Below are 57,671 nucleotides of genomic sequence, written 5' to 3' on the forward strand. Positions count from 1 at the left end.
CCGCTCGTCGGCGATTGCGGCCCCTGTGGGACCCCTCGATAGGTGCGGCAATGCAAGCAGTAGCCGTTCGCATCAACGCCCATGCCGCCGCAGGTTGGACACGGCTGCACGTCTGCCTCCAAGATTTCGGGGGGATCGGCCATTGGATGCGGCCGACGAGGAAGATCAAATAGCGACCGTAGCTGACCGGATCGACGTGCAGAATCGACCGTATAGCCACATGCATGACGCGCACTGGTCAGAGTTCCGACGGCCCCCTTGCGTTTAATCTGCGGCTCGCCAGCGGCATGTACAGCAGCGGAATACAGCAACCGACCGGACCGAGCCCAACCTGGTCCGACCCGTAGTCGTTGCAACGCAACGGGGCCGACCGCACTGGACCCAATCGCCGGGAATCGAAGGTTGAAGGCTTCTCGATCCGATCGGGCTGCAGTGCGCCGAACGGCGTCTGGTTCCGCCCGAGCGACCTAGCTGCCGCCTGGAAGCAGGTTTATCACCTCCGATGGTTGCGCAACCCAAATAGCGCCGGTTCGGCTGATGTCTTGTTGGTTGAGTGGCCCTACTGTTGCTGCGCGTGGCGGATCTTCATCTGGGCATCGATTACGGCACGTCCAACACGGTCGCGGTGCTGCGGTGGCCGGACGGGCGGAGCCGGCCGTTGCTGTTCGACAGTTCACCGTTGCTGCCTTCGGCGGTGTTCGCCACAGTGGACGGCCGGCTGTTGGTTGGCCGTGATGCGGAGCGGGCCGCCCGCGCCGATCCGGCCCGGTTCGAGCCGAACCCGAAACGTCGTATCGATGAGCTTGACGTGTTGCTCGGCGACCGCGTCTTCACGGTGACCGATCTGGTCGCGGCAGTGCTGGAACGGGTGGGCACCGAAGCCCGGAGGATCGCCGACAGCCCGGTCGACCGGGTCACCCTCACGCACCCCGTGGCGTGGGGGCCGACACGGCGCAAGGTGCTCATGGACGCGGCACAGCGGGCGGGGCTGCCAGCGCCGGTGCTGCTGGCCGAGCCGGTCGCAGCAGCCGCCTACTTCACCACCGTGCTGGGCAACAGGGTCGCCGTGGGACAGGACGTCGTGGTCTACGACCTTGGTGCGGGTACCTTCGATGTGAGCGTCGTGCAGCGAACCGGCGAGGGATTCGAGACGTTGGCCTACCGCGGGTTCGACGACGTCGGCGGTCTCGACCTGGACGCACTGGTCGTGTCGCATGTCGGAGCGGTGCTGGCCGACTCGGCGCCGCAGGCGTGGCGGGCCCTCGACGACCCGACGGACGCGGACGGGCGCCGCCACCGCTTGCAGTTATGGCAGGACGCGCGTGAGGCCCGGGAGACACTGACCCGCGAGTCGACCGCGACGATCTACGTGGCTGCGGCCCAGCGCGACGTCATCCTCACCCGGGAAGAGTTCGAACACGCCGCGACCGACGTGCTGAACAGGACGATCGCGACCACGCTGGCAACGGTTCGGGAGGCCCGCGTCCGGCCGGACGGCGTGGCTGGCTGGTTCCTCGTCGGCGGCGCTACCCGCACACCGCTGGTGGCCACGATGCTGCATCGGGCGTCAGGCCGACCCGCCACGGCCATCGAGGAACCACAACTCGTCGTTGCCGACGGCGCGGTCCACTCGAGCCCCACGGACCCCGACAACGGCACAATCCCCGCCTCCGCCCCCCGCCAAACCCAGCCACCGTGGGACGCTGCCGACCACCCACACCAACCTTCGATCACCGCCCCTGCGGCGGCACCTGCCCCGGAGGCGGCCGTTGTGTCAACGGCGCCGGCTGCGGACAGCCTCGACGATCGGACGACGCGGCCTGGTGCCGCGGCGGAGATCACCGTCAACCCATCGCAAGATGCAAACCTCGATAGCGGCGTGGCCACGACAGAGACACCGCTGCCCGACGACACCGCGACTGGCGATACGTCCGCGGTCGCACAGGCGCCCCGCATCGACAGTCTCGACGTTACGACGCCACCACTGGTCCTCGCTGACATCTCCGGACGGTTCCCCCGACGCGGGCCGCTACGCTCGCGTCGCTGGCTTGCCGTCGGCCTGATCGCCATCGTCGTTGTCCTCGCCCTGGCCAGCCTTCCATTCCTGACCCGCCCCGGCGACGGCACCGAAGCAGTCGACGGTCCACCGAGCAATTCCGCCCAACCGTCAGCTTCTTTCAGCCCTTCGAGCCCGTCCCATCCCACCGGCTCGCCCGGCTCGAGCGCGTCCATCCGGACACTCACCGCCACCCTCACCGGCACCGGCACCGGGCTGCTGTCAGAGGTGGCGTTTAGCCCCGACGGGCGCACCCTGGCCACCGCCGGCCAGGACAACACGGCCAGGCTCTGGAACATTACTGATCCGGCCCACCCCACACCCGCCGCGACCCTCACCGGCCACACCGACATCGTGTCCTCGGTGGCATTCAGCCCCGACGGGCGCACCCTGGCCACCGCCAGCAAGGACGAAACGGCCAGGCTCTGGAACATCACCGATCCGGCCCACCCCACACCCGCCGCCACCCTCACCGGCCACACCAACAGCGTGTTCTCGGTGGCGTTCAGCCCCGACGGGCGCACCCTGGCCACCGCCAGCCAGGACAACACGGCCAGGCTCTGGAACATCACCGATCCGGCCCACCCCACACCGGCCGCGACCCTCACCGGCCACACCAACAGCGTGCCCTCGGTGGCATTCAGCCCCGACGGGCGCACCCTGGCCACCGCCAGCGAGGACAACACGGCCAGGCTATGGAACATCACCGATCCGGCCCACCCCACACCCGCCGCCACCCTCACCGGCCACACCGACATCGTGGTCTCGGTGGCGTTTAGCCCCGACGGGCGCACCCTGGCCACCGCCAGCAAGGACGAAACGGCGAGGCTATGGAACATCACCGATCCGGCCCACCCCACACCCGCCGCCACCCTCACCGGCCACACCAACAGCGTGCTCTGGGTGGCGTTCAGCCCCGACGGGCGCACCCTGGCCACCGCCAGCGGGGACGGCACGAGGCTATGGAACATCACCGATCCGGCCCGTCCCACACCCGCCGCCGCCCTTCCCACCGGCGCCGCATTCGGCGGGGCGTTCAGCCCCGACGGGCGCACCCTGGCCATCGGCAGCGGGGACGGCACGGCCAAACTGTGGAGGTGAGACGACAGCACAATCCTCGGCGACATCGTGCCGAGCCATTCCGTCCGACCGATTGAGCTGCGTTCCGGTAGCCGCCGGGAGCCTCCCGTCGCACCACTGCACGGCCCCACAGCGGCGCGCCGGCCCGACCGGACAGTGGTGACCGGGGCTGAGCCATGCTCGCGGTAGCCCTGCGCACTGCACGCCGAGTCGGGTCGACAACCAGGGGCGCAGGTAGGCGCGCACATAGAATCGCCGATATTGCGAATGACCACGGATCCGAATACCGGTCACGTCCGAGCGCCCCGACGGTAAATACGCGGCCAACTGCCACAAGGCACGAGGTCTCCAGACCGAGTTTGCCCAGGTGAACGCCTGAATACCCACGGGAACAGGCACCGCTCTCCTAAAGCGGTGTTCCTGCACCGGGGCCGGCTGTAGGGTTCCCGCCAGCCGTGTCGGAAGGGGCGAGCATGGGCGTCAAGGCTGATGAACGTGTGGTGTCGATCCCTCTGGAACAGGCGATCAAGTTGGCCCGAGTCCTTGAGAGTGTCGTGATCTCGCTGGACTGCATCGGCTCGCGGCAGCCGGGTGGTGACGCCGACGCACGCATGCTCGACCAGTACGTGAAGGACTGGTTGGTCGCCCCTCAGCTTTCCCGGGCGCGAATGATCGTCTGGGACGCCATCGGGCAGGTCATCGGCGAGGAAGCGACGGAGGAGATCGCCGAAGCGGTGCCCCGCTTCCCGCAGCCCGTGCCGGACGAGGTTCGACAGCTTGCGGAGGAGCCGCGGCGGTGGAACGAGGAGGTGCAGGGGCTTGACGACTAGGGCGACAGCAACGACGACAGCAACCGCTCCGAACAGCAACCATCGACCCCCACCGTGGCAAGACACACGGGCCTGCGCGGCGCCCGCTCAACCGCCACCGTGATCGTGCCTCTTAATCTGCGGGTTGTAGGTTCAAGTCCTACGCGGCGTACCAGTCAGTCTCATTAGCTCGCTTCGCTCGCGGCGGGGGAGCTCCGCTCCACCCACACCCCCTCAAAACCTGCACCGTTGCGATCCCACGGCCATCAGGGTTCGACGGCGGGTTGGGCGCTTGGCTGGTATCAGTTGACGTCCACACGGCAGGGGCGAGCGCTCGAAGACCGAATCGGTGCCGAGCCAAAGCGCGACACTGGGCAGGAACGCCACGCCGGCTCGATCTCCCCCGGTGCGTCATCCATCCGGCCGGCCGCCTCGTGCTGCACGACTGGCAGCGCATGACCGCACGTGTTCACCGTGACGGCGATCTGGGAGTGACCAAGGATCTCCATCACCACCCGAGGCGACACACCACCGCGCAGCAGCAGGGTCGCGCACATGTGCCGCAGGTCATGGAACCGGATCGGGCGCACTCCGGCCCGCTTGATCAGCCGGGCATAGGTGGTGCTGAGGTTGCGCGCCTCAAGTACCCCCCGGTGGCCGTGGTGAACACCAGGCCAGTTTCGCTCCCAGTCGTCACCCGCCGCTTCCCGCTCGGCCCGCTGCACCGCCGGGTGCCGAGTGAGCGCCCCAACAACGAGCTTGGGCAAGGTGACGGACCGCCGAGAACTCCGCGACCTCGGTGGGCCGTAGACGACACCTTCGCCCCGCACGCGCTGCAGCGTTTGCACGATCCGATGCTGCCGTCGAGTTAGGTCGACGTTGAGCGGGCGGCTTCCGGTGCGCGAGGATCGGCTCTCGTGCGACGGGTTGAGGTAGAGACGCTCTTGGACGACGCCGGTACAGCTGGCGAGGCTTGCAAGGCTGCGTTGCGTCTCAACGCCGAGGTGACAGTGTGGGACAAGCAGGCGCCAGCGTTCGGCATGCGGTCGACCTACCGGTTCAGACACGCTCTGATGCAGGAGGACTGGGTCAGCACCGTTGGATATGAGGCGGGCTCAAGCAGTTGGCGGACTACGGCGATCTACCCATACGGCTCGGGCGAGTGCGGCTCAACGCGCCGGGATGCTGGTTCCTGCTATTCCTCGCGGCGGACGAGGCGCGGCTTGTCGCCTGCCTAGGGCACGGTGATCTAGAAAGTCTGTGGGGGCCGGGCAACAGCCCAGCCGTTCTCGATGGTGGGGCATATGAGAGGCACGAGCAGGCATGACAGGGACGTCTTACCTGCAAGAGCAACGCCACGCGACCGCAAGTGTTGGACCCCACCGCGCGCCTAGTCACATATGTCGGGTCTCAGGACCTGCGCGACAGATCGTTATCAGGACACGGATGACACTTCCGGCAAGACGACCATCGGTCACCGACAGGCAGTGAGGGCTCTGGGGCCCACTACACCCTGCAGGACTGCGGGTAGGGTTGTCTTCCCTCATGGAGGTCGCGCCCGTGGTCTGGAACGTCTATCGGTCGACAGTAACCCGCTACACCAGGCAGGAGGCCGGTCTTGCCTACTTGGCGGTCGCCTTGTTCGCCGATTCCACCGAGGGCAGACGGTACATCGAGTTTCAGCTTGCCGATGAGGAAGATCGCGACTGGGGCTACTGCATCGTTGACGGCCCACCGACCAAGTTCCAGCCTGGCGACGGTGTCGAGGAGCTGGTGACGATGATGACCAGTCACGCAACCCTGTATGGCGGTCTGCTCTCCGTCAGCCTCGATGGCATGGGTCTTGTGCTTACGTTCGATGACGAGGCCCAACGTCTATTTGAGTGGCCCCGAGAACTGACGCTGCGTCTCGGCATCACAGCGGACGAACTCAACGCGTTGCGCGAGGGCCTTCCCGAGGTGCTCGCCGTCGGTCCAGGCGGCAAAGTCCCCACGATCACGCTCTAGCGCCGGGTTGTGTCACGCACCTCCTGATAACGAGTACAGCAACCGACCGGACCGAGTCCAACCCAGTCCGGCCCGCAACCGTTGCGGCGCAACGAGATCGACCGCACTGAACCCCATCGCCGGGAATCCCTTGGTCCAGGGTCGAACGACAGCAACGCGCCATTGCTCCTACAACAGGTGACGCCTAACCCGCACGCGGTTGGCCCGCTCCGATCCGTATTGGCGGCAATCCGTTTGGCGGCCGAGCTAGACCCAGCTTGTGACGGGTCATACCCCGGCAGAGAGCCGTTCTCGCAGGTCGTCAGCACACCCGGAGCGCGTACGCCATCCGGCCGATATTCGCGCAGGACAATCGGTGTCACGATGTCCGCCTGCTCTTTTGTGGGAGGACCGCATCGTGGGGTTGCCGGAGCTGTGGGCGCGGATGTCGAAGCCGCAGCGAATCGTGTCGGCGGTCGGGCTGGGGCTGACCTCGACGCTGGTGCTCTGCTGTGGTGGCGCGGTCGCGCTCGGCGCGATCGTGGGGCCGACGCCGTCGAAGTCACCGGCACCACCCAGGTCGAACATCGTTGTGGTGACGACGCCGGATCAGCAGCCGGAGACGCCGACCGAGTCGCTATCGCCATCCCCGTCGGAGTCGCCGTCGCCGACGGCCGTGCCGACCACCCAGGCACCGCCGGTGCCGACCACCCAGGCACCGCCGCCGGTGCAGACCACGACGAAGGCAGCCCCTCCTCCGCCACCGCCGGTGCGGACGACCACGAAGGCCGCGCCGCCCCCGGCAGGGCAGCCGACCCACTCGGGCTACATCACGCCTGGTGCGTTCTGCAAGGTCGCGGAGGAGGGCTGGATCGGGTACAGCGCGAGCGGCAAGGCATACGTATGCCGGGACGTCGACCACAACGGGCATCCACACTGGGTGCTGCCTTGACCTTCACGGTGGGAGTGCCCGCGGCCCGGTTCCCGAGGAGGTGGACCAGGTCGCTCGCCGGCCACGTCCACCCAGGCGCCGTACTCGCTCTCAGTGGCATCGTTCATCAGGTTGCCGATGCTGCCCTTCATTCGACGCGCTGAGCTGTCGCGCCGACAGCAGCGATGACAGCAACCGCCACGCACGATCACGACCGTGGCCAACACCGGCTCACCGCGCAGCCGCTGCACTGAGCCCTCCGACCGTTGCTGCGGTCGTGCCTCTTAATCTGCCGGTTGTAGGTTCAAGTCCTACGCGGCGTACGCGATCAAATCGGCGGCCCCTGCTTCGCGGCGGGGGTCGCTTGCCGTTGTTGATCGCGTGTATTTCGCGCTCGCTGCGCTCGCTCCCCATTGGGGGAGCTTCGCTCCACCCAACCCCCTCAAGACCTGCAGCGTCATCCTCCCACGGGCATCAGGGTTCAACTGCGTTTGAGCGCTTGACGGGCGTCATCCGACGCCCACGCGGCAGGGCAAGCGCGCGGGAACGCAATCGCTCAGAGACCGAACAGTTCGTCCGAGAACGGCGCGTCAGGCGGCAGCGTCCCGGCGGCCATCCAGTGCGCCACGACGGACAGCGCAATCTCCTCCACCACGAAGCACGCGGCCGGAATCTCAAGGAAATCATCGAAGCACACCTTCAGATTGCCGCCAGCGCGATCGACGCGCGTCACCGTTTGCCAAAACTCGTCGTCGGTGTGCACGACCGCCCAGCCGCACCGTTGGGGCCCATCTCCGCTCCATCTACCGCAAGATCGAAGTGAGGACCCGCACCGCGGCCACCCGCTACGCACTCGACAACAACCTCACCTGACGAGGGCGGCCACGTCGCCAACCTCGCGCCCGATCTCCTCCCGCGTGCCCGGATCCCAGTGCCTGGCATAGGTCGCACTCACCACGACGTATCGGCCCGATGCTCGAGGAACGTCGGATGCTGTAGGTTTCGGCTTCCGGTCGTGGTCGAAGGAGCGTCATGCCTCAATCAGAGTCCTCCCCAGCGGCCGCCGCGAGGTGCCGGGGTCGGCTTCTAGCGTCCTATTCGATGGATGCGGCACAGAGCTCCGACTGGCTCAGGCAGTTCCTGCACACCCTGGCGAAGAACGCGGCCTCGGCGGCAGAGGCAGCCGGGGCGGAGGTCAGCTTCGTTGACGCTGCCCGTCCGGCCGGCGATCCGGCGGAGCTGGTGCGCGACGCGGACGGCGTCCTCATCCTCGGCGGCGCCGACCTGGATCCCGCCACCTATGGACAGCAGCGCCGGGTGGAGAACCTCTACGGCCTCGACGCCGCCGCCGACGCCTTCGAGCTCGGACTGGCCCGAGCCGCGCTCGACTCCGGTCTGCCGATTCTGGGAATCTGCCGTGGCATGCAGATACTCAACGTTGCCGCAGGCGGGTCGCTGATCCAAGATTTGGGCCGCGGGACGATGCACAACGTTGAATCGGACAACTCAACGATGACAACGCATAGCGTCGAGATCATCCCGGGCACACTGTTGGGCGGCATCTACGGACCTGTGGAGCTGCAAGTCCGCTCCGGTCACCACCAGGCCGTCGATGCCATCGGTGCCGGCCTGCTGGTCAGCGCGACCGCCTCGGACGGGATCGTCGAGGCCTTTGAGGGCACCGCAGGCTGGGCGCTCGGCGTGCAATGGCACCCCGAGGACCCCGATGGCGATCCTGAGCAACTCGCCACGTTGATGAGGGCATTCACCACGGCGATGGCCGCAACGCGACGGGCTTAGCGCTCGATCCGCCACAGGCGGACGGTGCCCTCGCCGTCGCCCGTGGCCAGCCACTTGCTGTCGGGGCTGAACGCGACCGCGCGCACACCCCTCTGGTGCTTGTTCAGCCGGGTGATGATCGTGGCGCTGCCGGCGTCCCACAGTATGACGTCGGTGTTCGCGAGACCGGTCGCGATGAGGGTGCCGTCGGCGTTGTATGCCATCGACTGGACGACGTCGGGCGTGACCGCCAGCGCCTCGCCGCGCGGCGCGAGCGTCTTGACGTCCGCGAACTTCACGCGGGCGCCTTCCGTCGATGAGATCGCCACCGCCAACGTCCGGCCGTCCGGACTGAACGTCAGCGCCGTCGGCTTGTCGTTGACGATCGGAGCGCCGACCGCCGCACCGCTCGCGGTCGTGAAGATACGCACCTCCGCCCCGTCGGCCGCGGCAACAAGGTCACCGCCGGGGGCGAACGCGGCGTGTGCCGCGTTGGCGCCGTCCTGCGCCTTGATCGACAGCCCCAGCCAGGTGTCCCGCGTCCGGTCGGACTCGAAGCACAGGTAGCCGTCCCTGACGTACCCGACGGCGACGAAGGAGCCGTCACGCCGGAACACGATGTCGTGGACGCCGCCGGGAATCCCGACGTTCTTGAAGGTGGTCATGCTGAAGCTGACCGGCACGCGATCGCGGCTCGCGTCGGCGAGGTTCACCTCGGTGATCGTGTTGAGGTCGCCGGCGATCAGCGCGTGGCCGTCCGGGCTGAACCGCACGCTGGTGACGTCGTCGTTGTCGTGCTCGCCCGTGAGCCGGGTTTGCGCCGCACCGGGCTTGGCCACGTTCCACAGCCGTACGGTGCCGATGCCGCCGGCCGCGAGCCGTTTGCTGTCCGGGCTGAACGCGAGGCTCGAGACGTCACCGCGGTCGCTGTCCATCTCGGCGACCAGCTCGAGACCCCGCACCGGGCCGTCGTGCGACGCTCGCCAGAGCACGGCGCCGGCGCCGCCCGCGACGGCGAGCACGGCCACGGCGGCGACAGTGGCCACCAAGGGGCGCCGCCGCCGTGACCGCACCGGCGGCGCGGACCTCGGCATCGATGGCGCCGCCGGAGGGACCACGGGGGCCGTGCGCGGCGGCGCCGGCGGGGACGTCGGAGGCGACGAGGAGAACGGCACCACCGGCGTCCCGGGCGCGGCCCGCCACGGGTCGTAGGGTGTGGCGGGCGGTACGGGCGGCCGGTCCGGTTCCAGGGCAAGGGCGGCACGCGCCGTATCCGCCGCGCCAGAGGACGCGGCCGGCCGCACCAGCGGCTCGGGCAGCGGATGAGCCGCTGCTTGTGCGGGCGCGGCGGCGATGTACAGGCTGCCCGAGGCGACCACCAGTTCGGGCGCGTCCACCACGGTCGGAGCAATCCGCATCGCACGGTGGAGCAGGGTTGCGGCCAGCGGATCCCGGGCGCCACCGCCGACGACGAGCACGCCGCCCACCGTCTCCGGGCTGATCCGGGCCTGGGCCAGCGTCGACAGCGTCACGTCGACGGTGCGCTCCAGGAACGGGCCGGCGAGCGCCTCGAACTCGGTCCGGCTCAGGTGGATGGTCGCGTCGAGGAGTGGCAACCGCAGGTCGCCGGTGTCGTGCCGGGACAGGTGCTCCTTGACCGCCATTGCGGCCCGCCACAGCTGTTGCCGGGCCTCCTGGTCGGCCGGCGACTGGGGCCAGTCCAGCCGGCGCCACACGGCCGGGTCGGTACCGGAACTGTTGCGGGCCATGCCCACCACGGCCGCGTCGAGGTCAAGGCCGCCCGCGTCGCCGAGGCTCGCCGCTGCGATCACCTTGTCGGCGGTACCGTCGAAACGCACCGCGCTGACGTCGAACGTGCCGGCGCCGAGGTCGTAGACCACCAGGCACTTGCCGGGCGGCAGGCGGTTGCCGAGCACCCGATTGCAATACGCCGCGGCGGCCAGGGGCTCGGCGACGAGCCGCACGCTGCCCAGGCCGGCGCGGGCGGCGCTCTCGGCGAGGACCGCCAACCGCGCCGGCGACCACGTCGCCGGGTGGGTGAGCACCACTGTGGCCGGCAGCCCGCCGGCAACGTCGATCGCCTCGCTCGCGACGCGGCGCAGCACCGTCGTGATCAGGTCGACGACCGGGACCTCCCGCGCGCCGAGCAGCACGGCCCGCTCACCGATGCGCAGCTTCGGAGTGGGTTCGAAGCCGGCCGGGTAGGCGATCGCGGCACGCTCGGCGGCGGCGCCCGTGAGCAGCCCGCCATCCGGCGTCGCGAATACGCCGGAGGGCAGCAGCGGGGAGGCGTCGAACAGCAGCGGCCGGGGAGGCCCGTCACTGCCGGCCAGCATCGCAACGGTCGTCGAGGTGCCGAGGTCGATGCCGAGCACCGCGTCGGTGATCGTCACGCGCCGACCGTACGGATCAACATCGCCGGACGGTAGCAGCGGAACGGACGATGACCGATCATCCGGCCGCGCCCGGCTGGCAGCTCAGACGGACAACAGCCGATCGAGCAGGCGGTGGTACTGCAGCACGGAGTTGCGCATGTCCGCGATGCTGTCGGGCGCCGGCGCGCTGCCGCGCTCGAGCTGCTCTTCGCGGCTGTGGACGCTTTCGGCGAGGGCCTTCACCGCCTCGTCCACCAACTGCCGAGCCTCGGTGACGCTGCCCGGCGGGTCCTGGACGAACCGGCTCTCCACCTTGTGCCAGCGCCGCCGGAAATCCTCGGACTGCGTGGTGTCCCAGATCCCCGGCTGCTGCATGGCGGGGTACTGCGAGCGCATGTCAGACGCCGCCCCTGGCTGGTGGGTCGGCTGTTGCGCGTCCGGGTCGTCCGTCCCGTAGACGCCGCCGCCGGCGGGTGCCGCATAGACCGGGCCGCCTGCAGCATCGACATCTGTGGGTGGTGGTGGCTCTTGGGAGGGCGGTGGTGCCGCGCTGGCCGCCGCCGGATCGATCGAGCTGCCGTCTTGCATCGCGACTCCGCCCGTCCTGCTGACGCCGCGGAGCCGCCGCCCACGCCGACGCGACGAACGGTGGAATCGGCCGTACGCCGCAGCCGCGACACCGGCGAGGATCAGCAGTAGCAGGACGATGGCGAGCAGGGCTTCAGTCGATGACATGGCGAAATCCCTTCCAACGCAAGCAGCTCAGACGCTAGCTCGGGCCGGCTCGGGCCGGCCTCACCTACTCGATCCAGGCCTCTTGCCTACCCTCAAGGGTGGGTTGTTCCGGCGCTCCGCGATGTGGGATGTGGACGGGCCACGGGCCCCCGACGGGTCATGACCACCTCGACGGGTGTCACCTTCAACGTGGCCAACGCCCGTCGGAAGAACCGACCAGTCGCGGCGGGCATGGCTTCGACGACGGCGGCCGTCGCGAGGGTCGGCCGCCGTCGCGGTTATCTACCTCCGCATGCTGCGGTTCTTGCTTCCGTCGTTGCCGCCGTTCATTCGGGCAGGCGGAAGAGCCGGTAACGGCCCACGGTCTCGAAGCCGATGCGCCGGTACACCGGCTCGCCCTCGCTGCTCGCCTGGAGTGTGGCGATGCGCCGGCCCGACTCCCGGGTGATTCGCAGGGCCTCCATCGTGAGGGCGGTCGCGATGGCCCGTCGCCGGTAGTTCCGGTCGGTCGCGATGCAGTACAGAGCGCCCCTGTCAGTGGCGAGCGCCAGCGTGCAGGTGCCGACGGTCCTGCCGTCGACGACGCCGGCGAGCCGGACCACGCTGGAGTCGGCGTGGCGCATCTCGCGGTCCACAACCGTGTCGAGGTCGCCGTCGGTGAATCCGAGCGGCTCGGCGTATGCCCGCACGTAGTCGTACATCTCGGCCCGGTCGGTGACCACGCGGATCTTCAGGCCGGACGGCGTCGGCACCGTGCTGGTGACGGTGGCCACGTCGACCGCCATGACCGGCATGTCGACGGTCAGCTCCGCCCCGCGTGCGAGCAGGCCCTCGGCGGTGCCCTCGTCGCTGTCTGCCCCGACCCACCAGCTCCATCGCGTGCCGGCCAACTGCTGCCTGGCCTCCGCGATCGCCTCGTCCAGCCCCCTGTTGCGGATCCGCAGCACCCCGTTGAGGAGGGGCTGCTGGATTTCGGTGCGATACATGGGCAGGTCGGTATCGGGTGAGCTGCCGGCCCAGCCGCTCCAGTACGACCGGTTGGCGGTCAGTTGCGGCTGCAGGTCGTGGATCGAGTTCGTTTGCATACCCCCAGGACTGCGGTCGTGGCCCGAAAGTTCGGTTGCCGAGGCGACATTCTCGGTCGCGACCCGGGTAGGCGACCTTGGCGCGGTTTCGGTCCCCGCCAACCGAACTCTTCGCCCGCGGGCCGCATCCAGTTGATGGACCGCGTCCTCGCTTCCCGCCGGAGGGAAGCGCGCGGATGGCGCGGAGTCGCATGGCGATCGACAGGTTGGAGAGACTGTGAGCAATTGGGGTAGCGACGGATGGGTCGTCCGCTCTGGTGCGGGGCAACGCGTGGCCCTCGGCGGTCCGCATGTTCCGGAGGTGCTGCTGAGGGGCCGGGATGTTGCCGACGCTCTCGGCGTCTTCACCTTCGACCACGCGGTCATCACCGAGAACCCGCCGCACGCGCACAATGGCTTTGCCAAAATCGCTTATGTACTCGCCGGCGACTACGAGTTCCGGGTCGGCAACGCAACGTTCTCCGGCGGGCCGGGCGACATGGTGGTCATTCCGAAGGGTAGCCAGCACACCTTCACCACCGCGACGGGCGGCAAACTGCTGTTCGTGTGCTCACCCTCCGGCAACGAGGAGATGTTCCTCGAGATGGGCGAACTCGGCCCCACCGCGACGGGTGACCAGCTGAAGGCGGTCAGCGAGCGGTTCGAAACCGTCGGCTTGGCCGGAGACGACGCGTCCTGGCGGCAGGTCCAGCCCGGGCGTGAGGGCGGCTCGTAGGTCGCCGATCGTTCCAAGGTCAGCGTCCACATAGGACGAACGAGCTGATCGCGCGGGCAGGACACCAAGGCGTCACCGGGCGCGCGGCTGTCCCGGGCGGGCGGCGTGGATGAGGCGTACCTCCCCCACCAGGCCGGCCTTCTCGCGCAGCAGCCAGGTGGCGGCCGGTGGGCAGTGGTCGGGGTCCTCCGGGGGGTTGATGAACTCGTTCTCCCAGATCGTGATGCCCGGCCCGGCCACGACGTTGACCAGCCGGTACCGCACGCCGCTGTTGTAGTCGCTGCCCATGGCGGCGAAGATCGAGCCCAACCCGGTCGAGACGGTGCCGCTGGGCCATCGCATGGCCATGTCGGCGGCCCAGCGTCGGTCCAGCTTGTGCTGTGGCACGCCGTTGGCGACCGCGGACAGGATCGCGGCCGCTTCCTCACGCCGCTCGGCGGTCAGCGTCGAGGCGTCGTGGTGGCGGTCGTCACGCACGCGAGGAAGCGTGATGGTCAGTTGCCGCCGCACCTCGCTCAGCCGGCTGCGTACGGTCCCGACCGGCACTCCGCAGAGCGCGGCGATGTGTTCGTAGGAGTTGTTCTCGGTGAAGTAGCGCAGCATCGCCACCGGCTGCAGGGTCGGCGACAGTTGCCGCAGGCCGTGCCAGATCCAGTCGCGCTGGGCGCTGCGCTCGATGTACGCGACCGGGTCGTCGAGTTCGGAGGCGTGCAGGTCCTCACCGGCTGTGCCGACCGGGACGGGCTTGCGGGCGCGCAGGATCGTCCGGCAGTTGTTGCGGACGATCGCGTGGAGCCAGGCACGGACGGCGCCGGCGTCGCGCAGCTCGCCGATGCGGGCGAGCGCGGTGATGGCGGCGTCCTGGCACGCGTCCTCGGCGTCGGGGCCGTGGCCCAGGAGGTGGATGGCCACGGCGAGCATGCCCGCGTAATGGTGCTCGAGCAGCAGCGCGAGGCTCTGTTGGTCGCCCTGTTGGGCCGCGTGGACCATCTGCTCCGTCTGAGCGTCGGCGCCGGACAACGGGTAGCGCAACAGCATTCCTGAAACGTTAGCGGCACACCCAGGACCGGCCGGGGGGCTGATGTCCGCGGTCAGGCCGATGCTGCCGTCATGTCCGGTTACCCGGCCCGGCTCGCGAAGTGACCCGCGCCACCTCAGACCGCCACGACGGTGACGTCGTCGAAGGTCACCCCGGCCCCGTTGCTGGCGAAGCCCAGGCCGCCGGTCCGGCTCAGGGCGCCTCGCGCGTCGTCGTAGTTCACGAGGTCGTAGCCGTCCACGGTGACCGAATAGTGGCGGCCCTTCGCCTCGACCGTGACGTCGTACCAGGTCGCGTTCGAGATCTCGTGGGGTTCGGTTGTCACGGGGTCGCCGCCGTCCGCGCCGCCGCGGCCGTTGAGGTGCCCGTCGCCCACGGCGACGCTGTTGTTGGCCTCGTCGAGGAACACGCGGACGTACCGCCCGTCGGCGCCCCGCAGCAGCAGGTCCGATTCGCCGTCTTTGCCCATCTTGGTCCGGTAGTGCACCACAACGTCGGGCGGCAGCGTCAGGTCGAGCATGACGGTCGGCCAGCCGGCCACGTCGCCGAAGCCGGTCATGGCGCTGTCACCGATGCTCCAGACGCCGGTGACCGGGTGCCAGGCTTTGGCCAGGTCGCGGCTGTCGAAATCGTCGTGGAGACGCTGGGTGCCCGACGCGGACCAGGACCACTCGGGGGTGAACGACGGCCCGGATTCGGCGCCGGATCCGCCCGAGTCGCCGAACAGCTGGGCCGCGGAAACGACGATGGCCACCAGGACGAGGATCACGAGGAAACCTGCCGCGATGCCGGTGGTCGAGCCGCGCCGCCCGCCGCCGGTGTCGGGCACTGCCGGTTGACGTACGGGCGTCCGCACCGGCGGCGGTGTCTGAGCCGGTGGCGGCGCCTGGACCGGGTACGCCGTCGCGACCGGGACCGCGGGCTCGCCGGTCGGCGGCGTGACGCTGGTCGGGATCGGCGCGCTGACCGTGAAATCCGGCCCTGGGGGCATCGGCGGGCTGACCGGGATCGCCGGGCTCACCGGCATGGCGAGGCTGACCGGGTCGGGGGTGCCGCCGTAGAGCGCGCCCTCGGCCACGACCAGCTCCGGGTGGTCGAGCACCGTCGGCGCGATGCGTAGCGTCCGGTGCAACACGGTCGCCGCGAGCGGCAGCCGGGACGAGCCGCCGACGAGGTAGACGCCGCCGACCATTTCCGGCGGTACCGCGGCCTCCTGCAACACCGCCAGGGTCCGCGCTGCGGTCCGGTCGAGGTGGGGGCGGGCCAGCGCGTCGAACTCCTCGCGGGTCAGGCGCACCTCCGCGTCGACGAGCGGCACGTGCAGGTCCACCGCCGGGTGCCGCGACAGCTGTTCCTTCGCCGCCTTCGCGCCGGCCCACAGCTGCTGACGGGCGCGCTGGTCGGCCGGGTTCTGCGGCCAGTCCAGCCGGCGCCACTCGGCAGCGGCGGCCCCGGTGTGTGCGCGGGCGTGCGCGACCACGACCGCGTCGATGTCGAGCCCGCCGACGTCGTCCAGGCCCGCCGTTGCGAGGGTCGCGAAGCCGTCCGCCTCGGCGCGCAGCACGGTCGCGTCGAACGTGCCGGCACCCAGGTCGTACACCACGAGGCAGCGGCCGGTCGGCAGCCGGCGCTCGGAAGTGGCGGCGAAGTACGACGCGGCGGCGACCGGCTCCGGGACGAAACGCACCGGAGCGAGGCCCGCACGGGAGGCCGCGTCGGCGAGCGTGGCCAGGCGGACCGGGCCCCACGTCGCCGGGTGGGTCAGCGCAACCTCGTCCGGCGCCCGCCCGGCCACCCGCCGCGCCTCGCCGGCGATGCGGACCAGCAGGGCGGCGATGAGGTCGACGACGGCGACCGCCCGGTCGGCCAGCCACACCGAGCCCTCGTCGATGCGCCGCTTGGGGTTGCGCTCGAGTCCGGCCGGGTGGCCCGCCGCTGCGCGCTCCGCGTCGAGGCCGACGAGCAGGGTGCCGTCGGGCCCGGCGTACACGGCCGAGGACAGCAGCGGCGAGGAGTCGAACAGCAGCGGTACGACCCGCCCGGACGGCTCGCTCACGAGAGCGACCGTGTTGGATGTACCTACGTCGATGCCGAGCCGGTATCGTCCCGCGTCCACGCCTCACCCTACGAAGCGCCCACGCTGCCGTCCAATCCGCGGGAGTTGGCAGATGGCGTGTCGCGCATTCACGGGAGTCCATCCCAGGACAAGCCCGGTTCCGCGGTCGGCGACCGTGGAACCGGGCTTGTGCTGTTGTGTCAGCCCTGGACGATCTGGAACTTCGCGGGGGCGACGTTGTTGTTGCGGAACGGGTAGCCGCGGCCCTGGTCGTCCTGCGCCGACGAGTAGACGCTGCCTTCGCTCTGCTGCGGCGCGGCGGGCGCGGTCACCTTCAGGGTGAAGACCTTCGAGCCGCCCGCCGGGATGCTGCCGCTGAGGCAGGGCACCGGCAGCTCGTCCGGCTGGATCGTGCAGCCCGAGACCGCCTGAACCGTCCACGTGTCAGGCACCCCGAACGCGATACGCAGCTTGCCGGGCGTGGCGAACTGCGCGTTGTTGTGCACGGTCACCGTGAGAGTGCCGGCCCACGTACCCGAGCCCGTCGCGGTCATCGTCAACTTGCCCGCGGCAACGGTCACGTCGGTGATGTTCGGGTTCGGCCCGAACGCGGTCGGCCCACCGGTCTGCGCGAACGCCGTGCCGTTCCAGCCGTAGGTACGCCACTGGTGCTGCGACGCCTGCGCCATGTCACAGCACGGCCGGTACTCACCCACATCAACCCTGACCTGCCCGCCGTCGCCGGCCTGCACCTGCCAGATCGTCTCAATGTCGGTACCCTGCCGGCCCTCACTACCGGCACTACCGACAACCTGCCCCAGCGTGACGATCGCGCCGGCGGTGTCACGGTCGAAGACGAGCACCTTGTAGTCCGACCCCTGCGGGCTGCACGACAACAGCATCACCGTCTCCTGCGCCCCGTCATGGTCGACGTCGACATACACCGGGTCGCCCTCCAACCTGAAACTGCCGGTGCTGCCCGCCTTACCGCCGCTGAGCTTCACCGGACCCGTCGGGCAGCCCGCATCGAAACCCTTCGGCCACGACGGGATCGACAGCGTCGCATTACCCAGATCGGCCTTGCTGATCCGCCCGTCCGGCGCCGCGGCGGTGCTGCTCGCCGCCGTCGACGGCGCCGTCGGCGACGGGGTCTCGACCGCGCTGGTCGAGGCTTCCGGCGTGGCCGGCGGCCCGTTCGAGTCGCTGCCGGCAGCCGCATACGCCGCCACCGGCGTCGCAATCGCCAACGCCGCGATCGCGCTCGCCGCGATAGTCCGCACCTTGCGCCGATGCTGCACCGTAGCGCGTGCCGCAGCGGTACCGGCGGGCTTGACATAGGAGGACGCCTCGCCGCGGAACTCGGCGAAAGCACTGGACAGCAGGTCGTCGTTGTCGAAATCAGGCACGGCGGGACTCCTTGTCGGTGAGCTGGACAGCGAGCGCGGTACGCCCGCGATGAAGCCAGGACTTGACGGTGCCTTCGGCGACACCCTCCTGGCGGGCAATATCACTGATCGGCAGATCCGCGAGATAGTGCAGAATCACCGCCCGGCGCTGCTGCTCCGGCAACCGCGACAACGCCTGCGCAAGCGCCACCCGGTCCGGGCTCGGCGCCGCCACATGCTCCTCACGATGCCGGCGCGCGAACGCCATCGCCGTACGAGCCCGCCGCCACCGGCTGGTCGCCAAATTCCACGCAACCCGACGCACCCAACCCGCCGGATCACCCAACTCGGCGACACGCTTCCACCGCGCCAACGCACGACAGAACGCCTCCTGCACCACATCCTGCGCCGCAGCCATATCACCGGTATAGGCAAACAACTGCACCGTCAGCGGCCGGAAGTACGCCGCATAAAACTCGTCGAACCCCCCAGCGCCGGCAGGCGGTCCGCTGTCCGACGGACACTCCACGCTGCCCCCGTCAAGCAAGGTGCTCACACTGCCCTTCCTCCCCATCAGCGACCGACCAACCGGCCGTACGGCGACAACACGCCACAGCGCGACAAGAGGTTGCAGTGAATCTTTTGTCGCCCAGGCGACAGTTCCGCACCGACCGACCATGACCGGCCACAGACGCATTCCGGGCACTCGACGCCGCGGGCGTCGTTTGCGTACAAGACGGCCGCGGTGGCCGCTTCCTAGCATGGGCGGGCTCGCTCCGGCCGCGGTTCGTCGGTGTGGCGTTGCGGCCCGCTCGTCGATCTAGCCGGCGACCTCGTCGCCTGACTGTGAGGAGAACGGCACATGCGTGATCTGGTCTATACCGGGTTCATGTCGCTCGACGGCGTTGTGGACTCCCCAGGCGGCGGGCCGGGCGAGGAGCACCGCGGCGGTGGCTGGGTGGTCAAGGACGTCGAGTTCCTGCCCGAGGCCTTCTCGCTCAAGGGCGAGGAGCTCGAGGATACGACGGCGCTGATGTTCGGCCGGCGGAGCTACGAGGTGTTCGCGCCACTCTGGCGCGACTCGGACGACCACGCTCCCTACAAGGAACTGCCGAAGTACGTGGTCTCGACCACGCTGTCCGACGACGCCCTCGTCGAGGGATGGGGTCCGACGACGATCCTGCGCTCGACCGACGACGTCGTCGAGCTCAAGAAGAGCGAGGGTGGCGCAATCTTCATCCATGGGAGCGCGGAGCTCGCCCGGCGCCTGTCGGACGCAGGCCTGATCAACCGGTACAACCTTCTCGTCTTCCCGGTGCTGCTCGCGGCCGGCAAGAGCCTGTTCAGCAAGGCCGACAAGGACAAGCAGGTCCTGAGCCTCCGGGCGTCCGCGGCCTACCCGAACGGCATCGTCAAGCTGATCTACGACGTCGTCGGCTGATCCAGATCCAGGGCGATCGCACCGCCGATACCCTCGCGGAGTTGTCGCGCCGTACGCCCGACGTACCGGCGCAGCGCATGGGCCAGGTGCGGCTCGTCGAAGTACTCAAGCCTGGAGACGACATCGGCGACCGGGACGCCGGCAGCGAGGAGCGTCGAGGCCTTCCGTGCACGTTCGATCCGCCATACGGCGCCCTGCGTGAGCCCGGTCGCCGCTCGAAACCGGCGTTCGACGGTGCGTCTCGTGACTGCCGGGCGGTTGCCTCGGCGGACCTCGGTAACGAGCGGGTCACGGACCACGGCTCCGGAGCGGACGAGACGGTCGACCAGAGCCTCAGCGTCGTCGGGGCCGGGCGTCTCCCAGCGGATGCCGTCCAGCCGAAAGGTCCTACGCGTGGCGTCGGGGAGGTTGACGCCCCCGTCGACCAGGGCCGGCGTGGGCACGGCCCGCAGCGACGTGCCCACGGCGAACTCGATGCCGACGAAGGACGCGCCCTCCGGCACCGGCGCGGTGCCGGTCCTGGTCTCGGGTCCGGAAATGCCCGCGTAGGCCGTGCCCTCGCGCTCCCAGAACACCAGGCCCCAGCACACCGCTGCAACGGAGGTCATCTCCGTGACCTGCTCGCTCGTACAGGTCCACACGGTGTCGACCCACGGCGAGTCGGACGTGCGCGTCTCGAACCGCAGTCCCACGGGAGAAGGATAGGCACAGTTCGCCACTGTGGTGGTGCCGATCCACATGCCTTATCGGCTGGCCCGATGGACGAATGCGGGTGGCAGGTTGGTCCAGACGCACGGGGTGCGCGACACGGTCCGGAACCGCGCGCGCAGCTCGGCGGCGAAGTGTCTGGCCGGTGGCGTCCACGCGGCGTGGCTGTAGGCGAACGTACTGAAACCGCCGCCGGCGGCCAGCACCGTGGTGACGGCGTCGAGGATGCGGCGTCGCGCGCCGTGCGGGATGACGGTCCACGGCAGCCCGGAGACGACGGCGTCGACCGGGGCGTCGACCATGCCGGCAAGGTCTTCGGCGGTACCGGTCACGATCCGGACGGGCCGGCCCCGATACCGGGCGGCGAGGTGCGCGGCGAGGTTCGGGTTGCGCTCCACGGCGACGAGCTGAGCGCCGGGTGGCATCCGGCGCAGGATGACGTCGGTCACGGCGCCCGTACCCGGGCCCAGTTCGACGACGGTGTGCGCCCGTTCGAGGCCCAGGCCGTCGGTCAAGGCCCGGGCGAGCCGCGGCGAACTGGCCGCGACCGCGCCGGTCAGCCTGGGATGGAGCAGGAATTCCCGGAAGATCGACATGTGGCGACGGTATGGACGGCAGCGGTCGTCAGGCGTCGTCCCGGCGGCCCGCCGGTGTCCTGCCACGGGTGGACGGCGGCCGGACCCGGCGGCCGTATCGTGGGAGCGGTGCAAGGGCTATTGGGCTGGTCGGGCCGCTATCCGTGGCTGGCCGAGGCGGCCCTCGTCGCGGTGCTGCTCGCGGCGGCGGCCGGGTTGCCCGACGGCCGGTCATGGTGGGTGCGGCTGCCTTTGCTGCTCGTGCTGGTCTCGACGGTGTTGTGGCGGCGGCGGCACCCGCGGGCTGCGGCCACCGTCGCCGTCGGTGCCGCATGGGCCGGGCTGCTCGGCGGGGTCTGGAAGGAGCACCTGCCGCTGGCGCACGTTGCGTTGCTCGTCATGGTGTACACGCTGGTGGTCCGGGGCCGGCGAGGCAGCGCCGCGGTCGTCGCGCCGCTCGCCGCCGGGTTCTTCACCGCTTGGGCGCTGCGCTGGTATCCGGGCGTCGACGCCGGTTGGGGCGCCGCCGGGTTCTGCCTGTTGGTCGGCACCGCATGGTTGCTCGGCGAATACGTGCGAGCCCGCCGGGCGTACGCGCAGGCGCAGCGACGGGCGGTCGCCGCCGCGGCGATCGCCGGGGAACGGGCCCGGATCGCCCGGGAGCTGCACGACGTGCTCGCACACAGCGTCGGGGTGATGGTCGTCAACGCCGAGGGTGCCCGGCTCATGCGGCATACCGATCCGGCGGTCGTGGATCGGACGCTCGACCTGGTCAGTAGCACGGGCCGGGCCGCGCTGAAGGAACTGCGCCGCCTGCTCGATGTGTTGCAGCCTTCCGGTGAAGGCGTCCTGCAGCCGCCCGGCGAAGGCCACGGCCTGCCTCCCGGGGAACCGGCCGACCTGCGTGACCTGGTGACCCGGGCGGGAGCCGGTCTGGCCGGGGCGCAGCTGCGCATCGCGGGCACCGCCGACGGCGTGCCGGCGTCGCTGCTCGGCCAGGTGTACCGCATCGTCCAGGAAGCATTGACCAACGTGCTCAACCACGCCGGCGCTCGCGCCTCGGTGGACGTCCTGCTGGATTTCGGTGCGCCCGGTCGCCGCCGCACGGTCCGCGTCGAGGTCGTCGACACCGGCGGGGACGGCGGTGGCCCGGGACTGCCGTCGTCCGGTCGCGGTCTGGCCGGCATGCGGGAGCGGGTGACGGACGCCGGCGGCACCTTGGAGGCGGGGCCGGTGCCGGGCGGATTCCGGTTGGCCGCGGCCCTGCCCGTGTACGGCTCCACAGCTGCTTCTCAGCCGGCCACAGCGGACTCTCAGTGCCGCGACGACACGATGGGGCGGTGGGGGCACGGGTACTGATCTGCGACGACCAGGAGCTGATGCGGGTCGGGCTGCGCATGGTCGTGGACAGCCAGCCGGACCTGATGGTGGTGGGCGAGGCGGCCGACGGACCGGCCGCCGTGGCCCTTGCCGCGCAGCTGCGACCCGACGTGGTCATGCTGGACGTCCGCATGCCGGGCCTGGACGGTGTCGCCGCGACGGCCCGAATCCGCGCCATGGTCCCGGCCGCCCGCGTTGTCGTGATCACCACGTTCGACCTGGACGAATACGCGTTCGCGGCGCTGCGGGCCGGTGCGAGTGGCTTCGTGCTCAAGGACGCCCCGGCGGCGGAGCTGCTGGTCGCGATCCGCGGGGTGCTGCGCGGCGCCGCGATGGTGGCGCCGTCGGTCGCCGGGCGGCTGGTCGACCGGTACGTGACCGGCACCGCTGACCCGCCCGCGGACGAGCGCTGTGCCGCGCTCACCGACCGCGAACGCGAGGTGCTCGGCCTGATCGCCCGCGGCCTGAACAACGCCGAGATCGCCGCTCGGCTGTTCCTCGGCGAGACCACGGTGAAGACGCACATCAACCGAATCCTGACCAAGCTGCGCTTGCGCGACCGGGTCAGTGCCGTCGTGTTCGCTTACGAGACCGGCCTCGCCCGCCCCGGCGCCGGACCTTAGGAACACCAGGCCGCGGTCCGCGCCGGCCGGCCATCGCGTGGCCGGCTGCTACGGTGCGGGCATGTGGGCTCCCGGGTCCTGTCCAGCGCGGCGGCCGGTGCTGATGGCGACGTTGCCGGTGCCGGACGCGTGGCACGAGTCGTACCTGCCGCCGGCGGTCAACGGGGGCCTGCTGCTCGCCGCGGGAGGGTCTGCGCCCGCCGAGCCGGCCCTGGTCGCCCTGGTAGCGCTCGACCTCGTCGCGGCGGCGGAGCGGTTCCGGGTGTCGATGCCGTTCGCGGTGCGGGGCGTGGAGGGCAGCCAGGTGGGCCTGCCGCGCCCTCTGCCGGACGACCGCATCCTGTTGCCCGTGTACCGCTGGGACGAGTCGTTCACCGTGTACCTGATCGACGCGGACGGGCGCATCCTGCGCGAGGACGATCTCGCCGCGGGCCGCGAGGTCGAGCTTGACGTGTACGGCGCCGACGTCGCGGTCAAGCTGTGGCAGGAGCCGCTCGCAGTGGGTGCCGGCGCCTACCTCGCGTCCTGGGTGTACCGCGCCAGATCGTGGCACCTGCAGTGCCGGGACCTCGCGACCGGAGCGGCCCGCTGGGAGGCGCCGGAGCGGGTCATTGCCGTGGCCGGGGACGTTGCCGTCACCGAGACCGAGCCCGGGGGGACCTGGGCCGATGGAGCGATAGTCGGCCGGGCGGTCGCCGACGGTACCGAGCGATGGCGGCTGCCACCGGCCCCGATCTTCCCGGAACGAGCCCGCACGTTCGGCGCCATGGCGGGCGACACGCTGGTGCTGGTGGACCGCGGGCGCCGGCTCGCCGCGGCCGCGGAGCGCGAGGAGGCGATCGTCGCCCGCGCGGTGGAGCTCGACGTGGAGCCCGACCGGGTCGACTTCGACGACCTGGCCCGAGCCTGGGAACGGGACCATCCCCCGCCCGGGGAGGACCTCGTGGGGTACGACCTGGCCGGTGGGCACGAGCGTTGGCGGTGCCCGGTGGACGGCGAGGTCGTCTCGGTCGCCGCTGGACCCGCGACCCTCTACGCCGTGGCCGTCGACGCCGCGCGGCGCTGCCGGCTGGAACGGATCCGGCTGGACGGGCAGCGCCGGTACCGCGACGAGCCGATCGCCCTCGACATCGACGCCGGCGACGAGCCGCCGGCGATCGCGTACGTCGATGAGGTCCACCTGTTGCTGGCGGGTGCCACCGAGCTGGTGTGCGTGTCGACGCCCGCACCGCGGATGGTCGTGTGGCGCCTCCCGCTGCCGGACAGTCCGCTGGTACCCCGGCCGAACCCGGGCGACCGCCGGATCCTCGCCGCGTCGATCGCCGTTACACAGCGCCGCGTCGCCGTCCGCGGCTTCGATTCGGTACGCATCTTCGCCGCGTAGCCCACCGTCCGCCGTCGGCCGTCCTGAACGGGGCGGGGCGGATCCAAAGGGACGGCTGAAACGCCGGCTCACCGTGTGCGCGGGCCGGACACACGGCTGAGCCGGCGCAGCCGCGGACCGCGCGCGGACCTCGCGAACCCGGCCACCGCCGCGACGCAGATGAGCCCGACCGCGGGCCACCAACCGAACCGCCACACCGCGTCGCCGACCGCCACGGCGACGTCGGCGGGTGCCGGCGGCGGCGTCCAGAGCCCGCCGGTGTCGCGCCAGCCCGACCAGTACCGGACCTCGGCGACCGCGTGGTAGGCGAGGTACCCGCCGGCGGTCAGGCACAGGCCGTACGCCGCGCCGGACAGGTACAGCCGCCATCGCGGCGGGCACAGCGCCACCGCCTCCCGCAGCCCCGCGCCGGCGAACACCAGGCCGGTCAGCAGTACCGAGACGCCCAGCGCGACCGCCATCCACAGCGTCACGGCCGTCCAGCCGTCGGCGCCGAGGACCCGATGGGCGATGTACAGCACCGGGTCGTCCGCCGGGCGGGCCACGTCGACGGCGATGCCGGAGAGCCCGGCCGGTGCGTCGCTGCCGGGCTTGGCGTACCAGTGGGTCAGCGCGGCACAGCCGAGGACCGTGCCCGCGGCGAGCGCCATCGCATACCCGCCCGGGCCGCTCGGCCCGAGGGCGTCGACGGGCCGGCGGGTGGCGAGCCCCCGCACACCCAGCACGACGACGGCGAGCCCGGCCGCGGCCGCGACCAGCGGCAGCCATCACCGGCGAGCAGGCGCTCGCCGTCGTCGCCGGTGCGGCGACCGGTCTGCTCGCCCTGCACCGCATCGGGCTGGTGCACCGCGACCTGACGCCCGACAGCATCTACCTCGACCGATCCGGGCGATCTGTACTGGCGAACTTCGCCAACGCCCGCCCCGGCACCGAGGCGGTGCTGGCCGCCGACGGGTCGGTGGAGTACTTCAGCCCCGAACAACGCCGCGGCGAACCGCTCGACGCCCGCTCGGACCTGTTCACCCTCGGCGCCATCCTGTACGAGCTGATGACCGGTCAGGTGCCGGCGGTCGCCGAGGACGCACCGCCGGCCGGACCCGACGAGCTGCATCCGCAACTGGTGAGCCTGATCGAGCGGGCACTGTCGGTGGACCCGGCGGGCCGCCCGCAGAGCGCCGAGGAGTTCCTGGCCGAGCTGGGTGAGGCGGCCTCCGCCGCGTACGGGGCGGACTGGATGACGCTCGGTGGGGCCACCGGCGCGATCCTGGCCCCCGGTGGTGCGATCGCGGTGGCCAGCGCGCTCGGCGCGGGCGTCGCCACCGCGGGGACCGGGCTCGGCGCGCTGGGCGCCGCCGAGTTGAGCGCCGCGACGGCGCCGGTGGGACGGGCGTCGCCGGTCTCACCGCGGTGACCACCCAGACCACCGTCACCTCGGTGTCGACCGGCTCCGCCGGCGGGGCCCTGCCGCCGCTGGTCGGCGCCGCCACCGCTGTCGTGGTCGGCGTCGTCGTCGCCGTTGTGCCGCAGACGCCCGCCGTCGCGGCGCACGAGGTGATCACGCAGGAGTCGGCCCGGGTCATCCTGCTCTCCACCTGGGGCGAGGCACGCGGCGGTACCGACGCGCACGTCGTCACGGACGCGCGCCCACCGCTGCTGGCACTGCTCGGCATCCCGGGAGCGGCGAACGCCGAGCTCAGCGAGGTCGAGATCGGCGTGCCGCCCGGGCAGACCACGTACCCCGCCTACTTCATCGCCACCGCTCAGCTGAAGCTCGCCGACGGGTCCACCGTCTACATCTACGCCCGGTTCACCCGTGCGTCGGCCGACCAGCCCTGGATGATGTCCGAGCTGATCCAGTCGAAGGTCGCCGCCAACGTTCCCAGTCCCAAGATCAATGGGGACGGCACCCTGCCACCGCCGCCCGAACTGATCGCCGACCCGGCGTCCCTGCCGAAGCGGTACGTCGACTGGGGCCAGCGGGTGGTCGACAGCAAGGCGCTCGGCAGCGACGACGTGCTGGTCCTGCTCACGATCGACGGTTCGTTCCTGGCGGGGATCCCGGGCTTCATCGGGGTGAACAACGGCGTCTTCTACAACGCGCTCACCTGGAAGCAGGGTGGCGGTCTGACCATGCAGCCGGTCTTGCTCGACGACGGCACCGCCCTGGTGCGCTTCACCGCGAGCGCCGGCCAGACGCTCTACAACTCGCCGGCACCCGCGAGCCGGCCCTGCATCACCGGCAACAGCCAGGTCTCCGTCGAGTTCGGCTTCCCCGGCGAGATCCACGTGATGATGCCCGGCGCAGGCGCTGACATCACCGCCGAGGACCTCGTGACCCAGGCCGCCGCCGGTTGTCCGAGCTCCGTGAAGGACGCGGCGATGAACATGTCGAACCAGCAGTCCCGCTACCTGGACACCTCCGGTCACTGGGTCGGCGTGCGCAACCACAGCCTGGGCACCCTCAACACCACGAACACGTTCACCCAGGCCACCTACCTGGTCGCCAGGGAGCAGGTGGTGGTGCTCGCCAGCGTGATGGCCCTGCCCGGAGAGAAGGACGTCCAGGGGCCCCTGACGACCGCCGAGCAGTACCTGCAGGCCGTCCTCGCCTCCCTGGACAGCGCGGCGTAGCCGCCGTCACCGGCGTGGGTCACGTCCGTGACCCACGCCGGCTGGACGTTTGCCCCGCGGAGGGTGAGGCCAGGTGAATTCGGCATGGCGGATAGCAGGTACCCGCGGGTGCGGAAACCGGCAGCCGGGGAGTGCCGGTGGCGGCGAGGCCACCCTCATCGGTACGAGAGAACGTGGAATCAACACCCCACACCCCACTGCGAACCGAGGTGATCCGCCATGACGACCCACGTGGTTGACCCAGTGCTGTGCATGGCGCTGTTCGTCTCCGACGCCTCGCAGACGTCCGACCTGGACAACGGCACCATCCGCGACGTCGTCGCGCGCACCCTCGAACAGCTCGGCCCCAACGAGTGCTACGCCCGCGCCGCGGAAGTGTTCGGCGACCGCCCCGAGACGGCGCTCGGCCGGATCACCTGGGCCCGCGAACTGTGCTCCCGGGCAATGACCCTCGCCGCCGTCTGACCGGCGACGCGGCGGCCGCGCTCGCCCTTCGGCCCGATCGTCGCGCACGTCCGGCCGCCTCATACCACTGTGCCCGTTGGACGGCGGCGACGTCAGGGTAGTGCGCCGCCGGCGTCAGCCTGACCCGTCTGTCCGCCGGGTACGTCTAGGTGGTACCCCTAGAAGGAGGAGGGGTCGGTGATGCAGGCACGCCTGGCGGATTGGCTGGTGCGGGCGAAGCCGCCGCCGCTGGCGCTGGGGTTCACGGCCGGGGCGCTGTTCGTCGTGGTCGAGATGCTGCTGGCAGATGCGCTCGGATACATCGGGTTGCGCAACGGCTCGGTGGTGATCTTTCTTGTCGGCTTGGTGGTGGTGTCCTGGATTTGGGGCCTGTGGCTCGCGGTGGCGGTAACGGTGGCCAGTGCCGTCGCCTACAACGTCTTGTATGTCCCACCCGTTCGCCACCTCGAGACGGAACGCACGCGGGACTGGGAGGCATTGGGGCTATTTCTGCTCATGGCGGCGTTGGTGGGCTGGATGGCCCGGCTGGCCCGCGCCCGGGCGGTCGAGTTGGCCGAACGCCGCCAGGAGGCCGAACTGCTCGCCGAGGGGGGCCGCCTGCTGCTGGGCGCAGCCGATCTGCGCTCGGGACTGCCGAAGGCTTCGCGCCACCTGGCGCGAGCGCTGCAGCTGCCGTACGCGGCGATCGAGCTCGACGCCCTCGCGGGCGACGAGTCACGACTGGCGCTGCCGCTACGGTGCTCGCCCACCGGCGCCCTTCTCGTCCCGGCCGACCTGCCGGAGCCGATGCTGCGACGGTTGCGTGAGCGGGTGGTGCCCGATCTGGAGAGACTGCTGCTGGCCGCGATCGAGCGCGAGGCAATGGGCAACTCCCTGCGGGCAAGCCGCGACGAGCTGCGGGCGAGCCGGGACGAGCTGCGTGAGCTCGCAACGGAACAGGCGAGCCTGCGGCGCGTGGCGGTAATGGTCGCGCGCGGCGAGCCCCCAGGTGAGGTCCTGCGCACGGTTGCCGCGGAGACGACGTCGCTGCTCGGGGCGGACGCCACGAGGCTCATGCGCCACGAGGCGCCCGGCACGATCAGTGTCCTCGCCGAGTACGGCATGGAGAGCCCGCTGGGCCGGCGGCTTCCCGTCGCAGGCAGTGTCGCGGAGCTGGTGCAGCACACCTCCCGCCCGGCCCGGGTGGACAGCTACGACGACCGCCGCGGTCTCCTCGCCGACGTAGCGCGCGAACAAGGTTTCCACTCGTCGGTTGCCGCGCCGGTCATGGTCGAGGGCAGCGTGTGGGGCTCACTGGTCGTCCTATGGAGGCGGCGAACGCCGTCACCACCTGGTACCGAGGAGCGGCTGGCGCAGTTCGCTGAGCTCCTCGCCAGCGCGGTCGCGAACACCGAGAGCCGGGCGCAGCTCAGCACGTCTCGTGCGCGGGTCGTCCTGGCCGCCGATGAGGCCCGCCGCCGGATCGAACGCGACCTGCACGACGGCGTTCAGCAGCGCCTCGTGTCGCTTGGTCTCGAGCTCCGCGAGGTTGAGGCTCTGGTGCCGGGCGAGCTCGACGAGGTCAAGGCGCGGCTGAGCCGGACGACCGAAGGCCTGGCCAGCGCGTTCACGGACCTGCAGGAGATTTCGCGGGGCCTGCACCCGGCCATCCTCTCCCAGGGCGGCCTCGTACCCGCATTGAAGGCGCTCGCCCGCCGCAGCCCCGTCCCGGTCAGGGTCAACGCGGGCCACAAGCGGCGGCTGCCCAGCTGCGTCGAGGTGACCGCGTACTACGTGGTGTCAGAAGCGCTCACGAACGCGGCCAAACACGCCCACGCGTCCTTGATCGACGTGGACGTCAACATCACCGCCGACGGCAGAACCCAGCGGGAGACCCTCACGCTGATGATCTGCGACGACGGTGTCGGGGGCGTCGACCCGGCCCGTGGCACCGGGGTCGTGGGCCTCGTCGACCGGGTCGAGGCGCTGGGCGGGCAACTGCAGATCTCAAGTCCGGCAGGTGCTGGGACGACACTGCACGCCACGCTACCGACCGACATCGACTGCGCGCGGCTGCTCGACACTGCGCCGGAAGACGTCGATTGAGGACTCCGCAGGCGTGCGCGCTGGACCCTCCCGGGCCCGCCGCCGGACCTATCGTGATCGGATGACCGTTACAGGGTCGTTCAGGGGGTACCGCCGGGCCTGGCTGCGCGGCGACGTGCTGGCCGGGCTGACGGTGGCCGCCTACCTGGTGCCGCAGGTGATGGCCTACGCGACCCTGGCCGGCCTGCCGCCGGTCGTGGGGCTGTGGGCGATGCTCGCGCCCCTCGCGGTGTACGCCGTGCTCGGCTCGTCCCGCCACCTGTCGGTCGGCCCGGAGTCGACGACCGCGCTGATGACCGCCACGGTGGTCGGCCCGCTCGCCGCCGGCAACCCCACCCGCTACGCGGCGCTGGCCGCCGCGCTCGCCGTGGTCGTCGGGGTGTTCTGCCTGATTGCCGCCCTGGCGCGGCTGGGCTTCCTCGCGGACCTGCTGTCGAAGCCGATCCTGGTGGGGTACCTGTCCGGCGTCGCGATCATCATGATCGTCAGCCAGCTCGGCAAGGTGACCGGGATCCCGGTCCACGGCGACACGCTGGCCGAGCAGGTGATGAGCGTCGCCCGGAACATCGACCGGATCGACTTCGGGACCCTGGCGTTCTCGCTCGCCGTGCTGGCCGTGCTGTTCCTCGTGCGCTGGAAGCTACCCAACCTGCCGGGGCCGCTGCTGGTCGTGCTGCTCGCCACCGCCGCGGTGGGCGTGTTCGGGCTGCGGGGGCACGGGATCGCCGTGGTCGGCACGGTGCCCAGCGGGCTGCCGACGCCGGCGCTGCCCAAGGTCGGCGACCTCACCGGCCTGCTGCTGCCCGCGGTCGGGCTGGTAGTGGTCGGCTACACCGACACGGTGCTGACCGCGCGGTCGTTCGCGGCCCGGGGCGGCTACCGCATCGACGCCAACCGGGAGCTGCTCGCCCTGGGCGTTTCCAACGTCTCCGCCGGGCTGCTGAGGGGCTTCCCGATCAGCAGCAGCGGCAGCCGCACCGCGCTCGGGTTCGCCGCCGGCGGTCGCACCCAGCTGGCTTCGGTGGTCACGCTGGCGACGATCTCCGGGGTACTGCTGTTCGCCGCGCCGCTGCTGGAGCTCTTCCCGATCGCGGCGCTCGGCGCGCTCGTCGTCTACGCCGCGGTACAGCTGATCGACGTCGCCGGGTTCCGCCGCCTGGCCGCGTTCCGCCGCAGCGAGCTGCTCCTGGCCCTCGCGACGCTCGCCGGCGTCCTCGTGCTGGACATCCTCTACGGTGTGCTGCTCGCCATCGGGCTGTCGGTTGCCGAGCTGCTGCACCGCGTCGCCCGGCCGCACGACGCGATCCAGGGCCTGGTGCCGAACCTGGCCGGCATGCACGACATCGACGACTACCCGCAGGCCACGACGATCCCGGGGCTGCTGGTGTACCGGTACGACTCCCCGCTGTTCTTCGCCAACAGCGAGGACTTCCGGCAGCGGGCGCTCGCGGCCGCCGACAGCGGCCCGACGCGGTGGTTCGTGCTCAACGCGGAGGCCAACGTCGAGGTCGACAGCACCGCGCTGGAGGCGCTCGACGCCGTGCGGCAGGAGCTGACCGATCGCGGTGTGGTGTTCACGATGGCCCGCGTCAAGCGCGACCTGCAGGAGCAGCTCGACGCGTTCGGCCTGACCGCGTCGATCGGGCCGGAGCGCATCTTCCCCACCCTGCCGACCGCCGTCGCGGCCTACGAGCAGTGGCGGCGGCACCAGGACCAGCAGCAGTGAGCCCGGGCCGCTCATAGCGGCCCGGGCTCGTGGCAGGGTGGGCGTCAGGCGTTTGCCGGTTCCTTGTTCCCGCTCGGCTCCGGCACCGCGAAGCCCTGGCTGCGCGGGGTGCGGGCGGCGTGGATCAGGCCGGCGGCGCCGAGCAGGAGCAGCAGGCCGGAGGCGAGGTAGGCGACCAGCGCGGCCTGTGCGGCCTTGGCGCCGAACTCGCTGAAGCCGTACGAGGTGAGCAGCAGCCCGCGCAGGGTCTCGCCCTTGAAGACGGTCTCGCGCTGGGCGTTGACGTCGGTGAGCTGCTTCTGCAGGTCGGCCGCGGCCGGGTCGTTCGCCTGCTGCGCGGTGGCGAGCTTGGCCTTGAGGTCGGTCTGCACGTCGCCGAGCTGGGCGTAGGTCTTGCCGCCGGCGATCGACTGCAGGTGCAGGCCGATGAACTCGTTGGCGTAGCACTCGGCCTGCTTGCCGGTGTTGAGCGGCTGGCCGGCGTACTGGACCAGGCACGCGGACTGCTTCTCCTCGGCGGTGAGCGTGTCCGCCGTCTTGAAGGTGATCTGCTGCTGGGCGAGCTGGGTCTTGACGTAGTCGTTGGCGAAGTTCGCGTTGCTGGTGAGGACCACGCCGGCGATCAGGAGCAGCCCGGCGAGCGCCACCAGGCCGATACCGACGATGATGTCGAGCGTCTTGCGCTTCATGGTTGCCCTCCGGGCTTGAACGTTGTGCGTCTTTGTTGACGCCTTGAGCTTCGGGCACCGGCCCGCGTGATCCACAGAGGACAACCACCCGCTTCGACGGGACCATCGGCACGGCCGCGGGGACCCTTTCTGCCCTGCCCGGGTGCTTTGCGTTCGCGCACGCTCCAGGCGAGTGGACGTCATCGACACGCAGGGAGGTCGCCCGGTGGGCAAGCAGCGGCGCAATCGCAACCGCATCCTCGGGGCCGGCGGCGGGATCGTCATCGCCGGCCTGCTCGTCGCCATCGTGATCGCGCTGGTCAACGCCGCCGGCGGCAAGGCGGAGACCGCCGCCACGCCCGGTGCGCCGGGGGCGCCGCTGTCACCCGCCAACGCCACGCCGGCCGGGGCCGTCGCGATCGGCCGGGCCGACGCGCCCGTGCGGCTCGAGGTCTACCTGGACTACATGTGCCCCTACTGCGGCCGGTTCGAGCGGGCCAACGCCGACGAGGTCGGCCGGCTGGTCGCCGCCGGCACCGTGCGGCTGGAGCTGTACCCGCTGTCGTTCCTGGACGGCCGGTCGGCCGGCACCCACTACTCCACGCGCGCCGCCAACGCGGTCGCCACCGTGGCCGACCGCGCCCTCGACAAGGTCCTCGCGCTCAACCGGGCGCTGTACGCGCAGCAGCCCAAGGAGGGCGGCGCGGGGCTCACCGACGACCGGATCGCCGCGCTCGCCGCCGAGGCCGGCGTGCCGCAGGACGTGGTCACCGCCTTCGGCGCCCGCACGTTCGAGCCGTGGATCGCGCGGCTGACGGAAACGGCCTTCGGCAGCGGCGGCGTCACCGGCACGCCGACCGTGAGGATCAACGGCAAGGTCTTCAAGGGCGACCTCTACACCGCCGGCCCGCTGACCGACGCCGTCACCGCTGCCCGGGGCGGGTGAGCGCGGTCAGGCGCCGAACAGCGCGCCGCCGTACTTCAGCACGACCGCGAGGGCCAGAACCAGCAGCCAGATCGTGACGGCGATGGCGTCGAGGTCGGCGTCCAGCGCCGAGCGCAGCGCCGCGTCGGCCCGGGCCGGGAGGTACAGGTTGCCGTCGCGGATGTTCACGCGCGTCAGCGTTGCGAAGACGAGCGTCGTGGACACGGTGACCAGCAGGCACCACGGGCAGAGGGCTCCGATGTCGAACATGGCTTCGTAGAACAGCCAGTACGCGAAGCCGGTGCCGATGGTGTACACGCTCTGGGCGGCGAACATGAACCACCGCGGGAAGCGGACGCCGCCGAGGCTCGCCACCGCCAGCGTGATCACCACCGGCTCGGCGACCAGGCCGAGGAACGCGTTCGGGAACCCGAGGAGGCTCGCCTGCCAGGAGCTGCCGACCGTGCCGCAGCTGATGACGGCGTTGATGTTGCAGGACAGGTCGGCGTTCGGGTCCCGCGCGAGGCGCAGCGCGTCGATCGACAGCACGAACGACGCGGTCAGGCTGAGGCCGGCGGAGAACAACATGGTGCCGAAGAGCCACGCGTTCGAGTGCCGCAGCCGCTTTCCGCGCGCGAATAGGCCCTGATCCATGCGTGCAGCCTCACCGCGCGCGTCCCCGCCGCCCAAGGGTCATGCGGCACGTTCCGGCGGGACCCACGTCCCGCGCGAGGGGAAGCGCGGGGGACCACTCGGGTCCCCCGCGCTCAATTTCAGGCGTACACCTCGAACTCGAACAGCGAGTAGCCGTACGCGGTGCCGCGTGCCGTGCCGTTGATGCGCACGTAGCGGCCGGTGGCGCCGAGGGCGGTGTTGTCGTCGACCCCGCCGTCACCGTTGGTGATGGTGCGTACCGTCGTCCAGTTCGTGCCGTCCGTGGACGTCTGGATCGTGTAGTTCTTGCCGTACGCCGCTTCCCAGGTGAGCTTCACCCGGGAGATCGAGGTCGACTGCCCCAGGTCCACCTGGATCCACTGCGGGTCCGAGAACGCGCTGGACCACCGGGTGGTGGCCGAGCCGTCCACGGCGGCCGACGCCGGCGTGCCGGCGTTCTCCACGCTCGACGCCGTCGCCGGCTTGTTCAGGGCCAGGTTGCCCGGCGGTGGCGGTGGCGGTGCGGAGCCGCCGTAGACCTCGAACTCGAACAGCGAGTAGCCGTACGCGGTACCGCGGGCGGTGCCGTTGATGCGCACGTAGCGGCCGGTGGCGGCGAGCGCGGTGTTGTCGTCCACGCCTCCGTCACCATTGGTGATCGTGCGTACCGTCGTCCAGTTCGTGCCGTCGGGCGACGTCTGGATCGTGTAGTTCTTGCCGTACGCCGCCTCCCAGGTCAGCTTCACCCGGTCGATGGCGGTCGACTGGCCCAGGTCCACCTGGATCCACTGCGGGTCCGAGAACGCGCTGGACCACCGGGTGGTGGCCGAGCCGTCCACGGCGGCCGACGCCGGCGTGCCCGCATTCTCGACGCTCGACGCCGTCGCCGGCTTGTTCAGCGCCAGGTTTCCGCCCGGGGGCGGTGGCGTGCTGCCCGTCGTGAACGTGAAGTCGTCGATGTCGAAGAGGGATCCGGTGGTACCTCCCGTGAACACCAGGTACAGCTGGTGCGAACCGGCCGGCGGGGTCACCGTGCCGGTCACGTCGGCCCAGGTCTCCCAGCCGCCGGTCGGGGCGACCTGCACCGTGCCCACGACCGGGCCGGTCGGCGAGTCGGTCCGCAGGGTGATCGTCCCGCCGATGCCGGCCGAGGCGACGCGCGCCGAGAAGCCGGTGGCGCCGGCCAGGTTGTACGGGTTGAACGCGATCCAGTCGCCGTTCTCGATGTACCCGACGGCGTTGCCGCCGTGCGCGCTCGGCTTGGCGGCGAGCTGGATGCCGCTCATCGACCCGTAGTGTTCGGCCTGCCGGGTCAGCGGCTGCAGCACGTGCTGGTCCTGGACCGCGCTGCCGGTGACCGGGGTGTACTGCGCGTTGATCACCCCGAAGATGTTCGCGGACGTGTCGTGCTCACCGTCCACACTGGTCTGTATCGTCCCGGTGCAGCCGTTCTTGCTGGTGATCGGGTGACCGTGGCTGTCGTGGCCCAGGATGTAGCTGACCGTGACCCGGTTGCAGTCGACGGTGCCGGTGTTCGGATCGGTGACCCGGACCTCGAACGGCACCGCGTCACCGAACTTGAACAGGGATCCGTTGACCGGCGTGACCAGCGTGACCGACGGCCGGCCGACCCCGATGACCGTGCTGGCGGTGGATATCCGGCCGCCGGTGTCCCGCACCGTCAGCGTGGCGGTGTACTCCCCGTTGGCGGCGTAGGTGAACGTCGGGTTCGCCGCCGTGGAGTCGGTCGTGCCGTCGCTGGTGAAGTCCCAGGCGTAGGTGATCGCGTCACCGTCCGGGTCGTTGCTGCCGGCCGAGCTGAACTGCACGGTCAGCGGCGCCGCGCCGGCGCTCGGGGTGGCGCTGGCCTGGGCGATCGGTGCCCGGTTGCCGCCGCTGTTGTACTCGATGCGGTAGAGGGCCGAGTTGGCGTCGCCGCCGAACCAGCCGGTGCCGTAGTCGAGCACGTACAGGGCGCCGTCCGGCCCGAACTCCATGTCCATGATCGCGGTTCCGGTCCACGGGAACGCATCGATCGCGCCGGCCGTGCCGTCGCCGTTCAGGGTGACCGCCTTGATCCACCGGCTGGTGAACTCGCCGAGGAAGACCTTCCCGTTGTAGGAGGACGGGAACTTCACATCGGAGACCAGCGCGGGGTTGAAGTTGTAGACCGGGCCACCCATCGGCCCGCCGCCGCCCAGCTCGGGCCGCCACGGCCCCTGGCCACCGTACGGAAGCCAGCCCGGCTTCGACGGCGGGAGGGTGGTGATACCCGTGTTGTTCGGTGAGTTGTTCGTCGGCCCACCGGCACAGTTGAACGGGCCGGCCGACGGTCCGTTGGGGAAAGTGAACTCCTGGTAGGGGGTGTTGTAGTTGGAGCAGTACGGCCAGCCGAAGAAGCCTGGCCCGGTGATCCGGTCGAACGCCACCGTGCCGGCCGGCCCACGCTGCGGGTCGGCAGTGCCCGCGTCGGGGCCGTAGTCACCGAGGTAGACGACCCCGGTGGCCTTGTCGACGCTCATCCGGAACGGGTTGCGGAAGCCCATGGCGTAGATCTCGGGCCGGGTCTTCGCGGTGCCCGGGGCGAACATGTTGCCGGCCGGGATGGTGTAGCCGCCGGTGGCGCCCGGCTTGATCCGCAGCACCTTGCCGCGCAGGTCGTTGCTGTTGCCGGCGGTGCGCTGCGCGTCGAACGCGGGGTTGTGGTCGGGCCGCTCGTCGAGCGGCGCGGAGCCGGCCGAGTCGAACGGGTTGGTGTCGTCACCGGTGGACAGGTAGAGGTTGCCGGCCGCGTCGAAGTCGATGTCGCCACCGACGTGGCAGCACTGCCCCCGGCTGGTCGGCACGTCCAGGATCGTCACTTCCGAGGCCGGGTCGATCGTGTTGTCGTCCCGCACGGTGAACCTGGCGAGCTTGTTGGAGCCGTTGAACGGGGCGAACTGCGCCGCCGTACCGGTCGCCGGTGAGTCGCCGGCCGGGGTGCTCAGCGGTGGCGCGTAGTAGACGTAGACCCAGTGATTGCTGGCGAAGTTCGGGTCCGCCTTGATGCTTTGCAGGCCCTCTTCGTCGTGGCTGTAGACCGTCAGCGTCCCCGCCACCTTGGTGTTGCCGTTGACGTCGGTGTACCGGATGACGCCGTCACGGGAGGTGTGCAGCACGCCGCGGTTGGGCAGGACGGTGAGGCCCATCGGCTCGCCGACCTCCGCGGCGGTCTTCGCGAGCGTCACCTGCGAGAACGTGCCGGTGGGCGGCGGGTTGGTGCCGACCGAGCAGTTCCCGGTGCCCTGGGCCGCGTAGCGGATGCCGCCCAGCAGGTGGGTGCGGAAGTTGGCTTCGCTGTAGCTCTCGATGGTGTGGCCGAGGCCGGTGTACCACGAACGGCCGCCGTCGTACGCACGGCACCACGAGATCGGGTGGTCGCCGTTCATCGTGCCGCCGGTGTAGCTGGTCTCGTCGAGGTTGGCCAGCACGTGCGTCGTCGCGCGCGGGTTGGTGCGGTAGTTGTACAGCTCGTCGGTCCGGTTCCACGTCGCCGGCAGGCCGGCCGTCGACGGGTGCGTCGTGTCCTCGATGCGCACCCGGACCGGCTGGATCGCCGGGTGGCTCGAGAAGTAGGCGCCGACCAGGCCGCCGTACCAGGCCCAGTCGTACTCGGTGTCGGCCGCCGCGTGGACGCCGACGTAGCCGCCGCCGGCGCGGATGTACCGCTCGAACGCGGCCTGCTGGTTGGCGTCGAGCACGTCGGCGGTCGTCGACAGCCAGATCACGGCCTTGAAGCGGGCCAGGTTGGCGTCGTTGAACTGCGCGGCGTCCTCGGTCGCCTCGACCGTGAAGTTGTTCTGCGTGCCGAGTTGCTGGATCGCGGCGATGCCCGCCGGGATCGAGTCGTGCCGGAACCCGGCGGTCTTGCTGAAGACCAGCACCGAGAAGTCGGCGGCGAACGCCGGGGCGACGTTGATGCCGACCCCCGCGAGCACGACGGCGACGCAGAGCAGCACTCTGCGAAACATGATGGGGTGTACCTCTCCGGTAGAAGACCAACGAACGACGTGCGCCGATTCACGTCCGGAGCGTCACCCCGTCGCCTCGCCGAAGGCATTCGGGGTGCGTTGGGCCGATCGCCGTGAGCGGCGGCGGTCGGCGGGTCGTATCCTCCTCCCACCTCAGAGAGCGCTCTCTCATTGAGGTGCCGCCTAGTTAAGCAGAGACGACCGTCATTGTGAAGGGGTGACGTGGACAGCGCCCCTATCCACTTGGCGGTTTGTCCAGAGAGCGCTCTCCGTCCGTAGCGTGCCGGTATGGGCGGCACCACGGCAGGATCCGCCTTCCCGGCAGCCCGTGGCGCGACGGGCATCGGCTGGAGTCGTTCCGGTGGGGCGGGCGCCTCGACAACTCGGGGCGGCTCCGGTTCCGCGCCCTCATCGACGGCGTTGCGCTGCCCCGACGGGCTGGACGCCGCCGAGGGGCGGCCGTTGGGGGCAACGGGCGCCGATCGGTGGTGATAAAGTTCGTACATGCGTTCGAATCTGCTGTTCGACCCGGTTGCCAACCTCAAGCGGACGCCGTTCGGGCTGCGGGTCATCCGCGGCGACGCGGCCGTCGGGCAGGCGTGCTGCGACCCGGCGACGTTCGCCGACGTGACGACGCTGGTCGATGGGCACGCCTCGGGCGCGCCGCCGGTGGACGAGCGGGCCCGGGCGCTGCTGCGGATGGTGTGGCCGAGCACGGTGGCGCAGGCCCGGCTGCAGTGGGGGCGGCGGGTCGCCGGGCCCCGGCGGGTCGACGAACTGGTGGCCGGGGTGGTCGGGGTGCCGGCGGCGATGTTGCGCGCCGTTGTGGAGCAGTCCCGGGACGTGCAGCGAGGGTGCGCCGATGACGTTGCCCGTGCAGCGGCACCGCTGGCTCTGCTACGAGAGGCGGTCGCGGGTGTGGTGCGGCGGCGGGCGGGTTCGGCCGGCGAGCCGGGGCGGACCGACACGGTGCTCGACGAGCTGTTGTTCTGGCGGGGGCTGGGGCGCGAGCGGGTCTCGCTCGACGAGGTCGCGGGGCTGGTGGCGGCGCTGATCGCCGCGGCGTGGGATGCGGCGCACGTGCCGCCGGGGCGGACGGTCGGGTGGTTGCGGGTGACGACGCAGGCGGTGCTGCTCGACGGGGAGACGATCCCGGCCGGGGAGCGGTGCCTGCTGCTCGTCGACGCCGTCGAGCCGGGCGATCGGCCGGCGCGGGCGGCGCTGCGGACCTTGCGGTGGCTGGCGCCCGGCGCGCCGGACGGGGCGGGGGCCACGTTCGCGCGGCTGGTCGTTGACGCGATCGCCGGCGAGGCGAGCGGGACGGCGGCGGCCTGACAAACCCGGCCACAGCGCACTGCCGCGCATCTACAGCGGACGGCCAAGGGCGGCCGAGGACTGAAAGCAGACGGCCAAGGACGGACAGCGGGCGGCCAAGGACGGAAGGCAGGCGGCGGAGGACGGAGAGCGGACGGCCGAGCACCGCTGCCACACCGCGGCGCGCGCGTGCGAACGCCGTCAGGCCGGCAGCGCCGCGCCGGGCTGCTCGCGAGAGCACCACCATGTCGTGCGGCCGCCGACCGTGCCGCGGACCATCCGGGCGCCGCACCTCGGGCAGGAGCCGTCGGCGTGGCGGGCCGGGATGACCGACAGGGTGTGTACGCCGCCGCCGGCCACGGCCTGGTCCAGCGCGGCGCGCAACGACCGGCGCAGGCGGTCGACCTCGGCGCGGGTGAGCTCGTCGACCGGGCGGTTCGGGTTGAGCTTGGCGCGCCAGAGTGCCTCGTCGGCCAGGAGGTTGCCGACGCCCGCGAGCGCCTCCTGGTCCAGCAGGCGGGCCTTCACGGGGGCGGAGCCGCGGGCCATTGCGGCGCGGAACTGGGGCAGGGTGATGTCCAGGGCGTCCGGGCCCAGGCGCTCGACCGGCGGGTCGAGGCGGACGCGGCCGAGGCGGCGCGGGTCGACGAGCATGACCGCGGTGCCGTCGGTGAAGCGCAGGGCGAAGCGGGTGAAGCGGTGGTCGCCGCGGGCCCGGCCGCGCTGCCAGTAGTCGCCGCCGTCGATCTCCTCGCCGCCGCGGTCGACGAACACGATCTTGCCGGACATGCCCAGGTGGATGCCGAGGGTCGGGCCGGCCTCGGCGTCGTGCAGGCCGGAGGTCTCGCACCACATGCTCTTGCCGCGGCGGTTCGCCTCGGTCAGGCGGCGGCCCACCAGCGCGGCACGCATCTCGCCGGGGAGGTGCGGGCGGCAGACGTACGTGTCCGAATCGTCGACGTCGGCGATGGTGCGGCCGAGCGCGTGGCGCTCCAGGACCAGGCGCGCGGACTCGACCTCGGGCAGCTCGGGCATGGGACTCCAAAAGCATGAGGAGACGGATCAGCGCAGTATGACCCGGTCAGGATGCCAGCCGCCCTTGCCTGCGAGGATGGCGGCGTGGAGGAACTGCCCGTCGCCGCCGTGCTCGGGGACGTCGTCGCGGCCGTGCGGGGCGGGGCGGGGGTGCTCGTCGCGCCGCCGGGCACGGGCAAGACGACGCTCGTGCCGCTCGCGCTCGCCGACGCGGTGGCGGGGCGGATCCTGGTGGCCGAGCCGCGGCGGATCGCGGCGCGGGCGGCCGCGCGGCGCATGGCCCAGCTGCGGGGGGAGCGGGTGGGGCAGAGCGTCGGCTATTCGGTATGCGGCGATCGGCGCGTCGGCCGCGAGACGCGGGTCGAGGTGGTCACCACCGGGCTGCTGGTCCAGCGGCTGCTGTCCGACCCCGACCTGCCCGGCGTCGGCGCGGTCATGATCGACGAGTGCCACGAGCGGCACCTGGACACCGACCTCGCCACCGCGTTCCTCGTCGAGGCGCGCGAGGCGCTGCGGCCCGACCTCGGGCTGCTCGCCGCGTCCGCGACCGCCGACGTCGAGCGCTTCGGGCGCATCCTGGGCGCGACGCTGGTGGAGGCCGAGAGCCCGCTGCACCCGCTCGAGGTGCGCTGGGCGCCGCCGCGCCGGGCGCCGATCGGCGCCGAGCCCGCGTTCCTGGACCACGTCGCGCAGACCGTGCGCGCCGCGTGGCGGGAGACGGGGCACGACGTGCTCGTGTTCCTGCCCGGAGTCGCAGAGATCGAAGGTGTACGCCGGAGAATCCCCGAAATCCCCACCGTGCCCCTGCACGGACGGCTCCCGGCGGCGATCCAGGACGAGGCGCTCACCTCGCGGGGCGAGCGCCGGGCGATCCTCGCCACCGCCGTGGCCGAGAGCAGCCTGACGGTGCCGGGCGTGCGGGTCGTGGTGGACTCGGGGCTCGCCCGGGTGCCGCGCACCGATCTCTCCCGCGGGCTGGGATCGCTGGCGACCGTGCGGGTGTCGCGGGCCGGGGCGGCGCAACGGGCCGGGCGCGCGGCGCGGGAGGGCGCCGGCGTGGTGTACAAGTGCTGGTCCCCGGCCGACGACGAGCGCCTGCCGGCGCAGCCCGAGCCCGAGGTGCGCACCGCGGAGCTGACCGGGTTCGCGCTGGCGCTCGCCTGCTGGGGCAGCCCGGGCGGGCGCGGGCTGGCGCTGCCGGACGCCCCGCCGGAGGCCGCGATGAGCGTGGCGAGCCAGACGCTGCGGGCCCTCGGCGCGGTCGACGGCGACGGGCGGGCGACCGAGCGCGGGCGGCGCATCGCGCGCGTGGGCGCGCACCCGCGCCTGGCCCGGGCGCTGCTGGACGGCGCGCCGATCGTGGGCGCGCGCAACGCCGCCGAGGTGGTGGCCGTGCTCGCCGAGGACTCCTACCCCTCCGACGACGTCGCGGCGGTGCGCCGGGCGACGGACCGGTGGCGCCCGGAGGCGGCTCTGCTGTACCGGATGATCGAAAATCCGGTCGAGCGCGAGACGAGCGCCGACCGCGCGGCCGGCATCATCGCCGGGCTGGCGTACCCGGAGCGCATCGCCCGGCGGCGGCGCGACGCCTACCTGATGGCCGGCGGCACCGAGGCCGAGCTGGCGGCCGGCTCCCCGCTGCAGGGCCACCCGTGGCTCGCGATCGCCGCCGCGGACCGCCCGGCCGGGCGGGTCAACGCGCGCATCCGGCTGGCCGCCGCGATCGACGAGGACATCGCGCGCGAAGCCGGTGCCGCGCTGCTGTCCACTGTCGACGAGGCTTCGGCTTCGGGCGTACGCCGGGTCGAGCGCCTCGGCGCCATCGTGCTCTCCGAGCGCCAGGTCGCCGCCGCGCCGGCGGAGCTCGCCGCGGCCGCGCGCCGGGAGCGGCTGCGGCGCGAGGGCGTGCCGTGGACGCCGCTGCGGTACCGGATGGCGTTCCTGCACCGCGCGATCGGCGCGCCGTGGCCCGACGTGAGCGACGAGCCGCTCATCGAGTCCATGCTGGACGGTTCCGACGTGCACACCGCGCTGCAGGCCCGGCTGCCGTGGCCGGCGGCGAAGGACCTCGACCGGCTCGCGCCCGAGCGGCTCGCCGTGCCGAGCGGCTCCGCGGTCCGGCTGGACTACGCCGACCCCGAGGGCCCGGTGCTCGCGGTCAAGGTGCAGGAGATGTTCGGGCTCGAACGAACACCCGAGGTGGGCGGCCGGCCGGTCCTGCTGCACCTGCTCTCCCCCGCCGGGCGCCCGGTGGCGGTCACGCGCGATCTCCCCTCCTTCTGGCGCACCGGCTATCCGCAGGTACGCGCGGAGCTGCGCGGCCGCTACCCGCGCCACCCGTGGCCCGAGAACCCGGCCACGGCGGCCCCGACCCGGCGGGCCAATCCCCGCCGTTGACCACGGTCATCCTCGACCTCACCCGCTCGGCACCGACCGGGCCCGGACGCTGGAGGCAGGACGAGGGAGGCTGCGTATGAGAGACGACCTGCCAACGCTGGCCGCCGAGGCGTACGGCTACGGCTATCCCCTGCTGCAGGACCTGCAAGCCGTCAACACCGCGACCGTCTTCAACGCGTTCACGCACCAGCGGAGCGTGCCCGACACCCCCAACGCCAACCCCGACATGCTGTACTCCACCGCCCAGCTCGACCTGTCCGGCGGCCCGCTGTGGCTGCGCGTGCCGGACACCGGCGGTCGCTACCACGTGGTCCAGTTCATCGACGCGTGGACGGACAACTTCGCGTACGTCGGCAGCCGCACCACCCGCGACGAGGAGCGCGAGTTCCTGCTCGTACCGCCCGGCTGGGCCGGCCGCGAGGCCCCCGCCGCCGAGGTCATCCGCGTGCCCACGATGATCGCGACGCTCATAGCCCGTTTCGGCGCCGGCCCGGGCGTCCACGCGTTGCAGGACGCGTTGGCGATCGAGCGGATGTACCCCCAGATCCCACTCGACGGCCTCCCGCACCCGCAGGCGGGCATCCCCGACGAGCTGGTCTTCCTGGAGACGCTGCGCCGCAGCCTGTCCGCGTTCCCGCCCTCCCCGGCGGAGCGGCGTTACCAGCGCCGTTTCGAGCCGCTGGGCCTGTTCGACGGCGGCAACTCGCCCTACGCGACCATGCCCCGCGACCAGCGCAACGCCATCCGCGAGGGCCTGGAGCGCGGCCGCGAGGACTTGGAGGAGGCCGCGACGACCGACCACGCGGCCCTGGTCAACGGCTGGACGAACGACCTGCACGCCTTCGACTACAACCTGGACTACTTCGAGGTCGGCACGGTCGACGCCCCACAGTGGACGGTCCCCGACCGCGACACCGCCCACCGCCGCCGCGCGGTGGCGGCGCGGACGAGCCTGTGGGGCAACCACGCGTACGAGGCGGTCTCCCCCACCGTCCACAAGGACAGCAACGGCGAGCGCCTGACCGGCGCCCGCGCCTACACGCTGCACCTGAACCCACCCCCACCCTCAACCGCCGGCTGGTCCCTCTCCGTCTACGACACCGCAACATCGCGCCTTTTCCCAACGTCATCGCACGCGTCTCTCGGCCCGGGCGATCTCCGCCCGAACGAGGACGGCTCGATCACGATCCACCTGCAACACAACGAGACGAACGCCCCGAACTGGCTCCCGACACCCGAGGGCGAGTTCCACCCGGTCCTGCGCATCTACTCCCCGACCGACCAGTACCTCCGCGGCGACTACCAGCTCCCCGCCCTGACCCCCACGTAGGAAACACCCTGCGACGGAGCGCAGGAGCCGCGCGAAGCGCCCACAACGACGACAGCCGGCAAGTGAAATCCTGGCGTACAACGCATGCGCATTCTCGTGTGAGTCGGGGGCCGTATCGCACCATGTGCGGCGTGAGAATCGCGCACTTCTGTGACAGTCATCCGGGGCGCTCCGACGGCGTCGCGACCTCGGTGGCGGCTACGGTGGGGTTGTTGCGGGCCGCTGGGCACGACGTGCAGGTGTACCAGCCGGCGCCGCTGCTGCGTGGGCGCGCCGAGCCCTGTGGGGTGCGGTCGGTGCCGGTGCCGCTGCGCAACATCCGGGTCGGGCTGCCGCATTTCTCCGGGATGCGGCCGGTGCCGCACATCGTGCACGTGCACACGCCGGGGCCCGTCGGGATCGGTGGGCTGCGGTACGCGCGGGCGCACGAAGTGCCGGTGGTGATGACCTGGCACACCGATCTGCTGGCGTACTCGGCGCACTTCATGGAGATCCAGCTCGGGGCGGCGCACGCGGCGCAGCGGCTGGAGCTGGGGTGGACGATGCGCGACTACCTGCGGCTGGCGCGCTCCGGCAACGAGCGGCGGGCGCAGCTGGTGCGGCTCGGGCAGGAGTTCATGGACCGCACCGCGGTGGTCATCGCGCCGTCGGCCAAGACGGCGGCGGGGCTGGCCGAGTTCGAGCGGCTGCCGCCGGTATGGACGGTGCCGACCTCCATCCAGCTCGCCGACTGCCCGGTCGGGCGCGCCGAGCTGCGGCGATCACTGCGGATTCCGCAGAGCGCGCCGGTGGTGCTGGCGGTCGGGCGGGCCACCAAGGAGAAGGACCCTGGGCTGCTGCTGAGCGCATTCGCGCGGCTGCTGCGCCGGCTGCCCACGGCGCGGCTGGTCATGGTGGGCGTGAAGCAGAACCGCTTCAACGTCATCCGGATCGCTCGGCAGAACGGGGTCGCGCACGCGCTGCGGCTGATCCGGCCGGTGCCGCATAGCCGGATGGCGGCGTACTACGGCATGGCCGACGTCCTCGCGTTCGCCTCGACGACCGACACGCAAGGGCTGGTGATGATCGAGGCGGAGGCGGCGGGGCTGCCGGTGGTGCTGGCCGACGCCGCCCTCGCCGAGCGGCCCAACCAGAAGTCCATGCGGTTGAGCTCGGCGCCGGACGCCGACTCCTTCGCGGCCGCGCTGGGGCGGGTGCTCACGGACCCGCAGCTGCACCGCGAGGTGGCCGAGGCGGGGCGCGCGGCCGCGGACTCGTACTCGTCCCAGCACTACCTGGGGCACCTGCTCGCCGCGTACGACTTCGCGCGGGCTCGCACCGCCGAAACGACGACGGTGCGAGCCCAGTAGAGCGGCAACTCACGGTGCGGCCAGCGCCTCCGTCGGCGCGAGGCGGGCCGCCCGCACGGCCGGGTAGAGGCCGGCGATCGCGCCGATGACGAGCGTCGCGGCGACACCGCCGGCCGTCGCCCACGCGGGGACGACCGCCGGCCAGTCGCGCGTGGTGGCGTAGAGGGCGGTCACCGCGATGCCCGTCATGACGCCGCCCACGCCGCCAAGGGCCGACAGCAGCAGCGACTCGGAGAGGAACTGCAGCAGGATCTGGCTCCGGGTGGCGCCCAGGGCGCGGCGCAGGCCGATCTCGGCGCGGCGCTCGAGCACCGAGATGACCATCGTGTTGGCCACGCCGACGCCGCCGACGAGCAGCGCCACGGCGCCCAGGCCGAGCAGCAGGCCGGTGAAGGTCTTGTCGGTCGCCTGGCGCGCGGCGAGCGCGTCGGAGGGGCGCGAGACCTTCACCTCGTTGGGCGCCTGCGGGTTGGCGGTCGCGGCGAGCACGGACTGGACCGCTTCGACCGAGGCGTCCTTCGATCGGGTGTACACCGTCGTCGGGTGCCCGTCGAAGCCCACGTAGTCCTTGGCCGCATCCCAGCCGATGAGCGCCGAGGAGTCCAGCTCGGGCGCGAGGGGCACCTCGTCGAGGATGCCGATCACGGTGAACCAGCGCTGGTGGATGTACACCTGGACGCCGTCATTGACGCCCGCGATGCCCAGCCGCCGGGCCGCGGCGGCGCCGAGGACGACCGCGGGGTAACGGCCGGTCGCCCCGTTGAGCCAGACGCCGTCGGCGACCTTGCCCCCGACGGTGCCGAGCAGGCCGAGCTGCGCGGCGCGAAGGGTGATCGCGTTGGTCTGCCCCACCGGGATCTGGTCGGAGCGGTACACGTGCACGTCGGTGACGCGCCCGACCGCCGCGACCTGGGTGACCGGGCCGATCCGGCTGATCATCTCGACCGACTCGTCCGGCAGGGCGGCGTTGCCGCCGAAGATGTCGTTGCCGGGCGCGACGGTGAGCATGTTCGTGCCGAGCGCGGCCAGCTGCCGGTCGAGCTCGGCCCGGCTCGACGAGGAGATCCCGACGACGGCGGTCATCGCGGCGATGCCGATCGCGATGCCCAGCGCCGACAGGAACGCCCGCATGGGCCGCGTGCGCAGGCCGGCACCGCCGACCCGCACCACGTCACTGAGGAACAGCCGCGTAGGCTGCAGCGCCGTCATCCGAGACCACCTCCCCGTCGCGCATGCTCACCTGGCGCGGCAGGCTCGCCGCGATCTGTTGGTCGTGCGTGATGACGAGGATCGTGGTGCCGGCGTGGTTGAGCTCGCTGAGCAGCTGCATCACGCCGGCGCCGGACGCGGAGTCCAGGTTGCCGGTCGGCTCGTCGGCGAGCAGGATGGCCGGCTCGCCGACGACCGCCCGGGCGATCGCCACCCGCTGCTTCTCGCCGCCGGACAGCTCGTGCGGCATGTGGTCGAGCCGGTCGCCCAGCCCGACCCGCACGAGCGCGTCCTCGGCCCGGCGGCGCCGCTCCGCGCGGGAGGGGCCCGCGTAGAGCAGCCCGTCGGCGACGTTGTCCAGCGCGGCCTGGCCGGGCGCCAGGTGGAACTGCTGGAAGACGAAGCCGATGAGCCGGGCGCGCAGCGCCGACAGCTGCCGGTCGCGCAGGCCGGCCACCTCGTGCCCGTCGATGCGCACCGTGCCCGACGACGGTCGGTCCAGCGTGCCGATGAGGTGCAGCATCGTGCTCTTGCCGGAGCCGGACGGGCCGACGATCGCGACGAACTCCCCCGCCTCGACCGTCAGGCTGACGTCGCGGACGGCGACGACGCCGCCCGGGTACTCCTTGCGCACGGACTCGAGCTCCACGACCGCGCTCATCCGGGCATCCCCACGACGGTGCCCTCGGCGATGCCGTCGCCGGAGACCTCCACCTTGCCGGCGGCGAACAGGCCGAGCTGCACCGCCACGATCTTGGTGGCGCCGTTCTCCACGACCTGCACGCCGTAGCCGCCCTCCGCGAGCGCAAGGAGAGCCTGCACCGGTACCGAGAGGACGTTCTCCTTCTTGCCCGCCGTGAACCCGACGGTGACGGTCATCTGGTCGAGCCCGTCGAACGCCTTGGGGTCGTCCGGCGTGATCGTCGCACGGTACTTCGTCTCCGCCGGGCTGTTGCCCTGCGCCGGCTGGATGACCGTCTGCACCGTCGTGATCTTGGCCGGCACGCTCTTGCCGTCGGGCAGCTTGACCGTGACGGCGCTGCCCGTCTTCGCCAGCCGCTGCTGGGCCACCTCGAGGTCGACGGAGACGACGGGTGCGGTGTTGGTGTACGCCAGGATCGCCGACCCGGCCTGGTCGCCCACCTCGGCCTTGTGCTCGTTGACGCGCACGGCGCCGAGCGCGTAGACGACCCGGCCCGCCTCCACCGACCCGGTCTTGGTCAGCCCCAGGTCGCCCTGCCACTTCTTGACGGCGGTCGCCGTCGACGCCGAGTACTTCTCGTCCACCGTGAAGCCGGTGTACCCCAGCGCCGCCAGGTTCTGCTCGAGCTGCTTGACGTCGGGCCCCTCGTCGCCGACGGCGAGGTTGCGGTACGACGGCAGGGTCCCGTACAGCAGTACCACCGGCGTGTTGTCGACCCGGTAGATCGCCTGTCCACGCTGGACGGTCGCGCCGACCGCGGGCACCTCGGTCAGCGTGCCGTTGCCCCGCCCGTTGAGGGTGCGGGTGTCGCCGTGCCCGAGCGTGCCCGATTCGTTCTGGGTGTCGACCAGCGTCTGCCTGGCGACCTTGGCCGTCTTCGGCGGCAGCGTCGAGTGGGCGCCGTCGGCGTTGCCGCCCTTGTCCGGCAGCCCGAACCCGGCGGCCGCCGCCGCGCCGACCGCGGCCACCGCCGCCACGCCGAACACGACCCGGCCGGCCCGCCCGCGCCTCCTGCGGTTGCTCATGCCGAGTCGCCCCCCTTCTCGGTGTGCTGCTGGGTCTGCGGGCCGCCGTCGCCGCCGCCGGGGGGCTTCGGCCGGTACTGGTCGCACGCATTCTCGGCGTCCTTGAACTGCTGGCTCTGCGGATCGATGCCGAGCTTGTCGCCGTCGATCATCATGCCGCCGTCCTCCTGCGGGTCGGGGAAGTTGTCGATCCCGTGCTCGCGCATGCACTGCGCGAACTTGCGCAGCTTCTCCTGCTCGGCCGGGTCGAGCTTCTGCGGCTGGCCGCCGTTGGGCATGTACTGCTTGCACGCCTCGTTGGCCGCGTCGACCTTCGTCCTGTCGGTGCCCTCCGGGATGGTCATGCTGATCCCGCCGCCCTCCATGTTCGGGTCGTCCATGGGGATGCCGTGGTCGCGCATGCACTGGGCGTACTTGAGGAACGCCTCCTGGTCGTCCTTCGGGTTGCGCGGCGCGTTGCTCGCGCTCGCGCTCGCGTTGGGCTTGGCCGTGCTGGCCGTCGCCACCCCGTCGTTGCCGTCCCCGCCACGCGCGCAGCCGGCGAGGGGCAGCACCAACAGCAGGGCCGCGGCGAGCCCTGTCCGGAATCGCATGATCTCCTCCATCCGATCGCGGCGGCCGGCCCACGCCGGCCCGCTCTCGAAAGCAGTCAATCCGGGGTCGCGTCACCCGGCCGTAACCGCAAATGTTGACGGCGAAGTGACACCGCGGCGCGGGACGATGGGGTCATGCGGATTCTGGTGGTCGAGGACGAGCAGCTCCTGGCCGAGACGGTCGCGCAGGGGCTGCGCCGCGACGCGCACGCCGTCGACGTCGTCCACGACGGCGGCGCCGCGCTCGAGCGGCTCGACGTCAACGACTACGACGTGGTGGTCCTCGACCGCGACCTGCCGGTCGTGCACGGCGACGACGTCTGCCGCGAGCTCACCCGGCGCGAGTCCGCGGCCCGGGTGCTCATGCTGACCGCGGCCGCCGACATCGACGACCGGGTCGCCGGCCTCGCGCTCGGCGCCGATGACTACCTGCCCAAGCCGTTCGCGTTCCGCGAGCTGGCGGCGCGCGTGGCGGCGCTCGGGCGGCGGGCCCGCCCGGCGGCGCCGCCGGTGCTGGAACGGGCCGGGATCCGCCTGGACCCGCACCGCCGGGAGGTGTACCGCGACGGGCGCTACGTCCCGCTGTCGCGCAAGGAGTTCGCCGTCCTCGCCGAGCTGCTGCGCGCCGAGGGCGCCGCGGTCTCCGCCGAACAGCTGCTGGAGAAGGCATGGGACGAGCACGCCGACCCGTTCACGCACACCGTGCGCATGACGATCCTGAAGCTGCGTCGCAAGCTCGGCGACCCGGCGGTGGTGCTGACGGAACCGGGAGTGGGGTACCGAATCGCATGAACAGGATGACCATTCGCACCCGCCTGACCCTGGTCTACGGCGGAATGCTCCTGGCCGGCGGCCTGCTGTTGATCGGTATCACGTACCTGTTGGTGTACCAGCGGCTGGGCGACAAGCTGTTCATCGGCGCGCAGCGGTCCGCGGAGCAGCCGCCGCCGGGCGTGGCGATGACCTACACGCAGTTCGAGGGCGAGGTGAAGAACAACGCGCTGGACACGGTGCTCACCCAGGGCGGGATCGCGCTGGCGGTCGTGGTCGTCGTCGGCCTCGCGTTCAGCTGGCTCATCGCCGGGCGGCTGCTGCAGCCGCTGCACCTGGTCACCGAGACCGCCCGGCGCATCTCCGGCGCGCCCGACCGCGGCCTGCACGAGCGCATCGCGCTGGACGGGCCGTACGACGAGGTGAAGGAGCTGGCCGACACCTTCGACCTGATGATCGCCCGGCTCGACAAGTCGTTCGACGTGCAGCGCCGGTTCATCGCCAACGCTTCGCACGAGCTGCGCACCCCGCTGACGGTCAACCGCACGCTGCTGGAGGTCACCACCGAGACGCCGGAGGCCTCGCCGGAGCTGCGCCAGCTCGGCCGGACGCTGCTGGCCGTCAACGCGCGGCACGAGCGGCTCATCGACGGGCTGCTGCTGCTCGCGCGCTCCGAGAACGCGGTCGTCGACGGCTCCTACGTGGACCTCGCCGACGTGGTGGTACACGTGGCCTCGCAGGTGCCGTCGGAGAACGTGAAGGTCGCGGCGATGCCCGAGGAGGCGCCGACGACGGGCAACGCGGTGCTGCTCGAGCGGCTCGTGCACAACCTCGTGGAGAACGGGGTGCGGTACAACGTGCCGAGCGGGGGCTGGGTGCGCGTGGAGAGCGGCACGCGCCCCGACGGCGTCTTCGTGAGCGTGAGCAACACGGGGCCGGTCGTGCCGCGGTACGAGATCCCGAATCTTTTCGAGCCCTTCCGCCGGCTCGGACCGGAACGTCCCGTTGCGCCCGGCGCGGGGCTGGGCCTGTCGATCGTGCGCGCGGTCGCCGCAGCCCACGGCGGCCGCGTGTTCGCCGACCCTCGCGACGGCGGCGGGCTGACCGTGACGGTGATCCTGCCCACCGCCGCCGCCGGGGGCGAATTCCCGACATAACCGCTGGCGGGCGTGCGGCAGACTCATGGGATGTCCGCACCGCCGTCGTCCACCGCCGACCTGCTCCGCCTGATCGACTCCGGGGCCCGCGTCAAGTTCCTGTACTTCTGGGGCCACCACCCGAGGGCCGACGGTTCGGTCGGCCCGAGCTGCCTGAGCCAGTGGTGGCCGGCCGCCTTCGAGGTCGACGGTGTCGGGTTCGCCTCCGCCGAGCACTACATGATGTGGCGCAAGGCGATGCTCTTCGGCGACGAGTCCGTCGCCGCGCGGGTGCTCGAGGTGACGCATCCCAACGAGGCGAAGACGCTCGGCCGCCAGATCGCCCGCTTCGACGAGGCGACCTGGGTCCGCGAGCGGTTCGACATCGTGGTCGCCGGCAACGTCGCGAAGTTCGACGCGCACGATGACCTGCGCGCGTTCCTGCTCGGCACCGGCGACCGAGTGCTCGTCGAGGCGAGCCCGATGGACCGGATCTGGGGCATCGGCCTGGCCGCCAACGACGCGTCCGCCGACGAACCCGTCCGCTGGCGCGGCCAGAACCTGCTCGGCTTCGCCCTCATGCACGCCCGCCACCGCCTGGCCGGCCGCTCGTGAGCGCCACGCAGCGCGGCACGCGGAACGAGATCGAGCCGCTGCCGGGGTGGATCGCCTGGCCGATCCGGGTGCTCGCGGTCATCTTCGTGGTGCCGTTCCGCCTCGCCTGGGACGCGCTGGCCTACGTGGGGCGGTTCATCGGCAAGTACGTGCTCAAGCCCTTCGCCGAGTACGTGCTGTTCCCGGTGCTCTACTACCTGATCTGGGTTCCGCTGCGCTTCCTCGCGGTGTACGTACTGTGGCGGCCGCTGGCCTGGGTCGCCGTGCACCTGCTGTTCCCGGTGTTCCAGGCCCTGTGGGACGGCCTCGTCTGGTTCGTCAAGGCACTCGGCCCGTTCTGGCGGCTGCTGGGCCGGGTCCTGCTCGAGATGGCTCGCGCGGTCGCGTTCGTGATGACGCTGCTGTACCGCTATCTGCTGCGCCCGATCGGCCTCGCGCTCCGGTTCGTCTGGGTCTGGATCGTCACGCCGGTCGGCCGGGCCGTCGCCTGGGCCTGGAAGCACTCCGTCGTGCTGCTGTGGCGGTACCTCGTGGTGATCCCGATTTCGTGGGCCTGGCGCTATCTCGTGGCCATTCCGGTGTCGTGGGTCTGGCGGACGGTGGTGGTCCCGCCGGCCAGGTGGGTCCGCACCGCGGTGCTCCACCCGATCGCCGAGACCACTCGCCGCGTCCTCGCGTCCCTGGGCCTGCGTTAGCCGACCGGCGCCGGATGCGGCGCCGGCTCGGCGGCCCGCTCGACCTCGACGCGCGGCAGGAGCCGGTCCAGCCAGCGCGGCAGCCACCAGTTCGCGCGGCCCAGCAGGGCCATCGTCGCCGGCACCAGCACCAGCCGGACGACCGTCGCGTCGACCAGGACCGCGGCCGCCATGCCCACGCCGGTCATCTTCACCGTCACGTCCGGGTCGAGCGCGAAGCCGACGAACACCGCGACCATGATGGCTGCCGCGCTGCTGATGACCCGCCCGGTCGCGGACAGCCCGCGCACCACGCTGCCCTGCGCGTCGCCGGTGGCGAGCCAGTCCTCGCGGACCCGCGACAGCAGGAACACCTCGTAGTCCATCGACAGCCCGAACAGCACGGTGAAGAGCAGGATCGGCACCCAGCTGGAGACCGGCACGGCGTGCGGCAGGCCGACCGCGCGGGCGCCCGCGTCGGTCTGGAACACCGCGGTCATCACGCCGTACGCCGCCGCGACCGACAGCAGGTTCATCACCGCCGCCTTGAGCGCCACCACCGGGGCGCGGAACAGCACGGTGAGCAGCAGCAGCGACAGCCCGGCGACGAAGGCCACGACGATCCACAGCCGATCGGCGAGCCGGTCGGAGATGTCGGCGAACACCGCGACGAGGCCGGTGACGAGCACCCCGTCGGGCAGCACGTCGGCGCGCAGGTGCTCCAGCAGCTTCGTCGTCGCCTCGTCCTGCGGCCCCGTCTTCGGCTCGACCGCGATGACCGCGGCGTCGCCGTTGACCGCCGGCGGCGCGACGGCGGCGATGCCGGGCTCGGCGCGCAGCCGCGCCACGAGCGCGTCGACGTCGGTCACCTTGCGCCGGTCGACGGCGAGCAGCAGCGGGCCGTTCGCGCCCGGGCCGAACTCGGCGGAGACCAGGTCGTACGCCTTGCGCGTGGTGTTCGACGCCGGCTGGCTGCCGGCGTCCTGCGGCCAGGTGCGCATGCCGAGCATCGGCGCGGCGAGGACGGCGAGCACGGCGAGGGAGCCGAGCGCGGCGAGGATCGGGCGCCGTCCGACGCCCGCGGCCCACCGGGCGGTCAGGCTCGGGCGCGCCTGCGCCGTTGCCGGGACGGCGCGGGCGCGGCGCGCCTTGCGCGGCAGGACCCGATGCCCGGCGAGGCCGCAGAGCGCCGGCACGAGCGTGAGCGCGGCGACCATGACGGCGGCGACGGCGGCGAAGGTGGCGTAGCCGAAGGAGGAGTACACCGGCAGCGTCGAGAGCTTCAGGCCGAACAGCGAAACGAGGACGGTCAGCCCGGCCACGACGACCGAGGCGCCGGCAGTGGCGTTGGCGTGCGCGGCCGCCTCGCGCGGCGAGAGCCCGGAGCGCAGCGCCTCGACGTGCCGCGCGACGAGCAGCAGCGCGTAGTCGATGCCGACGCCGAGCCCGACCATGGTGGCGATCGTCGGCGCGGTACCGCTGATGTCGGTGACCTTCTCCAGCAGCGCGACGACCGCGGTCGCGATGCCCAGCCCGGCGATCGCCACGACCAGCGGCAGCCCGGCCGCGACGACCGAGCCCAGCGCAAACACGAGGATGAGCAGCGCGGCGAGGATGCCGGCGGCCTCGGCGGTACCGCTCGGCGCCGAGATGTTCTCGGCGACCTGCCCGCCGAACTCGACCTGCACACCCTCGCGCTGCAACGGCTCGGCCGCGGCGCGCAGCGCGTCCATGCCCTCGGTGCCGTGGAAGTCGGTGACCGGGATGTCATACTGCACGCCGATCAGCGCCGTGTCGCCGTCGGCCGACAGCCGCGGCTGCGCGACGACGCCGGCGCCGGGCATCCGGGCCAGGCGCCCGCGCAGCGCCTCCAGCGCCGCCGGGTCGAGCGCGCGGCCGGAGTGCACGACGACCCGCGCGTCCGCGCCGGACATCTGCGGGAAGTTCGCCCGCAGGAACTCGGTGCCGGCCTGCGACTGCGTGCCGGGAATGTTGTAGTCGTCGTGCGGCGCGCCCCCGACGCCGGCCGACAGCGCGGTGAAGGCGACGAGCGCGATCAGCCACGCGCCGATCGTGCGCCAGGGGTGCGCGGCGGCCGCGAAGCCGAGGCGACCCAGCAAACGTGACATGACGTCCTCCAGAGTTTTGGTACCTCGCACGCTCCCGCGCACCGCTTTCAGCCGACTTGGAGTCCACTAACGGCGGCGTCGACGGTCGACTTTCGGCGCTAGGAGGGGCGCCAGGTCGCGGCTGCACTCGAGGTATGCGAAGACTCCTCGCCGTCGCCGGCCTCCTGGTGCTCGCCCCGCTCGTCGGGGAGTACCTGCTGGGCAACCTCTCGGTGCGGTTGCTGCCCGCGCTGCCGTTCCTCGCCCCGTTGTACGGCGGCGGGGCCCTGCTCATCCGCGAGATCGCCCGCCGCACCGGCGCCGGCTGGCCCGCGATCTTCCTGCTGGGCGCGGCCTACGGCGTCGTCGAGGCCGGCCTGGTCGACCAGTCGATGTTCAACCCCGGCTTCGAGGGCCACGAGTTCCAGGCGGTCACCCCGATCCCGGCGCTCGGCATCAGCGCGTACAACACCCTCGCCTTCGTCGCCGGCCACGCGATCTGGAGCATCGCCGTGCCGATCGCGCTCGTCGAGCACCAGTCGGGCGACCGCGGCCCTTGGCTGGGCCGTTTCGGCTGGCCGGCCGCGGCACTGCTCTACGTCTTCGGCTGCCGCATCGTCTACGTCGAGGTCCGCGACAGCGAGCACTTCATCGCTTCCCCTGCACAGCGCATCGGCGCCTGTATAGCGGCTTTGTTGCTCGCCACGGCGGCGTTTGCAGCGAAATGTCGGGCGGCTTCGCCGCACCGACATTTCGGACTTTTCGCCTGCCAGGAGAAGTGTCGCTTTTGTCGACAGCTTCCGCCTCCACCGGCCTGGTTGACCGCGGTGATCGCGTTCGCCGCCACCTCCGTGTTCTTCGCGCGCCCCGAGAGCTGGGCCGGCTTCGGCACCGGCATGGCAATGCTGGCCGCCGGAGCGGCCTGGCTCGCGCGGACGCGCTGGAGCGACGCGCACCGCGCGGCGCTGGCCGCCGGGGCGCTGCTGACGTACGCCTGGGCCGGCTTCGCCCTCACGCAACTCATGGAGCCCGGTGACCCCGTGCGCTGGTACGGCAACGCCGCCCTCGCCGCGCTCGCGGTCGCGCTGGTCGCGGCGTGCGCACTCAGGCGGCCAGCGCCGCCTTCGCCGCCGCCAGCCAGTGCGGAGCGTTCCACCGGGTAGCCACGTCCGCGGCGAGCTGGAAGTGCTCGGTTGCCTCTTCGGGCCGTTCCTGCAGCCGGAAGAGCTCGCCGAGGGTGAGCGCGACGGGCTGCATCACGATGGAGGTGCTGGAGAAGCCGGCCAGCTGCTCGCGCACCGGCATGAGCGCGTCGATGACCGGCTGGGCGAGGTCCACGCGGCCGAGCGCGAGGATCGCGAGCGCGCGCACGGTGTAGAGGGCGGACTCGAAATAGTCCCGGCGGATGGGGAACTGCCCGATCGGCACCGCCCGCGCCGCGTCGAGCTGCCCGGAGGCTGCCAGCATGAGCGCGAGGACGTCGTCGCTGACCGGCCCGAGGTACTCCCGCGAGACCCGCGCGGTCTCCGCGAACTCGCCGGCCCGGCCCTGGCTGATCGCGAGCGTCACGGAGGCCATGAAGTGGAAGGAGTCGGCGTGGAACGAGCCCTGCCGGCGCAGGTGCTCGCGGCACTCGTCGTAGAGCGCCTGCGAGTCGCCGAAGTCGCCCGCGATGTGCGCGAGGGCGGCCCGGCCGGCGAGGTTGATCGCGAACGCCTCGGCCAGGTGGTACGTGCGTGCCAGCGCCGTCTGCCGGGCAATCGCCGCGCGCACGTCGGCGGGGCGGTCGGTCGCCGCCGCGCAGTTGCCCGCGATCTGCTCGGCCATCCAGAGGTACGCCACCAGCCCGTGCCGCTCGGCCAGCTCCCGCAGCTCGACCGCGACCGCCGCGCGCCGCTCGACGTCGGGGGCGCGGTCGTAGGCGAGGGTCCACCCCCGCGCGGAGAGCCCGAGCGCGAGCAGCTCCGGGTCGCCGATGGATCGCGCGAGCTCGAGCGCCTCGATGCCCGCGGCAACGGCGACCGGGTCGGCGTCGCCGCCGAGCTCCTTGATGAGTGCGTCGAGCAGCCGGCAGCGGTCCGCCGGGTCGAGGTCGTCGCGGCGCAGCACCCCGGCGAGCAGCCCGATGATGCGTTCATCGCGGATGCTGTACTCCCGGATCTCCCACGGCGTCGCCACCGTCCACGACGCGAACGCGGCGACCAGCAGGTCCTCCCGCCCGGATGCGACGGCGACGTCCACGGCCCGGTCGCGGGTGCGCCGGGCGGCCGCGACCGCACCCGCGCGCGCCTGGGCGCGCAGCAGCCGGCCCAGCAGGTCGACGAGCAGCGCGTCGCGGTCTCCGGGCACCGCGGCCGCGGAGGGCAGCGCCCCGTCGAGGGCCTCGGCCGCCGCGTCGTACGCGTAGCGCCGCTCGGCCAGCTCCGCCGCCCGCACCGCGTAGTCGACGGCCAGCGGCGCCGTCTCCGAGGACGCCGCGCGGGCGTAGTGGAACGCCAGGGCGGAGTAGTCGTCGGGCCGCAGCCGCCGGGTGCTGGCCGCGACCCGCGCGTGCATGCGCGTGCGGCGCAGCTGGGACAGGTCCGTGTACATCGTGTCGCGCACCAGCCCGTGCACGAACCGCACCCGCCCGGGCGCCGGCTCGGTCAGCAGTCCCGCGATGAGCCCCGCCTCCAGCGCGTCGAGCACCCTGCCTTCGTCGGCGTCGGCCGCCTCGACCAGCGTCTCGACGTCGGCCTCGCGCCCGACCACGGCGGCGAGCCGCAGCACGGCGACGGCGGCCTGCGGCAGCCGGGACAGTCGCCGTCGCAGCACGTCGCGCACCCCTTCGGGCACGTCGGACGTGGCCACCAGCGCCCCTTCGGAGGCGAGCAGCTGCGCCGACTCGCGCACGTAGAACGGGTTCCCGCCGGTGCGCTCGGTCAGCGCCGCCACGGTCTCCTCGTCCACGTCGCCGCGCGCGAACGTGCGGATCAGCCGCGCGACGTCCCCGGCCGCGAGCCCGTCCAGCTGTACCCGCACCGGCGAGCGCCGCGCGAGCGCCGCCATCGTCCCGGCGAGCCGCTCCCGGTTGTCGGCGGGCCGCATCGCCACGACGATGAGCAGCCGCGGGCCGCCCCGCGCCACGAGCTCGGCAACGGCCGCGAGCAGCATCAACGTCTCACCGTCGGCGGCGTGCAGGTCGTCGAGCACGATCGCGACCGGCCGCCCGTCCGCGGCACCGCGCAGCCAGGCGGCAACGGCCCGATGCAGCCGGAACCGCCCGGCGGCCGCGTCCTCGCTCTCCTGCCCGAGCGCACCGGCGTCCTCGTCGAGCAGCGGCCGCAGCGCACCGGCCAGCTCGCCGGGCGGCACCTCCTCGGCCACCTGCCGCAGCGCCTCGACCCACGCCCAGGCCGGCGGCGCCCCTTCGACCTCGGGACACCGCCCGACGGCCACGAGCCACCCCTGCCGGCCGAGCTCCTCGCGAAACCGCCCGAGCAGGCTCGACTTGCCGACCCCGGCCTCCCCCGTGAGCACCACGACCTGCGGGCTGTTCGCAGCGGCCCCGAGCAGCGCGGAGAGTTCCTCGCCCCGTCCGACGAAGGTTTCCGGTTCCGCTAGGTCGTGATCCGACATGTCCGGCGATGGCGCGCCCGGCAGATCGGGTTTCACGCCGGGCGAGCCGGCCGAGTGCCCCGGCAGAAGATCCTCGCGCCCCGCCAGGATCGCCGATTCGAGCTCCAGCAGCGGGCGGCCGGGGTCCAGGCCCAGCTCCTCCGCGAGCAGTGAACGCGCCCGGCGCAGGGCCGACAGGGCGTCGGCCTGGCGGCCGGTGCTCCACAAGGCGAGCGCCAGCAGGCGCCAGGTCTCCTCGCGCAACGGGGCCTGGCGAGTGAGCAGCTCGGCCTCCGCGACCGCCTCCGATGCGGCGCCGACGCGCAGGGAGACGTCCAGGAGGAGTTCACGGGCGGCGAAGCGGAGCTCCTCCAGGCGTACCGCTTCGGGTTGGCCCCAGGACTCCTCGGCGAACTCGGCGTAGGCGTCGCCGCGCCAGAGCTGCAGGGCCGCGCGCAGCTGGAGGCGGGCGCGGTGCGGGTCGGACG

General features: G+C 71.8%; 47 protein-coding genes (1 of these 47 running past the window's edge). 25 read left to right on the top strand and 22 right to left on the bottom strand.

The features are described 5' to 3' along the window. The first annotated feature begins 574 nt into the window (after positions 1 to 574). Together ABD901_RS41020 and ABD901_RS41025 are read left to right on the top strand one after the other, a co-directional pair. Positions 575 to 3,157: an Hsp70 family protein gene (locus ABD901_RS41020; protein WP_345135994.1), complete on the top strand. Its 2,583-nt coding sequence runs from the start codon at positions 575 to 577 to the stop codon at positions 3,155 to 3,157. Positions 3,158 to 3,609: 452 nt separating this feature from the next. Next, a complete protein-coding gene (locus tag ABD901_RS41025; protein ID WP_345135996.1) occupies positions 3,610 to 3,966 on the top strand; it encodes a hypothetical protein in 357 nt (118 codons plus the stop codon). Between the two features lie 281 nt (positions 3,967 to 4,247). Here the strand turns inward: ABD901_RS41025 and ABD901_RS41030 are convergent, their stop codons facing one another. Then, a complete protein-coding gene (locus tag ABD901_RS41030; protein ID WP_345135998.1) occupies positions 4,248 to 4,793 on the bottom strand; it encodes a tyrosine-type recombinase/integrase in 546 nt (181 codons plus the stop codon). A 697-nt stretch (positions 4,794 to 5,490) separates the two neighbouring features. Here ABD901_RS41030 and ABD901_RS41035 point away from each other — a divergent pair. Then, positions 5,491 to 5,952 (top strand): hypothetical protein, encoded by a 462-nt coding sequence (locus ABD901_RS41035; protein ID WP_345136000.1) that lies wholly within the window; start codon positions 5,491 to 5,493, stop codon positions 5,950 to 5,952. Between the two features lie 397 nt (positions 5,953 to 6,349). Further along, positions 6,350 to 6,883, top strand: coding sequence for a hypothetical protein (locus tag ABD901_RS41040; RefSeq protein WP_345136003.1), 534 nt, complete (start codon positions 6,350 to 6,352; stop codon positions 6,881 to 6,883). A 535-nt stretch (positions 6,884 to 7,418) separates the two neighbouring features. Here the strand turns inward: ABD901_RS41040 and ABD901_RS41045 are convergent. Then, positions 7,419 to 7,625, bottom strand: coding sequence for a hypothetical protein (locus ABD901_RS41045; RefSeq protein ID WP_345136006.1), 207 nt, complete (start codon positions 7,623 to 7,625; stop codon positions 7,419 to 7,421). Between the two features lie 338 nt (positions 7,626 to 7,963). On the opposite strand from ABD901_RS41045, the gene ABD901_RS41050 reads away from it, so the two are divergent. Further along, complete coding sequence (locus ABD901_RS41050; RefSeq protein WP_345136008.1) at positions 7,964 to 8,662, top strand: gamma-glutamyl-gamma-aminobutyrate hydrolase family protein; 699 nt, start codon at positions 7,964 to 7,966, stop codon at positions 8,660 to 8,662. Here ABD901_RS41050 and ABD901_RS41055 read toward each other — a convergent pair. From ABD901_RS41055 to ABD901_RS41065, 3 genes are all read right to left on the bottom strand, one after another. Then, positions 8,659 to 11,055: an Hsp70 family protein gene (locus ABD901_RS41055; protein WP_345136010.1), complete on the bottom strand. Its 2,397-nt coding sequence runs from the start codon at positions 11,053 to 11,055 to the stop codon at positions 8,659 to 8,661. The two genes, ABD901_RS41050 and ABD901_RS41055, sit on opposite strands and share 4 nt — an antisense overlap. Positions 11,056 to 11,139: 84 nt before the next feature. Continuing rightward, positions 11,140 to 11,772 carry a hypothetical protein gene (locus tag ABD901_RS41060; RefSeq protein ID WP_345136012.1) on the bottom strand — a complete coding sequence of 211 codons (633 nt, stop codon included), beginning with the start codon at positions 11,770 to 11,772 and terminating at the stop codon, positions 11,140 to 11,142. 326 nt (positions 11,773 to 12,098) lie between these two features. Further along, positions 12,099 to 12,857 (bottom strand): GNAT family N-acetyltransferase, encoded by a 759-nt coding sequence (locus ABD901_RS41065; RefSeq protein ID WP_345136014.1) that lies wholly within the window; start codon positions 12,855 to 12,857, stop codon positions 12,099 to 12,101. 301 nt (positions 12,858 to 13,158) lie between these two features. Between ABD901_RS41065 and ABD901_RS41070 the strand changes: the two genes are divergently transcribed. Beyond that, positions 13,159 to 13,572, top strand: coding sequence for a cupin domain-containing protein (locus ABD901_RS41070; RefSeq protein ID WP_345136016.1), 414 nt, complete (start codon positions 13,159 to 13,161; stop codon positions 13,570 to 13,572). 72 nt (positions 13,573 to 13,644) lie between these two features. Here the strand turns inward: ABD901_RS41070 and ABD901_RS41075 are convergent, their stop codons facing one another. The 4 genes from ABD901_RS41075 to ABD901_RS41090 form a co-directional block, all read right to left on the bottom strand. Continuing rightward, positions 13,645 to 14,610 (bottom strand): RNA polymerase sigma factor, encoded by a 966-nt coding sequence (locus ABD901_RS41075; RefSeq protein WP_345136018.1) that lies wholly within the window; start codon positions 14,608 to 14,610, stop codon positions 13,645 to 13,647. Positions 14,611 to 14,726: 116 nt separating this feature from the next. Then, positions 14,727 to 16,667, bottom strand: a complete 1,941-nt coding sequence (locus ABD901_RS41080; protein ID WP_345136020.1) for an Hsp70 family protein — start codon at positions 16,665 to 16,667, stop codon at positions 14,727 to 14,729. A gap of 200 nt (positions 16,668 to 16,867) precedes the next feature. Beyond that, on the bottom strand, positions 16,868 to 18,073 hold the full coding sequence (locus tag ABD901_RS41085) for a hypothetical protein (protein WP_345136022.1): 1,206 nt from the start codon (positions 18,071 to 18,073) through the stop codon (positions 16,868 to 16,870). Beyond that, the gene (locus ABD901_RS41090) at positions 18,066 to 18,581 is read right to left on the bottom strand and encodes a SigE family RNA polymerase sigma factor (protein WP_345136165.1); all 516 of its coding nucleotides are present in this window, start codon (positions 18,579 to 18,581) and stop codon (positions 18,066 to 18,068) included. Before ABD901_RS41090 ends, ABD901_RS41085 begins: the two co-directional genes overlap by 8 nt. Before the next feature lie 333 nt (positions 18,582 to 18,914). Here ABD901_RS41090 and ABD901_RS41095 point away from each other — a divergent pair, with 333 nt between their 5' ends. Next, a complete protein-coding gene (locus ABD901_RS41095; RefSeq protein WP_345136024.1) occupies positions 18,915 to 19,493 on the top strand; it encodes a dihydrofolate reductase family protein in 579 nt (192 codons plus the stop codon). On the opposite strand, the gene ABD901_RS41100 is transcribed toward ABD901_RS41095, so the two are convergent. Both ABD901_RS41100 and ABD901_RS41105 read right to left on the bottom strand, forming a co-directional pair. After that, positions 19,475 to 20,185 carry a helix-turn-helix domain-containing protein gene (locus tag ABD901_RS41100; RefSeq protein WP_345136026.1) on the bottom strand — a complete coding sequence of 237 codons (711 nt, stop codon included), beginning with the start codon at positions 20,183 to 20,185 and terminating at the stop codon, positions 19,475 to 19,477. The genes ABD901_RS41095 and ABD901_RS41100 overlap by 19 nt on opposite strands. Before the next feature lie 51 nt (positions 20,186 to 20,236). Continuing rightward, positions 20,237 to 20,797 carry a class I SAM-dependent methyltransferase gene (locus ABD901_RS41105; protein WP_345136028.1) on the bottom strand — a complete coding sequence of 187 codons (561 nt, stop codon included), beginning with the start codon at positions 20,795 to 20,797 and terminating at the stop codon, positions 20,237 to 20,239. A 108-nt stretch (positions 20,798 to 20,905) separates the two neighbouring features. Here ABD901_RS41105 and ABD901_RS41110 point away from each other — a divergent pair, with 108 nt between their 5' ends. The 3 genes from ABD901_RS41110 to ABD901_RS41120 all read left to right on the top strand — a co-directional run bounded on the left by ABD901_RS41110 (position 20,906) and on the right by ABD901_RS41120 (position 24,163). Further along, a complete protein-coding gene (locus ABD901_RS41110; protein ID WP_345136030.1) occupies positions 20,906 to 22,135 on the top strand; it encodes a sensor histidine kinase in 1,230 nt (409 codons plus the stop codon). Further along, positions 22,117 to 22,779: a response regulator gene (locus tag ABD901_RS41115; RefSeq protein ID WP_345136032.1), complete on the top strand. Its 663-nt coding sequence runs from the start codon at positions 22,117 to 22,119 to the stop codon at positions 22,777 to 22,779. The genes ABD901_RS41110 and ABD901_RS41115 overlap by 19 nt, the downstream gene beginning before the upstream one ends. Before the next feature lie 61 nt (positions 22,780 to 22,840). Further along, positions 22,841 to 24,163, top strand: coding sequence for a hypothetical protein (locus ABD901_RS41120; RefSeq protein ID WP_345136034.1), 1,323 nt, complete (start codon positions 22,841 to 22,843; stop codon positions 24,161 to 24,163). Between the two features lie 68 nt (positions 24,164 to 24,231). On the opposite strand, the gene ABD901_RS41125 is transcribed toward ABD901_RS41120, so the two are convergent. Continuing rightward, complete coding sequence (locus tag ABD901_RS41125; protein WP_345136172.1) at positions 24,232 to 24,879, bottom strand: hypothetical protein; 648 nt, start codon at positions 24,877 to 24,879, stop codon at positions 24,232 to 24,234. 50 nt (positions 24,880 to 24,929) lie between these two features. On the opposite strand from ABD901_RS41125, the gene ABD901_RS41130 reads away from it, so the two are divergent. The 5 genes from ABD901_RS41130 to ABD901_RS41150 all read left to right on the top strand — a co-directional run bounded on the left by ABD901_RS41130 (position 24,930) and on the right by ABD901_RS41150 (position 31,070). Continuing rightward, a complete protein-coding gene (locus tag ABD901_RS41130) occupies positions 24,930 to 25,574 on the top strand; it encodes a protein kinase domain-containing protein (RefSeq protein ID WP_345136166.1) in 645 nt (214 codons plus the stop codon). Beyond that, entirely contained in the window at positions 25,571 to 26,794 is a 1,224-nt protein-coding gene (locus ABD901_RS41135; protein WP_345136036.1) for a hypothetical protein, read from the top strand. Before ABD901_RS41130 ends, ABD901_RS41135 begins: the two co-directional genes overlap by 4 nt. Positions 26,795 to 27,013: 219 nt before the next feature. After that, on the top strand, positions 27,014 to 27,259 hold the full coding sequence (locus ABD901_RS41140) for a hypothetical protein (protein WP_345136038.1): 246 nt from the start codon (positions 27,014 to 27,016) through the stop codon (positions 27,257 to 27,259). A 180-nt stretch (positions 27,260 to 27,439) separates the two neighbouring features. Beyond that, positions 27,440 to 29,344 (top strand): sensor histidine kinase, encoded by a 1,905-nt coding sequence (locus tag ABD901_RS41145; protein WP_345136168.1) that lies wholly within the window; start codon positions 27,440 to 27,442, stop codon positions 29,342 to 29,344. 61 nt (positions 29,345 to 29,405) lie between these two features. After that, a complete protein-coding gene (locus ABD901_RS41150; protein WP_345136040.1) occupies positions 29,406 to 31,070 on the top strand; it encodes a SulP family inorganic anion transporter in 1,665 nt (554 codons plus the stop codon). Positions 31,071 to 31,114: 44 nt separating this feature from the next. On the opposite strand, the gene ABD901_RS41155 is transcribed toward ABD901_RS41150, so the two are convergent. Then, the gene (locus ABD901_RS41155) at positions 31,115 to 31,759 is read right to left on the bottom strand and encodes a hypothetical protein (RefSeq protein WP_345136042.1); all 645 of its coding nucleotides are present in this window, start codon (positions 31,757 to 31,759) and stop codon (positions 31,115 to 31,117) included. 172 nt (positions 31,760 to 31,931) lie between these two features. Between ABD901_RS41155 and ABD901_RS41160 the strand changes: the two genes are divergently transcribed. Beyond that, positions 31,932 to 32,684: a DsbA family protein gene (locus ABD901_RS41160; protein WP_345136044.1), complete on the top strand. Its 753-nt coding sequence runs from the start codon at positions 31,932 to 31,934 to the stop codon at positions 32,682 to 32,684. A 6-nt stretch (positions 32,685 to 32,690) separates the two neighbouring features. Here the strand turns inward: ABD901_RS41160 and ABD901_RS41165 are convergent, their stop codons facing one another. Then, the gene (locus ABD901_RS41165; protein ID WP_345136046.1) at positions 32,691 to 33,317 is read right to left on the bottom strand and encodes a vitamin K epoxide reductase family protein; all 627 of its coding nucleotides are present in this window, start codon (positions 33,315 to 33,317) and stop codon (positions 32,691 to 32,693) included. 119 nt (positions 33,318 to 33,436) lie between these two features. Then, positions 33,437 to 37,327: a ThuA domain-containing protein gene (locus ABD901_RS41170; protein ID WP_345136047.1), complete on the bottom strand. Its 3,891-nt coding sequence runs from the start codon at positions 37,325 to 37,327 to the stop codon at positions 33,437 to 33,439. Positions 37,328 to 37,831: 504 nt separating this feature from the next. Between ABD901_RS41170 and ABD901_RS41175 the strand changes: the two genes are divergently transcribed. Continuing rightward, positions 37,832 to 38,662 (top strand): hypothetical protein, encoded by an 831-nt coding sequence (locus ABD901_RS41175; RefSeq protein WP_345136049.1) that lies wholly within the window; start codon positions 37,832 to 37,834, stop codon positions 38,660 to 38,662. 180 nt (positions 38,663 to 38,842) lie between these two features. On the opposite strand, the gene ABD901_RS41180 is transcribed toward ABD901_RS41175, so the two are convergent. Further along, complete coding sequence (locus ABD901_RS41180; protein WP_345136051.1) at positions 38,843 to 39,676, bottom strand: Fpg/Nei family DNA glycosylase; 834 nt, start codon at positions 39,674 to 39,676, stop codon at positions 38,843 to 38,845. Between the two features lie 84 nt (positions 39,677 to 39,760). Between ABD901_RS41180 and hrpB the strand changes: the two genes are divergently transcribed. The 3 genes from hrpB (at position 39,761) to ABD901_RS41195 (ending at position 44,752) form a co-directional block, all read left to right on the top strand. Further along, positions 39,761 to 42,073, top strand: coding sequence for an ATP-dependent helicase HrpB (hrpB, locus tag ABD901_RS41185; protein WP_425556790.1), 2,313 nt, complete (start codon positions 39,761 to 39,763; stop codon positions 42,071 to 42,073). 76 nt (positions 42,074 to 42,149) lie between these two features. After that, positions 42,150 to 43,403, top strand: a complete 1,254-nt coding sequence (locus ABD901_RS41190) for a DUF1254 domain-containing protein (RefSeq protein ID WP_345136054.1) — start codon at positions 42,150 to 42,152, stop codon at positions 43,401 to 43,403. 131 nt (positions 43,404 to 43,534) lie between these two features. Beyond that, positions 43,535 to 44,752, top strand: a complete 1,218-nt coding sequence (locus ABD901_RS41195; RefSeq protein ID WP_345136055.1) for a glycosyltransferase — start codon at positions 43,535 to 43,537, stop codon at positions 44,750 to 44,752. A gap of 9 nt (positions 44,753 to 44,761) precedes the next feature. Here ABD901_RS41195 and ABD901_RS41200 read toward each other — a convergent pair whose 3' ends face one another. Genes ABD901_RS41200 through ABD901_RS41215 form a run of 4 tightly spaced genes read right to left on the bottom strand, consistent with a single transcriptional unit; the run spans position 44,762 to position 48,282 of the window. After that, positions 44,762 to 45,961, bottom strand: a complete 1,200-nt coding sequence (locus tag ABD901_RS41200) for an ABC transporter permease (RefSeq protein WP_345136056.1) — start codon at positions 45,959 to 45,961, stop codon at positions 44,762 to 44,764. Further along, entirely contained in the window at positions 45,924 to 46,622 is a 699-nt protein-coding gene (locus ABD901_RS41205; RefSeq protein WP_345136057.1) for an ABC transporter ATP-binding protein, read from the bottom strand. The genes ABD901_RS41200 and ABD901_RS41205 overlap by 38 nt, the downstream gene beginning before the upstream one ends. Continuing rightward, the gene (locus tag ABD901_RS41210) at positions 46,619 to 47,689 is read right to left on the bottom strand and encodes a peptidoglycan-binding protein (protein WP_345136058.1); all 1,071 of its coding nucleotides are present in this window, start codon (positions 47,687 to 47,689) and stop codon (positions 46,619 to 46,621) included. The genes ABD901_RS41205 and ABD901_RS41210 overlap by 4 nt, the downstream gene beginning before the upstream one ends. Beyond that, positions 47,686 to 48,282, bottom strand: a complete 597-nt coding sequence (locus ABD901_RS41215; protein ID WP_345136059.1) for a hypothetical protein — start codon at positions 48,280 to 48,282, stop codon at positions 47,686 to 47,688. The genes ABD901_RS41210 and ABD901_RS41215 overlap by 4 nt, the downstream gene beginning before the upstream one ends. A 135-nt stretch (positions 48,283 to 48,417) precedes the next feature. Here ABD901_RS41215 and ABD901_RS41220 point away from each other — a divergent pair, with 135 nt between their 5' ends. The 4 genes from ABD901_RS41220 to ABD901_RS41235 are packed head-to-tail and all read left to right on the top strand — an operon-like array spanning position 48,418 to position 51,499. Beyond that, positions 48,418 to 49,074: a response regulator transcription factor gene (locus ABD901_RS41220; protein WP_345136060.1), complete on the top strand. Its 657-nt coding sequence runs from the start codon at positions 48,418 to 48,420 to the stop codon at positions 49,072 to 49,074. Further along, entirely contained in the window at positions 49,071 to 50,210 is a 1,140-nt protein-coding gene (locus ABD901_RS41225; protein WP_345136061.1) for a sensor histidine kinase, read from the top strand. The genes ABD901_RS41220 and ABD901_RS41225 overlap by 4 nt, the downstream gene beginning before the upstream one ends. Before the next feature lie 30 nt (positions 50,211 to 50,240). After that, positions 50,241 to 50,804 carry a riboflavin biosynthesis intermediates N-glycosidase gene (ybiA, locus tag ABD901_RS41230; protein ID WP_345136062.1) on the top strand — a complete coding sequence of 188 codons (564 nt, stop codon included), beginning with the start codon at positions 50,241 to 50,243 and terminating at the stop codon, positions 50,802 to 50,804. Continuing rightward, positions 50,801 to 51,499 carry a hypothetical protein gene (locus ABD901_RS41235; RefSeq protein ID WP_345136063.1) on the top strand — a complete coding sequence of 233 codons (699 nt, stop codon included), beginning with the start codon at positions 50,801 to 50,803 and terminating at the stop codon, positions 51,497 to 51,499. The genes ybiA and ABD901_RS41235 overlap by 4 nt, the downstream gene beginning before the upstream one ends. On the opposite strand, the gene ABD901_RS41240 is transcribed toward ABD901_RS41235, so the two are convergent. Then, on the bottom strand, positions 51,496 to 53,607 hold the full coding sequence (locus ABD901_RS41240; protein WP_345136065.1) for an MMPL family transporter: 2,112 nt from the start codon (positions 53,605 to 53,607) through the stop codon (positions 51,496 to 51,498). The two genes, ABD901_RS41235 and ABD901_RS41240, sit on opposite strands and share 4 nt — an antisense overlap. A gap of 134 nt (positions 53,608 to 53,741) precedes the next feature. On the opposite strand from ABD901_RS41240, the gene ABD901_RS41245 reads away from it, so the two are divergent. Beyond that, complete coding sequence (locus ABD901_RS41245; protein ID WP_345136066.1) at positions 53,742 to 54,749, top strand: hypothetical protein; 1,008 nt, start codon at positions 53,742 to 53,744, stop codon at positions 54,747 to 54,749. Here ABD901_RS41245 and ABD901_RS41250 read toward each other — a convergent pair. Then, positions 54,691 to 57,671, bottom strand: partial view of an ATP-binding protein gene (locus ABD901_RS41250; RefSeq protein ID WP_345136068.1) — the 3' portion only. The gene runs 385 nt beyond the window's last position; the window shows 2,981 of its 3,366 coding nt (coding positions 386–3,366); its start codon lies off the right edge, out of view; the stop codon is at positions 54,691 to 54,693. The genes ABD901_RS41245 and ABD901_RS41250 overlap by 59 nt on opposite strands.

Source organism: Dactylosporangium darangshiense (genome assembly GCF_039537565.1).
In the GTDB taxonomy this organism is placed as follows: Bacteria; Actinomycetota; Actinomycetes; order Mycobacteriales; family Micromonosporaceae; genus Dactylosporangium; species Dactylosporangium darangshiense.

Coding starts and splice junctions, on each gene's coding strand:
- ybiA (WP_345136062.1), top strand. CDS start 50,241: ATGTCCGCACCGCCGTCGTCCACCGCCGACCTGCTCCGCCTGATCGAC.
- ABD901_RS41105 (WP_345136028.1), bottom strand. CDS start 20,797: ATGTCGATCTTCCGGGAATTCCTGCTCCATCCCAGGCTGACCGGCGCG.
- ABD901_RS41140 (WP_345136038.1), top strand. CDS start 27,014: ATGACGACCCACGTGGTTGACCCAGTGCTGTGCATGGCGCTGTTCGTC.
- ABD901_RS41200 (WP_345136056.1), bottom strand. CDS start 45,961: ATGACGGCGCTGCAGCCTACGCGGCTGTTCCTCAGTGACGTGGTGCGG.
- ABD901_RS41245 (WP_345136066.1), top strand. CDS start 53,742: ATGCGAAGACTCCTCGCCGTCGCCGGCCTCCTGGTGCTCGCCCCGCTC.
- ABD901_RS41150 (WP_345136040.1), top strand. CDS start 29,406: ATGACCGTTACAGGGTCGTTCAGGGGGTACCGCCGGGCCTGGCTGCGC.
- ABD901_RS41060 (WP_345136012.1), bottom strand. CDS start 11,772: ATGTCATCGACTGAAGCCCTGCTCGCCATCGTCCTGCTACTGCTGATC.
- ABD901_RS41170 (WP_345136047.1), bottom strand. CDS start 37,327: ATGTTTCGCAGAGTGCTGCTCTGCGTCGCCGTCGTGCTCGCGGGGGTC.
- ABD901_RS41225 (WP_345136061.1), top strand. CDS start 49,071: ATGAACAGGATGACCATTCGCACCCGCCTGACCCTGGTCTACGGCGGA.
- ABD901_RS41120 (WP_345136034.1), top strand. CDS start 22,841: ATGTGGGCTCCCGGGTCCTGTCCAGCGCGGCGGCCGGTGCTGATGGCG.
- ABD901_RS41190 (WP_345136054.1), top strand. CDS start 42,150: ATGAGAGACGACCTGCCAACGCTGGCCGCCGAGGCGTACGGCTACGGC.
- ABD901_RS41065 (WP_345136014.1), bottom strand. CDS start 12,857: ATGCAAACGAACTCGATCCACGACCTGCAGCCGCAACTGACCGCCAAC.
- ABD901_RS41155 (WP_345136042.1), bottom strand. CDS start 31,759: ATGAAGCGCAAGACGCTCGACATCATCGTCGGTATCGGCCTGGTGGCG.
- ABD901_RS41145 (WP_345136168.1), top strand. CDS start 27,440: ATGCAGGCACGCCTGGCGGATTGGCTGGTGCGGGCGAAGCCGCCGCCG.
- ABD901_RS41205 (WP_345136057.1), bottom strand. CDS start 46,622: ATGAGCGCGGTCGTGGAGCTCGAGTCCGTGCGCAAGGAGTACCCGGGC.
- ABD901_RS41180 (WP_345136051.1), bottom strand. CDS start 39,676: ATGCCCGAGCTGCCCGAGGTCGAGTCCGCGCGCCTGGTCCTGGAGCGC.
- ABD901_RS41215 (WP_345136059.1), bottom strand. CDS start 48,282: ATGCGATTCCGGACAGGGCTCGCCGCGGCCCTGCTGTTGGTGCTGCCC.
- ABD901_RS41165 (WP_345136046.1), bottom strand. CDS start 33,317: ATGGATCAGGGCCTATTCGCGCGCGGAAAGCGGCTGCGGCACTCGAAC.
- ABD901_RS41075 (WP_345136018.1), bottom strand. CDS start 14,610: ATGCTGTTGCGCTACCCGTTGTCCGGCGCCGACGCTCAGACGGAGCAG.
- ABD901_RS41220 (WP_345136060.1), top strand. CDS start 48,418: ATGCGGATTCTGGTGGTCGAGGACGAGCAGCTCCTGGCCGAGACGGTC.
- ABD901_RS41210 (WP_345136058.1), bottom strand. CDS start 47,689: ATGAGCAACCGCAGGAGGCGCGGGCGGGCCGGCCGGGTCGTGTTCGGC.
- ABD901_RS41035 (WP_345136000.1), top strand. CDS start 5,491: ATGGAGGTCGCGCCCGTGGTCTGGAACGTCTATCGGTCGACAGTAACC.
- ABD901_RS41095 (WP_345136024.1), top strand. CDS start 18,915: ATGCGTGATCTGGTCTATACCGGGTTCATGTCGCTCGACGGCGTTGTG.
- ABD901_RS41050 (WP_345136008.1), top strand. CDS start 7,964: ATGGATGCGGCACAGAGCTCCGACTGGCTCAGGCAGTTCCTGCACACC.
- ABD901_RS41175 (WP_345136049.1), top strand. CDS start 37,832: ATGCGTTCGAATCTGCTGTTCGACCCGGTTGCCAACCTCAAGCGGACG.
- ABD901_RS41025 (WP_345135996.1), top strand. CDS start 3,610: ATGGGCGTCAAGGCTGATGAACGTGTGGTGTCGATCCCTCTGGAACAG.
- ABD901_RS41240 (WP_345136065.1), bottom strand. CDS start 53,607: ATGTCACGTTTGCTGGGTCGCCTCGGCTTCGCGGCCGCCGCGCACCCC.